This window comes from Roseovarius sp. MMSF_3281, assembly GCF_030733685.1.
Lineage (GTDB): Bacteria > Pseudomonadota > Alphaproteobacteria > Rhodobacterales > Rhodobacteraceae > Roseovarius.
In genome coordinates, this window is the sequence record NZ_JASHIM010000014.1 from 1 (window position 1) to 56,011 (window position 56,011).

General features: G+C 62.7%; 55 protein-coding genes and 1 pseudogene (1 of these 56 cut by a window edge). 25 read left to right on the forward strand and 31 right to left on the reverse strand.

Annotation, left to right across the window (positions count from 1 at the left end):
• Together RBB32_RS13360 and RBB32_RS13365 are read left to right on the forward strand one after the other, a co-directional pair.
• Positions 1-712, forward strand: a pseudogene (locus RBB32_RS13360) (hypothetical protein); the annotation flags it as partial.
• 244 nt (positions 713-956) lie between these two features.
• Positions 957-2,870 carry a monovalent cation:proton antiporter-2 (CPA2) family protein gene (locus RBB32_RS13365; protein ID WP_306153257.1) on the forward strand — a complete coding sequence of 638 codons (1,914 nt, stop codon included), beginning with the start codon at positions 957-959 and terminating at the stop codon, positions 2,868-2,870.
• 87 nt (positions 2,871-2,957) lie between these two features.
• Here RBB32_RS13365 and cobT read toward each other — a convergent pair whose 3' ends face one another.
• Positions 2,958-3,974 (reverse strand): nicotinate-nucleotide--dimethylbenzimidazole phosphoribosyltransferase, encoded by a 1,017-nt coding sequence (gene cobT / locus RBB32_RS13370; protein WP_306153452.1) that lies wholly within the window; start codon positions 3,972-3,974, stop codon positions 2,958-2,960.
• An 81-nt stretch (positions 3,975-4,055) separates the two neighbouring features.
• Here cobT and cobS point away from each other — a divergent pair, with 81 nt between their 5' ends.
• Complete coding sequence (cobS, locus tag RBB32_RS13375) at positions 4,056-4,811, forward strand: adenosylcobinamide-GDP ribazoletransferase (protein WP_306153259.1); 756 nt, start codon at positions 4,056-4,058, stop codon at positions 4,809-4,811.
• A gap of 51 nt (positions 4,812-4,862) precedes the next feature.
• Here cobS and RBB32_RS13380 read toward each other — a convergent pair whose 3' ends face one another.
• The 5 genes from RBB32_RS13380 to RBB32_RS13400 all read right to left on the reverse strand — a co-directional run bounded on the left by RBB32_RS13380 (position 4,863) and on the right by RBB32_RS13400 (position 9,869).
• Positions 4,863-5,372: a CarD family transcriptional regulator gene (locus RBB32_RS13380; protein WP_306153261.1), complete on the reverse strand. Its 510-nt coding sequence runs from the start codon at positions 5,370-5,372 to the stop codon at positions 4,863-4,865.
• Between the two features lie 292 nt (positions 5,373-5,664).
• Positions 5,665-6,003, reverse strand: a complete 339-nt coding sequence (gene fdxA, locus RBB32_RS13385; protein WP_306153263.1) for a ferredoxin FdxA — start codon at positions 6,001-6,003, stop codon at positions 5,665-5,667.
• A 51-nt stretch (positions 6,004-6,054) separates the two neighbouring features.
• Entirely contained in the window at positions 6,055-6,438 is a 384-nt protein-coding gene (locus RBB32_RS13390) for an RNA-binding S4 domain-containing protein (RefSeq protein WP_306153264.1), read from the reverse strand.
• 9 nt (positions 6,439-6,447) lie between these two features.
• A complete protein-coding gene (locus tag RBB32_RS13395) occupies positions 6,448-9,279 on the reverse strand; it encodes a helicase-related protein (protein WP_306153453.1) in 2,832 nt (943 codons plus the stop codon).
• 26 nt (positions 9,280-9,305) lie between these two features.
• Entirely contained in the window at positions 9,306-9,869 is a 564-nt protein-coding gene (locus tag RBB32_RS13400; RefSeq protein ID WP_306153266.1) for a tetratricopeptide repeat protein, read from the reverse strand.
• 72 nt (positions 9,870-9,941) lie between these two features.
• Here RBB32_RS13400 and RBB32_RS13405 point away from each other — a divergent pair, with 72 nt between their 5' ends.
• Complete coding sequence (locus RBB32_RS13405) at positions 9,942-10,229, forward strand: SCP2 sterol-binding domain-containing protein (protein WP_306153269.1); 288 nt, start codon at positions 9,942-9,944, stop codon at positions 10,227-10,229.
• A complete protein-coding gene (locus RBB32_RS13410) occupies positions 10,229-11,218 on the forward strand; it encodes an alpha/beta fold hydrolase (protein WP_306153271.1) in 990 nt (329 codons plus the stop codon). Before RBB32_RS13405 ends, RBB32_RS13410 begins: the two co-directional genes overlap by 1 nt.
• Here the strand turns inward: RBB32_RS13410 and RBB32_RS13415 are convergent.
• Both RBB32_RS13415 and RBB32_RS13420 read right to left on the reverse strand, forming a co-directional pair.
• On the reverse strand, positions 11,172-12,002 hold the full coding sequence (locus tag RBB32_RS13415) for a fumarylacetoacetate hydrolase family protein (protein WP_306153273.1): 831 nt from the start codon (positions 12,000-12,002) through the stop codon (positions 11,172-11,174). The two genes, RBB32_RS13410 and RBB32_RS13415, sit on opposite strands and share 47 nt — an antisense overlap.
• 25 nt (positions 12,003-12,027) lie before the next feature.
• Positions 12,028-12,249, reverse strand: coding sequence for a hypothetical protein (locus tag RBB32_RS13420; RefSeq protein WP_306153466.1), 222 nt, complete (start codon positions 12,247-12,249; stop codon positions 12,028-12,030).
• Here RBB32_RS13420 and RBB32_RS13425 point away from each other — a divergent pair.
• Both RBB32_RS13425 and RBB32_RS13430 read left to right on the forward strand, forming a co-directional pair.
• Positions 12,157-13,104: a ligase-associated DNA damage response exonuclease gene (locus tag RBB32_RS13425; RefSeq protein WP_306153455.1), complete on the forward strand. Its 948-nt coding sequence runs from the start codon at positions 12,157-12,159 to the stop codon at positions 13,102-13,104. The genes RBB32_RS13420 and RBB32_RS13425 overlap by 93 nt on opposite strands.
• On the forward strand, positions 13,101-14,693 hold the full coding sequence (locus tag RBB32_RS13430; RefSeq protein ID WP_306153275.1) for an ATP-dependent DNA ligase: 1,593 nt from the start codon (positions 13,101-13,103) through the stop codon (positions 14,691-14,693). The genes RBB32_RS13425 and RBB32_RS13430 overlap by 4 nt, the downstream gene beginning before the upstream one ends.
• On the opposite strand, the gene RBB32_RS13435 is transcribed toward RBB32_RS13430, so the two are convergent.
• Positions 14,690-15,946, reverse strand: a complete 1,257-nt coding sequence (locus RBB32_RS13435) for a Xaa-Pro peptidase family protein (protein WP_306153277.1) — start codon at positions 15,944-15,946, stop codon at positions 14,690-14,692. The genes RBB32_RS13430 and RBB32_RS13435 overlap by 4 nt on opposite strands.
• Positions 15,947-16,039: 93 nt before the next feature.
• Between RBB32_RS13435 and RBB32_RS13440 the strand changes: the two genes are divergently transcribed.
• Positions 16,040-16,921, forward strand: a complete 882-nt coding sequence (locus RBB32_RS13440) for a LysR family transcriptional regulator (RefSeq protein WP_306153279.1) — start codon at positions 16,040-16,042, stop codon at positions 16,919-16,921.
• A gap of 241 nt (positions 16,922-17,162) precedes the next feature.
• Positions 17,163-18,983 (forward strand): M3 family oligoendopeptidase, encoded by a 1,821-nt coding sequence (locus RBB32_RS13445; RefSeq protein WP_306153281.1) that lies wholly within the window; start codon positions 17,163-17,165, stop codon positions 18,981-18,983.
• Positions 18,984-19,122: 139 nt separating this feature from the next.
• Here RBB32_RS13445 and RBB32_RS13450 read toward each other — a convergent pair whose 3' ends face one another.
• The gene (locus RBB32_RS13450) at positions 19,123-19,689 is read right to left on the reverse strand and encodes a 5-formyltetrahydrofolate cyclo-ligase (RefSeq protein ID WP_306153283.1); all 567 of its coding nucleotides are present in this window, start codon (positions 19,687-19,689) and stop codon (positions 19,123-19,125) included.
• Positions 19,686-21,080, reverse strand: coding sequence for a magnesium transporter (gene mgtE / locus RBB32_RS13455; RefSeq protein ID WP_306153285.1), 1,395 nt, complete (start codon positions 21,078-21,080; stop codon positions 19,686-19,688). The genes RBB32_RS13450 and mgtE overlap by 4 nt, the downstream gene beginning before the upstream one ends.
• A 202-nt stretch (positions 21,081-21,282) precedes the next feature.
• Here mgtE and RBB32_RS13460 point away from each other — a divergent pair, with 202 nt between their 5' ends.
• Positions 21,283-21,531, forward strand: a complete 249-nt coding sequence (locus RBB32_RS13460; RefSeq protein ID WP_306153286.1) for a hypothetical protein — start codon at positions 21,283-21,285, stop codon at positions 21,529-21,531.
• Here the strand turns inward: RBB32_RS13460 and RBB32_RS13465 are convergent.
• The 3 genes from RBB32_RS13465 to RBB32_RS13475 are packed head-to-tail and all read right to left on the reverse strand — an operon-like array spanning position 21,528 to position 23,239.
• The gene (locus tag RBB32_RS13465) at positions 21,528-21,971 is read right to left on the reverse strand and encodes a CAP domain-containing protein (protein ID WP_306153288.1); all 444 of its coding nucleotides are present in this window, start codon (positions 21,969-21,971) and stop codon (positions 21,528-21,530) included. The genes RBB32_RS13460 and RBB32_RS13465 overlap by 4 nt on opposite strands.
• Before the next feature lie 45 nt (positions 21,972-22,016).
• Positions 22,017-22,805 (reverse strand): inositol monophosphatase family protein, encoded by a 789-nt coding sequence (locus RBB32_RS13470; RefSeq protein WP_306153290.1) that lies wholly within the window; start codon positions 22,803-22,805, stop codon positions 22,017-22,019.
• A gap of 59 nt (positions 22,806-22,864) precedes the next feature.
• Complete coding sequence (locus tag RBB32_RS13475; protein WP_306153292.1) at positions 22,865-23,239, reverse strand: helix-turn-helix domain-containing protein; 375 nt, start codon at positions 23,237-23,239, stop codon at positions 22,865-22,867.
• A 307-nt stretch (positions 23,240-23,546) separates the two neighbouring features.
• Here RBB32_RS13475 and RBB32_RS13480 point away from each other — a divergent pair, with 307 nt between their 5' ends.
• The gene (locus tag RBB32_RS13480) at positions 23,547-24,512 is read left to right on the forward strand and encodes an NADPH:quinone oxidoreductase family protein (protein WP_306153294.1); all 966 of its coding nucleotides are present in this window, start codon (positions 23,547-23,549) and stop codon (positions 24,510-24,512) included.
• On the opposite strand, the gene RBB32_RS13485 is transcribed toward RBB32_RS13480, so the two are convergent.
• Entirely contained in the window at positions 24,496-25,377 is an 882-nt protein-coding gene (locus RBB32_RS13485; RefSeq protein WP_306153296.1) for a LysR family transcriptional regulator, read from the reverse strand. The genes RBB32_RS13480 and RBB32_RS13485 overlap by 17 nt on opposite strands.
• Positions 25,378-25,500: 123 nt before the next feature.
• Between RBB32_RS13485 and RBB32_RS13490 the strand changes: the two genes are divergently transcribed.
• From RBB32_RS13490 to RBB32_RS13505, 4 genes are all read left to right on the forward strand, one after another.
• Positions 25,501-25,713, forward strand: a complete 213-nt coding sequence (locus tag RBB32_RS13490; protein ID WP_306153298.1) for a DUF1127 domain-containing protein — start codon at positions 25,501-25,503, stop codon at positions 25,711-25,713.
• Positions 25,714-25,817: 104 nt separating this feature from the next.
• The gene (locus tag RBB32_RS13495; protein ID WP_306153300.1) at positions 25,818-26,594 is read left to right on the forward strand and encodes a Bax inhibitor-1/YccA family protein; all 777 of its coding nucleotides are present in this window, start codon (positions 25,818-25,820) and stop codon (positions 26,592-26,594) included.
• A gap of 240 nt (positions 26,595-26,834) precedes the next feature.
• On the forward strand, positions 26,835-27,281 hold the full coding sequence (locus RBB32_RS13500) for an N-acetyltransferase (protein ID WP_306153301.1): 447 nt from the start codon (positions 26,835-26,837) through the stop codon (positions 27,279-27,281).
• A 31-nt stretch (positions 27,282-27,312) separates the two neighbouring features.
• Positions 27,313-28,734, forward strand: a complete 1,422-nt coding sequence (locus tag RBB32_RS13505) for a YdiU family protein (protein ID WP_306153304.1) — start codon at positions 27,313-27,315, stop codon at positions 28,732-28,734.
• Here the strand turns inward: RBB32_RS13505 and RBB32_RS13510 are convergent, their stop codons facing one another.
• Positions 28,735-29,370: a hypothetical protein gene (locus RBB32_RS13510; RefSeq protein WP_306153306.1), complete on the reverse strand. Its 636-nt coding sequence runs from the start codon at positions 29,368-29,370 to the stop codon at positions 28,735-28,737.
• Positions 29,371-29,408: 38 nt separating this feature from the next.
• On the opposite strand from RBB32_RS13510, the gene RBB32_RS13515 reads away from it, so the two are divergent.
• The 3 genes from RBB32_RS13515 to RBB32_RS13525 all read left to right on the forward strand — a co-directional run bounded on the left by RBB32_RS13515 (position 29,409) and on the right by RBB32_RS13525 (position 31,990).
• Positions 29,409-30,110, forward strand: coding sequence for an endonuclease/exonuclease/phosphatase family protein (locus tag RBB32_RS13515; protein WP_306153308.1), 702 nt, complete (start codon positions 29,409-29,411; stop codon positions 30,108-30,110).
• Between the two features lie 6 nt (positions 30,111-30,116).
• Positions 30,117-30,956 (forward strand): PhzF family phenazine biosynthesis protein, encoded by an 840-nt coding sequence (locus tag RBB32_RS13520; RefSeq protein ID WP_306153310.1) that lies wholly within the window; start codon positions 30,117-30,119, stop codon positions 30,954-30,956.
• Positions 30,957-31,030: 74 nt separating this feature from the next.
• Positions 31,031-31,990: a CorA family divalent cation transporter gene (locus RBB32_RS13525; protein ID WP_306153312.1), complete on the forward strand. Its 960-nt coding sequence runs from the start codon at positions 31,031-31,033 to the stop codon at positions 31,988-31,990.
• On the opposite strand, the gene RBB32_RS13530 is transcribed toward RBB32_RS13525, so the two are convergent.
• Positions 31,987-33,273, reverse strand: coding sequence for a DEAD/DEAH box helicase (locus RBB32_RS13530; RefSeq protein WP_306153314.1), 1,287 nt, complete (start codon positions 33,271-33,273; stop codon positions 31,987-31,989). The two genes, RBB32_RS13525 and RBB32_RS13530, sit on opposite strands and share 4 nt — an antisense overlap.
• A 318-nt stretch (positions 33,274-33,591) precedes the next feature.
• Between RBB32_RS13530 and RBB32_RS13535 the strand changes: the two genes are divergently transcribed.
• The 4 genes from RBB32_RS13535 (at position 33,592) to eno (ending at position 37,256) form a co-directional block, all read left to right on the forward strand.
• Positions 33,592-34,020: a Fur family transcriptional regulator gene (locus RBB32_RS13535; RefSeq protein WP_306153316.1), complete on the forward strand. Its 429-nt coding sequence runs from the start codon at positions 33,592-33,594 to the stop codon at positions 34,018-34,020.
• Entirely contained in the window at positions 34,017-34,928 is a 912-nt protein-coding gene (locus tag RBB32_RS13540; protein ID WP_306153318.1) for a cation diffusion facilitator family transporter, read from the forward strand. The genes RBB32_RS13535 and RBB32_RS13540 overlap by 4 nt, the downstream gene beginning before the upstream one ends.
• Positions 34,929-34,996: 68 nt before the next feature.
• On the forward strand, positions 34,997-35,890 hold the full coding sequence (locus RBB32_RS13545) for a DMT family transporter (protein WP_306153321.1): 894 nt from the start codon (positions 34,997-34,999) through the stop codon (positions 35,888-35,890).
• An 88-nt stretch (positions 35,891-35,978) separates the two neighbouring features.
• The gene (eno, locus tag RBB32_RS13550; RefSeq protein ID WP_306153323.1) at positions 35,979-37,256 is read left to right on the forward strand and encodes a phosphopyruvate hydratase; all 1,278 of its coding nucleotides are present in this window, start codon (positions 35,979-35,981) and stop codon (positions 37,254-37,256) included.
• Positions 37,257-37,416: 160 nt separating this feature from the next.
• Here eno and RBB32_RS13555 read toward each other — a convergent pair whose 3' ends face one another.
• Positions 37,417-37,695: a glycine zipper 2TM domain-containing protein gene (locus tag RBB32_RS13555; RefSeq protein ID WP_306153325.1), complete on the reverse strand. Its 279-nt coding sequence runs from the start codon at positions 37,693-37,695 to the stop codon at positions 37,417-37,419.
• A 264-nt stretch (positions 37,696-37,959) separates the two neighbouring features.
• Here RBB32_RS13555 and RBB32_RS13560 point away from each other — a divergent pair, with 264 nt between their 5' ends.
• Positions 37,960-38,511 carry a fasciclin domain-containing protein gene (locus tag RBB32_RS13560; protein WP_371931061.1) on the forward strand — a complete coding sequence of 184 codons (552 nt, stop codon included), beginning with the start codon at positions 37,960-37,962 and terminating at the stop codon, positions 38,509-38,511.
• Between the two features lie 278 nt (positions 38,512-38,789).
• On the opposite strand, the gene pgi is transcribed toward RBB32_RS13560, so the two are convergent.
• The 3 genes from pgi to zwf are packed head-to-tail and all read right to left on the reverse strand — an operon-like array spanning position 38,790 to position 42,524.
• Positions 38,790-40,391: a glucose-6-phosphate isomerase gene (gene pgi, locus RBB32_RS13565; RefSeq protein WP_306153329.1), complete on the reverse strand. Its 1,602-nt coding sequence runs from the start codon at positions 40,389-40,391 to the stop codon at positions 38,790-38,792.
• Between the two features lie 10 nt (positions 40,392-40,401).
• Entirely contained in the window at positions 40,402-41,073 is a 672-nt protein-coding gene (gene pgl / locus RBB32_RS13570) for a 6-phosphogluconolactonase (RefSeq protein ID WP_306153332.1), read from the reverse strand.
• Complete coding sequence (zwf, locus tag RBB32_RS13575) at positions 41,070-42,524, reverse strand: glucose-6-phosphate dehydrogenase (protein ID WP_306153334.1); 1,455 nt, start codon at positions 42,522-42,524, stop codon at positions 41,070-41,072. The genes pgl and zwf overlap by 4 nt, the downstream gene beginning before the upstream one ends.
• Before the next feature lie 165 nt (positions 42,525-42,689).
• On the opposite strand from zwf, the gene RBB32_RS13580 reads away from it, so the two are divergent.
• Both RBB32_RS13580 and RBB32_RS13585 read left to right on the forward strand, forming a co-directional pair.
• Positions 42,690-43,634: a radical SAM protein gene (locus RBB32_RS13580; protein WP_306153337.1), complete on the forward strand. Its 945-nt coding sequence runs from the start codon at positions 42,690-42,692 to the stop codon at positions 43,632-43,634.
• Between the two features lie 42 nt (positions 43,635-43,676).
• Positions 43,677-44,858, forward strand: coding sequence for an NAD(P)/FAD-dependent oxidoreductase (locus tag RBB32_RS13585; RefSeq protein ID WP_306153339.1), 1,182 nt, complete (start codon positions 43,677-43,679; stop codon positions 44,856-44,858).
• Positions 44,859-44,927: 69 nt separating this feature from the next.
• Here the strand turns inward: RBB32_RS13585 and murD are convergent, their stop codons facing one another.
• The 10 genes from murD to RBB32_RS13635 form a co-directional block, all read right to left on the reverse strand.
• On the reverse strand, positions 44,928-46,334 hold the full coding sequence (gene murD, locus RBB32_RS13590) for a UDP-N-acetylmuramoyl-L-alanine--D-glutamate ligase (protein WP_306153341.1): 1,407 nt from the start codon (positions 46,332-46,334) through the stop codon (positions 44,928-44,930).
• A gap of 186 nt (positions 46,335-46,520) precedes the next feature.
• Positions 46,521-47,642 carry a phospho-N-acetylmuramoyl-pentapeptide-transferase gene (gene mraY, locus RBB32_RS13595; RefSeq protein WP_306153343.1) on the reverse strand — a complete coding sequence of 374 codons (1,122 nt, stop codon included), beginning with the start codon at positions 47,640-47,642 and terminating at the stop codon, positions 46,521-46,523.
• Entirely contained in the window at positions 47,642-49,090 is a 1,449-nt protein-coding gene (gene murF / locus RBB32_RS13600; RefSeq protein WP_306153346.1) for a UDP-N-acetylmuramoyl-tripeptide--D-alanyl-D-alanine ligase, read from the reverse strand. The genes mraY and murF overlap by 1 nt, the downstream gene beginning before the upstream one ends.
• The gene (locus RBB32_RS13605; protein ID WP_306153348.1) at positions 49,087-50,589 is read right to left on the reverse strand and encodes a UDP-N-acetylmuramoyl-L-alanyl-D-glutamate--2,6-diaminopimelate ligase; all 1,503 of its coding nucleotides are present in this window, start codon (positions 50,587-50,589) and stop codon (positions 49,087-49,089) included. Before RBB32_RS13605 ends, murF begins: the two co-directional genes overlap by 4 nt.
• Before the next feature lie 20 nt (positions 50,590-50,609).
• The gene (locus RBB32_RS13610; RefSeq protein ID WP_306153350.1) at positions 50,610-52,394 is read right to left on the reverse strand and encodes a penicillin-binding protein 2; all 1,785 of its coding nucleotides are present in this window, start codon (positions 52,392-52,394) and stop codon (positions 50,610-50,612) included.
• A complete protein-coding gene (locus tag RBB32_RS13615) occupies positions 52,391-52,741 on the reverse strand; it encodes a cell division protein FtsL (RefSeq protein ID WP_306153353.1) in 351 nt (116 codons plus the stop codon). The genes RBB32_RS13610 and RBB32_RS13615 overlap by 4 nt, the downstream gene beginning before the upstream one ends.
• Positions 52,741-53,733: a 16S rRNA (cytosine(1402)-N(4))-methyltransferase RsmH gene (gene rsmH / locus RBB32_RS13620; protein WP_306153355.1), complete on the reverse strand. Its 993-nt coding sequence runs from the start codon at positions 53,731-53,733 to the stop codon at positions 52,741-52,743. The genes RBB32_RS13615 and rsmH overlap by 1 nt, the downstream gene beginning before the upstream one ends.
• Positions 53,734-53,736: 3 nt before the next feature.
• Positions 53,737-54,240, reverse strand: a complete 504-nt coding sequence (mraZ, locus tag RBB32_RS13625; protein WP_306153357.1) for a division/cell wall cluster transcriptional repressor MraZ — start codon at positions 54,238-54,240, stop codon at positions 53,737-53,739.
• Positions 54,241-55,028: 788 nt separating this feature from the next.
• Positions 55,029-55,547: a GNAT family N-acetyltransferase gene (locus RBB32_RS13630; protein ID WP_306153359.1), complete on the reverse strand. Its 519-nt coding sequence runs from the start codon at positions 55,545-55,547 to the stop codon at positions 55,029-55,031.
• A gap of 89 nt (positions 55,548-55,636) precedes the next feature.
• A protein-coding gene (locus tag RBB32_RS13635; RefSeq protein WP_306153361.1) for a universal stress protein crosses the window boundary here: on the reverse strand, positions 55,637-56,011 show its 3' portion. It continues 42 nt past the right edge of the window; only the last 375 of its 417 coding nucleotides appear in the window; the start codon falls outside the window, past its right edge; its stop codon occupies positions 55,637-55,639.

Sequence of the window (56,011 nt, forward strand, 5' to 3'; positions counted from 1 at the left end):
CGATGTTTTCCCCGACCGCCCCGGGGCCATCGCCATGGCCCAACCGCCCGAGGAACTGCAACGCCTGATGGGCGTCCGGCCCAAGCAGCGCCCCGACGACCTTGTCGAACAGAATGAACGCGGCCAACTCGGCCTTGGCGGGCGCACGCGGACAGAACTGGCCGCCCTGCGTCCGAAACTGCGCCCCGAAAGCGCACAACAGGCCGCCCTGCGCGCCCGGGCCGAGGCCGAAGCCGCCGCCGAAGCCCAGGCCGCCGCACAGGCCGAAGCCGTCGCAGACGCCCTCGAAGAAGCGCAACAGGTCGACGCCTCCGCCCCCTTCGCCGGGGCCACGTCACAGGCCGTTGCCGCCTCGCTCAAGCCCAATGCACGGCCCCGCAACTTCGACCGCATCGTCAAACGCAGCGAACAGGCCGCCGCCGCGCAACCGGTCAGCGCATCGCAACGCATCAAGCCAAGTGCGCCCACCGGCACCACCGTCGCCCGCGCCGCCACCGAAAGGAACCAGGTCAACCTGCGCAAGGTCAACCTGATCGGCGTCTACGGCACCCCGTCGAATCGCCGCGCCCTCGTGCGGCTGTCCAATGGCCGCTACAAGAAGGTCAAAGTCGGGGACCGCCTTGACCGGGGCCGCGTCACGGCCATCGGCAGCAGCGAGTTGCGCTACAAGAAAGGCAGCCGCAACGTGGTCTTGCGCCTGCCCCGCGGCTAAACCCAAGCCAAGGCGCGCCGCGCGCAAACCGTGCATCCGCACAACAGGCATTGCACAACAGGGCCCAAGGCCCTTGCCGCCACGCGCCCCATCCCCCATACCGATAGCTAAAGCGTTTCGCGCAAAACCTGAATCGCAGCTTTTCGCGAAATGCAGGCCAAAACCCAATCGTTGCACGCGTTCCGCCTTTCGCTGATGGCCCAGGGCAAAGGCGGAACGCTTCAAACAGCACCCGGAGCACCCCATGGAAGGCTTCCTTTTCCAGGCCTCGATCTATCTGGCCGCCGCGGTCATCGCGGTGCCCTTGGCCGCGCGCCTCGGGCTTGGCTCGGTGCTGGGCTACCTAGCAGCGGGAATCGTGATCGGCCCCATCCTCGGGCTGGTCGGCGGACATGAAACCGAAGAATTGCAGCATTTCGCCGAATTCGGCGTTGTCATGATGCTCTTTCTCATCGGGCTGGAACTTGAACCCCGCGCGCTTTGGGATATGCGCCACAGGCTTCTGGGGCTTGGCGGGTTACAGATCACCCTGACCACGCTGGCGGTGATGGTCGGGGCGATAATTCTGGGGCAGCCGTGGTCGATTGCCTTGGCCATCGGCCTTGTCTTCGCACTCTCCTCAACCGCCATCGTGTTGCAAACCCTGTCGGAAAAGGGGCTGATGCAAACCGGCGGCGGGCGCTCGACCTTCTCGGTTCTGCTGACGCAGGATATCGCGGTCATCCCCATGCTGGCCCTCCTACCCCTGCTGGCCTTGCCGAAACCGCCGGACATGGTGCTGTCGGACGCGCTTGACCGGATGGCCGGTGCCGAAGGGCACGGCGGCGAACACGGCGCGCATAACGCGGCCGCCTACTTTATCGAAAGCTTGCCGGGCTGGGGGGTGACGCTGGTCACACTGGGCGCGGTGGCGGCGATCATATTGACGGGGATCTACCTGACGCGGCCCGTCTTCCGCTTCATCCACGCCGCCCGCCTGCGCGAGATGTATACCGCATTGGCCCTGCTGATCGTGGTGGGTATCGCCTATGTCATGAACCTTGTGGGCCTTTCACCCGCCCTTGGCGCGTTTCTGGCCGGCGTGGTTCTGGCCAGCTCGGAATTCCGGCACGAGTTGGAAAGCGATATCGAACCCTTCAAGGGCCTGCTGCTGGGCCTGTTCTTCATCACCGTGGGCGCGGGTATCAACTTCGGCGTTCTGGCACGGGATTTCTTTGCCGTCATGGGTCTTGCCCTCGCGGTGATCCTGATCAAAGGGGTGATCCTCTATGTACTGGGCCGCGTCTTCGGCCTGCGGGGGCGCGACCTGTGGCTTTTTACCCTGTCCTTGGCGCAGGCGGGTGAATTCGGCTTCGTACTGATCAATTTCTCGGGGCAGCAAAACGTCATCCCCGCCGAGATGAACGAGATCCTGCTCTTGGTCGTGGCGCTGACCATGCTGATCACGCCGCTGTTGTTCATCATCTACGATTGGCTCTCCGGCCAGATGGAAGAGACCACCGAACAGCATGAGCCCGACCGGATCGACGATCAGGCCCCGGTGATCATCGCCGGGATCGGGCGCTTTGGGCAGATCGTCAACCGGCTGGTGCGTTCCTCGGGCTTCAATACCGTTGTGCTGGATCATGACCTCTCGGCGATCCAAAGGATGCGCCGCTTTGGCGTCAAGGGGTTCTTTGGCGATCCCACCCGCCCCGAACTGTTGCACGCTGCGGGTTTGGGCGAGGCCAAGGTTCTGGTCGCCGCCCTCGACAATCACGAACAGATAACCAAGCTGGTCGCCTTCGCCCGCCGCGAACGCCCCGATCTTCACATCATCGCCCGCGCCCGCGACCGGACCCATGTGTTCCGCCTTTACAAGGCCGGGGCCAACGACATCGTCCGCGAGGTGTTCGACAGTTCCCTGCGCGCCGGGCGCTACGTGCTTGAGAACATGGGGCTGACTGAATTCGAAGCCGCCGAACTTGAACAGACCTTCTATAAGCACGACCGGAAATCGGTGCGCGAACTGGCCGCGCTTTGGGATCCCAACATCCCGACGGTGGAAAACCCCGCCTATATCGCCCGCGCGAAAGAGTTGGAGCGCGATCTGCAAACCATGCTCTTGTCGCAACTGGAAGAGACCACCGACCCTGCCCCGAATGAGGTTGGGGAATAGGTTTTCGTACGACTCGTACGCTTTGCCCGGCAGGTCCGGCGACTTTCGTACGAAAACCGGGCCTTCACCGTACGACTCGTACGAAACTCAGCCGTCCGAAACCCCGGCCTCGGCAAAGGTTGACATGCCCGAATGACAGGCCAAGGCGCCCTTCAATATATTGATCGCCAGCGTCGCGCCCGAGCCTTCGCCAAGCCTCATATTCAATGCCAGCAAAGGATCTTTGTTGAGCGATTTCAACAGCTTGCCATGCGCGCCTTCGGCGCTCAGATGCCCGGCCACCGCGTGATCCAATGCGCCCTTTTGTGCCATCTCGATGCAGGCTGCCGCAGCGGTGCAGATAAAACCGTCTAGAATCAAAGGGATACGCAATTGCCGCGCCCGCACCATGGCCCCGGCCATGGCGGCCAACTCACGTCCACCAAGGCAGCGCAGAACCTCCAAGCCATTGGTTTTGCTTGCTGAATTTGCCTCAACCGCGCGCGCCACGACATCGGCTTTATAGGTCAGCGCATCACCCTCAACCCCGGTGCCATGCCCTGTCCAATCGCTCGCCTGCCCCCCGAACAAGGCCAAGGCAATCGCAGAACCGGCGGTGGTGTTGCCAATTCCCATCTCGCCGACAACCATTAAATCTGCTTTTGAATCAACAGCTTGCCAGCCTTCTTTCAAGGCGGAAACCATCTCGGCCTCGCTCATGGCGGGGCCTTCGGTCATATCCACCGTGGGTCGATCCAACTCCAGGGCGCGCACATCAATCCGCGCCCCGGCCACCTTGGCCAACTGGTTCACCGCCGCGCCGCCCGCTTCGAAATTGGCCACCATCTGTGCCGTCACCTCGGGCGGGAAAGCCGACACGCCCTGCGCCGTAACCCCATGATTTCCCGCGAAAATTATGACCTGCGGCGCCTCGATCATGGCCCGCGCATCACCGCGCCAGCCACAATACCACGCCGCCAGATCCTCTAGCCGTCCCAAAGACCCCGGCGGCTTGCTCAACTGCCCATCGCGTGCCTTCGCGGCCTCGACCGACTCGGCGTCTTGCGAGGGAAGTGCTTGAAGTATCTGAGAAAATTCCGCGAGCGAGGTAAAGTCTTGGCGCATCGGTCCATCCATTGCATCCTGTCTTGGCATTATGTATCGCAGCCCAAGCCAGAGGCGCAGCCGGAAAAAGGTCTGACAGCGATGAAAAACGACCAAGCCCTTGTAAAAGCAGAGGATTTTCCCTTGGCCTTGGCCCTTCTGACGCGCTTGCCGGTACATGTGACCAGCTTCGAACGCGGCGCAAGGGCCGCTTGGGCCTATCCGCTTGTTGGTCTTGTAACGGGTGGCCTGGCCGGGGTCGCAGGGCTTTGCGCGCTTTGGTTTGGATTGGCAGCACCGCTTAGCGCCTTGATTTCCCTTGGTATTCTCGCCGTCACAACCGGCGCAATGCATGAAGACGGGCTTGCCGATACGGCCGATGGTCTTTGGGGCGGCTGGGACGCGGCCCGCCGCCTTGAGATCATGAAAGACAGCCATATCGGCACCTATGGCGTGATCGCTCTTTTGTTTTCCTTTTCAGGGCGTTGGGCCGCACTGTGGATGTTGTTCGAGGCAGGCGCCGCCTCTGCGCTCACCGCCCTTCTGCTCGCCCCCATGCTGTCGCGCGCGGCCATGCCCGCGCTCATGACCACCTTGCCCCATGCCCGCGACCACGGGCTTTCGCACAGCACCGGACGCCCCAGTACCAGCACCGCTGCCCTTGGCGCCGTCATTGCCTTCACGCTGGGCGTTTTCCTGCTTGGCTGGGGTATTTTGGGCGCGCTCATCTGCGTGGCGATCATCACTTTTGGCGTCGGGGCTATCGCCCGTGCGAAGATCGGCGGGCAAACCGGTGACATCCTTGGCGCTACACAGCAAGCCGTTGAAATCGCGTTACTTTTCCACCTGGCGACGTAAAAAGGCCGCGCCCGTCGGGCACGGCCATGATCCGGAATTTCCCGGGATGTCTTACGCGGCGCGGCTCACCAGAACCTCGTCCACCTGCTTGGCGGCACTCACCTCGTCACCCCCCGAAACGGCGGCCACTTCGCGGGTCAAACGCTCAAGTGCGGCTTCGTAAAGCTGACGCTCGGAATAGCTTTGCTCGCGCTGGTCGTCCGAACGGTGCAGGTCGCGCACCACTTCGGCAATTGCGATCAGGTCTCCGGAATTGATCTTTTGTTCGTATTCCTGCGCCCGGCGCGACCACATGGCGCGTTTCACCTTCGCCTTGCCTTTCAGCGTGGTCATCGCCTGCGACACCACATCAGGGCTCGACAAGCTGCGCATCCCGATTTCGGTTGCCTTGTTGGTCGGCACCCGCAGGGTCATCTTGTCCTTTTCGAACGAGATCACAAACAGTTCCAGCTTTATGCCGGCAATCTCTTGCTCTTCGATCGAGATAATCTGACCCACACCATGGGCAGGGTAGACGACGTAATCATCGGCGCGAAACTCGGATTTCTTGGCTTTGCTCATTCAGGTCTTCCTCACAGGGTAAGCCCGTTCAATACGACATCGGCTGTATCCGGCATGTCCGAAAAACAGACGTCAGGCGCAAAGAAAACCATCCCCAGGCGGCAGCATGGGCAAATGGATATCAGGCGGTCATCTACATATATGACACATATATAACACAAAATGCCCCCTTTCGGAAGTGGAGGCATTCAGATTAAGTTTTTACGCCTTTTCTTTCAAAGGCTTACAAGGCGAACTTCAAGCAGAACTGGTCGCCAATCCTGCCCAAAAAACCGAATCGGCCAAACGCGGCTTAACCGCCCTCACCCGGCTTCTCCGAGAAATACTTATCGACTTTTTCCGTCTCGCCATCACGCTCTTCGGCTTGAGGAAGCTGATCCTTCTTGGTGATGATCACAGGCCACATTTCCGAGTACTTGCGGTTGAACTCGACCCATTTTTCCATGTCCGGTTCAGTATCCGGGCGGATGGCGTCGGCGGGGCATTCCGGTTCGCACACGCCGCAATCAATGCACTCGTCGGGATGGATCACCAGCATGTTCTCACCCTCGTAGAAACAATCCACGGGGCACACCTCGACACAGTCGGTGTATTTGCACTCGATGCAGTTATCGATCACCACATAGGTCATTTCGGTCTCTCATTCTGGCGCGTTGTGCCTGACGTAATCCAGAGGCGCGGATCAATCAAGCGTATCCGGGCGATTGAGATCGAGTTTGCGGCGATCCCGTTTGGTGGGCCGCCCTTTTCCCTCGTATCTGGGCGCCGGCGCAACGCTGTTCTTCGGTTCGGGCGGCGGGCTAAGGTCTTCGTAGAGCGCCTGTGCCTCTGGGGCCGGGCCGCGCCGTTCCCCCAGGTCCACGATCCGCACGACCCGCACCTGCCGCGCCTGTGCGAAGGTCAGTACATCCCCCGGCCCCACGCCATGCGAGGGCTTGGCCACCTTTTCGGAATTGACCCGCACATGACCGGCCGAAACCTGCTTGGCCGACAGGCCGCGCGTTTTGAAAAACCGCGCGTACCACAGCCATTTATCCAAGCGGATCTTGCCCGATGCTTCGGCCAAACCGCGCGTTCACCCCTTGTCCTTAAGGCCCATGAGGGCCGCGGCAAAGGGATTGTCGGGGTCGATCTTGTCCTTCTTCTGCGGCTTGGAAGAAAAGCTTTTCGGTCCTTGCTCGCGCTTGGGTTTGCCTTTGCCCGGCTTGCCGCGCGGCTTGCCTGCGGGTTTCTCACCACGCGGCTTGCCACGGCCCTCGTTGCGCGCGCGACCACCACGCCCGGCCCAAGTAAAGGTATAGAACACCTCGACCTCAGGCTCGGCAGGTTCTGCCGCCGGGGCTTCACCGGGCAGCGCCTCGGTTTCACTGGCTTCGGGGACATCGGCGGGCACTTCGGCCGCCTCCGGGGCCCCGGCGGCCACAGGCGCCTCGCCCTCATCGGGGATCGCCTCAACCTGCGCTTCGGCAGTAGCCTGCGCCTCGCCCTCGGCTTGCGCCGGGGCCTCGGTCATGGCCTGATCCACGGGTTTCACCTTCTCGCGTTCGCCGCGTTCGGCCTTGTATCCAAGGCCCTGCATCAGGTCGGCGAATTGCTCCAGCGTCATGCCGGTGATCGACAGCATATCGGCCTTGGCCTCAAAGCCCCCCCGGCTATCCTCGGCCCGCAGCATATCGGCAAGCCGTTCCAGCATGTCGATCCGAATGGCCCGCTCACCCGCCGCACGATAGCCCGACATCGCGTGATAGCCGCGCGGATGCGCGGACCCCGCTGGCACGGTCACCAAACCGGGGGGCGGTGCTTCGGGGAACTCTTCCAGCCCCTGGGCCAGAGACCACAGCACAAGGCGCAACCGAGTCGGCGCAGGCTTCAGGAGCAAAGGCATGAAAATCGTGAACTGACCAAAGCGGACCCCGTGCTTGCGCAGTGCACCCCGCGCGTCCTGATCCAGCGCCTTGACCTCCTCGGCCACATCACCACGCGGAATGATCCCGAGGTTTTCCACCATGCGGAAGCCAAAACCACGAGCCAGCCCGCTCAAGGCCTCGTCGCGCTGAATGTTCAGCAGCGGCTCGAACAGCGTGGCCACTTTACGATCAATGAAATGCTGCAAGCGGCGTTGCACCTTTTGCGCCACGTCTTCGCCCGCTGCCTCGTCGACAAAGGCCTGTGCCTGCGGCTTCATCGGGTCGGCCCCGGACACCAGTTTGCCCACGGCCTGCTCGCCCCACATCAACCCACCTTGCTCGGTAAAGTCGATTTCGGTGTCGGGCGCGTTGTAAAACCGGTCCGCCTTCAAATGAAACTGCGGCGCAAGCGCCTGCAAACTGGCCTGCGAGATGGCCTTCGCCTCCTGTCCCGCAGCCGCTTTATCCTGAATAAAGCGGAACCCTTCCAGACGGCCGACGAATTCGCCCTCGACCGTCACTTCACCTTTGTCGTTCACTTCGGCCACCATGGCCTCCTTCTGCTTGAGCCGGCGCAAAAGCACGGATGTGCGCCGGTCCACAAATCTTTGCGTCAAACGCTCGTGCAGCGCGTCCGACAGGCGGTCTTCTACCGCGCGTGTCGCGCCGCGCCAATGCATTTCGTCATCGACCCAGCCCTTTCGTTGCGCAACATAGGTCCATGTACGGATATAGGACAGGCGTTTCGATAATGTGTCGATATCCCCATCGGTGCGATCGATGCGCTTCACCTGCCGCGCCAGCCAGTCGTCCGGCACCCGGCCACGTTCGTGCAGATCGCTGTAAATCGTCTCCAAAAGCCCTGCGTGTTCCGCATGGCTGATGCCGCGAAAATCGGGGATTCGGCAGACATCCCACAGCAAGCGCACCGAGGGTCCGTCACTGGCCCGCGCCCGCACCTCCGCCTGGGCCGCCAAAGTGCGCAGCGCGCGCAGGTCGTCGGCCTCCCGCGCCCGGACAAGCCACTCGCCCTCCGGCTTGGCCTCAAGCGAGGCGATCAGCGCATCCACCTGCCCGAACGACAGCCGGGGATTACGCCACTCCAGCTTGCGGATGGGGGTAAAGCGGTGGTCCATGATGGCTTGGGCCACCTCATCGGGCAACTCAGGTGCCTCGCCCGTCACCCCGAATGTACCGTGGCTCATGCCGCGGCCCGCGCGTCCGGCGATCTGGGCAAGCTCATTGGGGGCCAAGGCCCGCATCCGCCGCCCGTCGAATTTCGACAGCGACGAAAACGCCACGTGGTCGATATCCAGATTCAGGCCCATGCCGATAGCATCCGTCGCCACAAGGAAATCCACATCCCCGTTTTGATACAGATCCACCTGCGCATTACGTGTACGCGGGCTTAGCGCCCCCATGACAACCGCCGCACCGCCCTTCTGACGGCGCAAAAGCTCGGCAATGGAATATACATTATCAACCGAAAAGCCGACAATCGCACTGCGTGGCGGCATCTTGCTTATCTTTTTCGAACCTGCATAGGAAAGCTGCGACATCCGCTCGCGGCTCACGAATTCCACCCCCGGCACCAAGGCGGCAATCGCCCCGCGCATGGTGTGGCTGCCCAGGAACTGCGTCTCGCGCAGGCCCCGCGCGCGCAGCAGCCGGTCGGTGAAGACATGCCCGCGCTCCGGGTCGGCACAGAGCTGAATTTCGTCGATAGCCACGAAATCCGCGCCCAGCCCTTCGGGCATCGCCTCCACGGTGCAGACCCAATATTGCGCCCGCTCGGGCACGATCCGTTCCTCGCCGGTGACAAGCGCCACCACCGAAGGCCCCCGCACGGCGACGATCCGGTCATAGACCTCGCGCGCCAAAAGGCGCAGCGGCAGACCAATCACCCCGGTTCGATAGCCCAGCATCCGCTCGATCGCGAAATGCGTCTTGCCGGTATTGGTGGGACCCAGAACCGCCAAGGTTCTGGACTGCGCGGCCATGGACATGCGCCCAACTCCCTCAGTTGTCAGAGATCCGCGCCGCCAATCTCGCGCGCCACACGATCCAAGGCCTTGGTTACGTCCTCGGACTGCGGATGTATAGCCGCCGAGCGTTCAAATGCCTCAAGCGCCAGATCATCGTGGCCCACCTGCTCCAGAACCGAGCCCAAACTGTACATCGCGTTGAAGTTATGCGGATTAAGTGTCAGGGCGCGGCCCAGATCATCGAGGGCCGGACCGTATAAAGCGACATTGGCAAAGGCAATCGCCCGCAGGTGCCAGCCTTCGGCAAATTCCGGCGCATGATCGGTCAATGCGGTCAGATGTTCGATGGCCTGTCGCGAATCACCTGCCTCAAGCGCCTCTCGCCCGCGCTTGAGCAGCAGGTCCATTGCCGCCGATCCGGTTTTCGACCACTCGTGCTCAATCTCGCGGGCCAGACGGCGGGCCTCTTTCGGCTCGGCCTCTGGCAATTCCTCAAGCATCTCCATCGCGCGGTCGCTGTTTTCCGCCGCCAAGGGTAGGGAAAACGCGACTACAAGGTAAACTGCCGTCACGATAAGGTTGAGAATGCGGTGTCCTATGCCCATAGATTAAGAATGTAGCGAACCGGCCGCCGAGTCAAAGACCAAGGCCATCAATTTTTCCGGAGGAGAACCGCAATGAGTGACACGATCAACACCGCCGTCGCCGCCCTGAATGACAAGATGTCGGGCGGCTTCGATGGCACCGCCAAGTTCGTGATCGACGGCGAAGGCGCCATCATGATCGACGAAAACGGCGCCCGCGCCGCCGATGATGACGCCGATGTGACGCTTACCGCCGACGCCGATACCTTCCAGTCCATCCTCGAAGGCGATCTTGACCCGACGGCCGCCTTCATGTCGGGCAAATTGGCCGTGGATGGCGATATGGGCATGGCCATGAAACTGGGCAGCGTTCTGGGCTGATGGACACCGCACCCCTCCATTCCGATCTGGCCGATGGGCCAAGCGGGGGCCGCGCCTTTTGGCTGCGGGCCTCGGACGGGGTGCGCATTCGCATCGGGATCTGGACGCCAGAAGCGGCCACGAAGGGCACGGTCCTGCTGTTCCCCGGTCGCACCGAATATATCGAGAAATATGGCCGCGCGGCGCAGGATTTCGCGAAGCGCGGCTATGCCACCCTCGCCGTGGATTGGCGCGGTCAGGGGCTGGCCGACCGCCTGCTAGACGATGCCATGTCAGGCCATGTTCAATTCTTCGACGACTACCAAAAGGATGTCGAGGCCGTTGTCACGGCGCTTGATACATTGGACGTGCCGCGCCCCCTGCACCTTCTGGGGCACTCCATGGGGGGCTGCATCGGCCTGCGCGCAGCGATGAACGGCTTGCCCGTCGCCTCCTGCGGCTTTTCCGGCCCGATGTGGGGGATACGCATTTCCTCGCCACTGCGCCCGGTGGCATGGTCGCTGTCATGGGGCAGCCGCCGCGTGGGCCTGTGCCATCTCTACGCCCCCGGCACCAAATCGGACACCTATGTTCTGGCCGAACCCTTCGAGACCAACAAGCTGACCTGCGATGCGGACATGTATCAACACATGATCGCACAGGCCCGCGCACATCCCGAACTCACCCTCGGCGGGCCAAGCCTGCGCTGGCTGCACGAGGCTCTGCGCGAAACCTTGGCGCTTTCGCGCCTGCCCTCGCCCGACCTGCCTTGCCTGACGCTGCTGGGCACCGAGGAGGATATCGTTGACGTATCGCGTATTCGTGCCCGTATGGCCGCGTGGCCCGGTGGCCGGCTTGAAGAACTCGATGGCGGGCGGCACGAGGTGCTGATGGATACCCCCGCCATGCGCGCCCGCGCCTTCGACATGCTGGCCGCGCATTACGACGCCGACAGCGATGGCATTACTGATCCCGCGTCACCGGCAACCGCTGTCGCCCAAGGCGGCTGATCTCCAATTCCATCACATCGCCATCCTTCAGATAGCGGGGCGGTGTCCGTCCCATGCCCACGCCCGGCGGCGTGCCTGTGGCGATCACGTCACCCGGCTGCAGGCTCATCACCTCGCTCAGATGCGCGATGATCCGCGCCACGGTGAAATTCATCGTCGCGGTATTGCCGGTCTGCATCCGCTCACCGTTGACCTCCAGCGACAGGTCAAGGTTCTGCGGATCGCCAACCTCGTCGGGCGTAACCAACCAAGGCCCCACCGGCCCGAAGGTGTCACAGCTTTTGCCCTTGGTCCATTGCCCCGACATCTTGGCCTGAAAATGCCGCTCGGACACATCATTGACGATGCAATAGCCCGCCACATGGGACAGCGCCTCGGCCTCGGTGACATATTTCACCGGCTTGCCGATCACCACGCCAAGCTCCACCTCCCAATCGGTTTCTTCCGACCCGCGCGGCATGCGCACCGTGTCATAGGCCCCGATGATCGACGATGTCGCCTTCATGAACACCACCGGATGGGTCGGCAGTTCCATGTTCATCTCGGCGGCATGGTCGGTATAGTTCAGACCAATCGCCACCAGCTTGCCGATATTGCCTACAGGCGGGCCAAGTCTCGGCTCGCCTTCCACCAAGGGCAAGCCCTCGGGGTCAACACTGGGCAGCTTGCCCAGAATCGGCGCTGACAAATCGGGCACCACACCCGAAAGGTCGCGCACGCGCCCCTCGCTGTCGATCATCCCGGGCTTTTCCTGCCCCGGCTCTCCGTAGCGTACGAATTTCATAGTGGTCCCCTGTCCGGCATTTGAATTAGCCGCAGGATAACCGCAGGTCCGGCCAGTGCAAGGGGCTGGCATGGCGCGCGCATAGCTCTATCCTTGGATCATGGTTCTGGAATTCAAGCCCCAAGGCATTTACTGCCCCGCCGGTGATTTTTTCATCGACCCATGGAGGCCCGTTGACCGGGCCCTCATAACCCATGGTCACGCCGATCATGCGCGCCCCGGCCACGCGCGATATCTGGCCACCCATGCCGCAGGGCCGGTGATGCGCCACCGGCTGGGCGAGATTACCTTGGAGGGTGTGGACTACGGCGAGGCCCGCCGCATCGGCGATGCGACGGTTTCATTTCACCCGGCAGGCCACGTCCCCGGCTCGGCGCAAATTCGGGTCGAAGTGGCGGGTGAGGTCTGGGTTGTCTCGGGCGATTACAAAACCGCGCCTGACCGTTTGTGCGAAGCCTTCGAGCCGGTGAAATGCCACGGCTTCATCACCGAATGCACCTTCGGCCTGCCGGTCTTTACGTGGCCCTCCGAAGATCAAATCGCGCAAGAGATCAACGACTGGTGGGCCAGCAACGCCGCGCAGGGGCGCTTCTCTCTCCTCGGGGCCTACTCGCTGGGCAAGGCCCAGCGCGTGCTGTCGCTGCTCGATCCGTCCATCGGCCCGATCCTTACCCATGGCGCGGTGGAAAACACCAACGCCGTGCTGCGCGCCCAAGGCCTCCCCCTGCCCGAGACCCTCCACGTCACCCCCGATCTCAAAGCCAAGGACCACCCCGGCGCGTTGATCGTAGCGCCTCCCGGCGCGCTTGGCTCCACCTGGGCGCGGCGCTTTCGCCCTGCCTCAACAGGCTTTGCCAGCGGTTGGATGCGCCTGCGCGGTGTGCGTCGCCGCCGCGCTGCCGACCGGGGCTTTGTCATTTCCGACCACGCTGACTGGCCCGCCCTCAACGAGGCGATCAAAGCCACCGGCGCGGACAACATCTATGTCACCCACGGCTACACCGATATCTTCGCCCGCTGGCTGACCTCCCAAGGCTATAACGCTCAAGTGGTCCCCACCGAGTTTACCGGCGACACTCTGGAAGAAGGGGCCGGGGCATGAAGCAATTCACCGCACTTTACACCACCATCGACCAGACCACGAAAACCCGTGCCAAGGTGGCCGCACTGGCCGCGTATTTCGACACCGCGCCGGAAGACGACAAGCTTTGGACCATCGCGCTTTTCTCGGGCCGCCGCCCGCGCCGGGCAATCACCACCACGCGACTGCGCGAGTGGGCCGCCGAACAGGCGGGCATCCCGCTTTGGCTGTTCGAGGAAAGCTATCCAATCGTCGGCGATCTGGCCGAAACCATCGCCCTTGTCCTGCCCCCGCCCGAGTCGGGCCATGACGACAGTCTTGCCACTTGGATCACCCGCCTGCGCGCCCTTAATAACGCCGAGGAAGAGGCGCGTAAAACCGCCGTTCTCGACGCCTGGAACCGGATGGAGGCAACCGAACGTATGGTCTTCAACAAGCTACTGACCGGTGGCTTCCGCGTCGGCGTCAGCCGCAAACTGATGACCCGCGCCTTGGCCCAATCCACGGGGCAGGATGAGGCGGAATTGGCCCATCGCCTGATGGGCGACTGGACGCCGGAAACGACCACATGGGCTGCGCTCATTGAAGCCCCCGACAACGGCGCACAGGCCTCGCGCCCCTACCCCTTCTGCCTTGCCTACGGGCTGGAAGACGCGCCCGACACCTTGGGCGACCCCGCCGATTGGCTGGCCGAATGGAAATGGGACGGCATCCGGGGGCAGGCGATTGTCCGCGACGGGCAACGGTTCATCTGGTCGCGCGGCGAAGAATTGATGACCGACCGCTTTCCAGACCTCGCCCCGCTCACCGATTTCCTGCCACAAGGCACCGTTCTGGATGGCGAGCTGGTGGCATGGGACGGCACCGCGCCCCTACCCTTCAACGCCCTGCAAAAACGCATCGGGCGCAAGACCGTCCCGAAAAAACTGTTGGCCGAGGCCCCGGTCATCCTATTGGCCTATGACCTCCTGGAAGACGCGGGCCAAGACCTGCGGCAAATGCCCTTCGCCACCCGTCGCACACGACTTGATGCGCTGTTGTCTGACATCCCCGACGACATACCGCTTCGCCCTTCGACATCCATCGCCTTCGACACATGGGATAACCTCGCCCAAACCCGCGCCAAGGCCCGCGATCAGCGCGCCGAGGGCCTCATGCTCAAACGCTTGGACAGCCCCTACCACACGGGCCGCAAAAAGGGCGATTGGTGGAAATGGAAGCTTGATCCGCTGACCATCGACGCGGTGATGATCTACGCCCAACAAGGCCACGGGCGCCGCGCCAACCTTTTCACCGACTTCACCTTCGCGGTGCGCCACGGCAACGATCTGGTCCCCTTCACCAAGGCCTATTCCGGCCTAACAGATGCCGAGTTCCGCAAGATCACCGCATGGGTGCGCAAGAACACCCAGCAACGCTTCGGCCCGGTGCGCCAAGTCACCCCCGAACATGTGTTCGAGATCGCCTTCGAGGGCATCCACGAAAGCCCGCGCCACAAATCCGGCGTGGCACTTCGCTTTCCGCGCATGAAACGCTGGCGGCACGACAAGCCGGTGGACGAGGCCAACACGCTGGACGACCTGCACCAGATGCTGGCGCAATACGGTTAACGCAGCAAATCGTCCTCGAAGGGAAAGCGCGACAAAACTTCCATCCCGGTCTCGGTCATCAGAACCTGCTGTTCCAGCTTGACGCCTTCGGCGGCCCCTTCCGCACCGATATAGCTTTCCACGCAAAGCGTCATGCCCGGCTCGATCACGCCGTCATATCCCGCATCCGGAAAATCGCCGTGGTGATAAAGGTACGGATACTCCCCGGTCATCCCACAGCCATGCGCCGACAGGTAATAGCGGTTGGCATAGTATTTGTCGGGAATATCCCATGCGGCATCGGCATAGTCGCGAAACGTCATGCCGGGGCGCAGGATGCCCATATTGTGATGCACTTGTTCATAGGCCACCTTGTAAAGCTCGCGCTGCGTGGTGGTTGGTTTCCCCGGGCCCGAATGGAAGGTGCGGGAAAAATCCGAGTAATAGCCATGACAGCCGACCACATCGGTATCCAAGGCAATCAACTCATTCTCGCCGATGACGTTGTCGGTGGTTTCCTGAAACCAAGGGTTCGTGCGCTCCCCCGCGTTCAAAAGGCGCGTTTCCACGTAATCGCCGTTCTGCGCGATCACCGATTGATGCAGCACCGACCACAATTCGGCTTCGGTCAATCCGGGCCGGATTGCGGCGCGCAGCTTGGCCACGCCGATTTCCGTGGCCCGAAGCGAGGCGTTGACGCATTTCATCTCTTCCGCCGATTTGATGGCGCGCGCCATTTCGACCGGCTCTTGCGCATCCACGATTCGCAGGCCCTGATCCCGCAGGGCAATGGCCGTACCTGCATTCAGGCGCTCAAGGCCCAAGGTCGCCCCCTTGCCCACAAGGCTGTGGATCAAATCGGCCATCTCCGCGGCCCATGCCGCCTCCCGCGCGGCGATATCCGGCCCGGCGGCCACGTAGCTGGCCGTGCGTGCGACGCGCACCTCGTCGATGGTCTCCAACCCGTCGGCCAGATGCGCGCACCCGGTAAACTCGAACAGGATCGACCGATCCGCCGTCAAAAGCAGGTAGCGCGACGGCGCGTTGCGCTGGCTGAACACCTGCATGTTGCGCGCACCGGTGGCATAGCGGATGTTCACCGGGTCGGTCAGAATGACCGCCGCGATGTCCCGCGTTGCCATCTCTGCCCGCACCCTGCCAAGGCGATGGCCACGCACCGCCACAAGGTCGATGCCCGCGTCCTCGGGCGAGCGATCAAGCTGCGCCAAGGCCGCAAGGTCGGTGCGTTCCGCGTGCCAATCCAGTTCCGCCATGCTTACCTCCTGCTGAAAACCCCTGATCACTTAATCAATGCCCCGCCATGACAAAACACTGGAAATTTTCAGGCATTTCGATAACCAAAAGGAATGAGTCAAGATCGCCGCAACCTGCCCCCGCTCGAAGCTCTCGTGTTCTTCGATGCCGTGATGAAGCACGGCGGTTTTTCTGCCGCCGCCCCTGACCTCATGGTCTCGCAGGCCGCGGTCAGCAAACGTATCCGACAGCTTGAAGACTGGCTCGGAGCGCCGCTTTTCGACCGTGGCGCGCGCCATGCCACGCCCACCGAAACCGCCCGGCGCCTTCAAGAGCCGGTCAGGCTCGCACTGGATTATCTCATGTCTTCGCTCGATAACGCCCGCGCCCCGGACGGGGGCACATTGCGCATTGCCGCCAACGGGGCGGTGTCGATGTTCTGGCTCTACCCCCGGCTTCAGGCCTTCGCCACCAGTGCGGATGCCTGCAATGTCTCGGTCCTCACCGCCGATGAACCGGACGCCCTGAACGCCGAAACCCTTGATCTGGCGGTGTATTACGGCGAAAGCCCGCCGCGCGGCTGGTCGGGCACACCGCTGTTTGACGAAACCCTTGTTCCCGCCGTCGCTCCGCATATCTCCGACACGCTGCCAGATACGCCCGACCTGCCGTTGCTGGACTATCCGCGCCTTGCCCCGAATTGGATCAGCTGGGATCTCTGGCTCACCCGCAATCCGGGGGCCGCGCTCAAGGACAGGCCAAAGGACACCTGCCGCAGTTACGGCCACGCCATCGGGCGTGCCCTGGCCGGGGAAGGTATCGCATTGGCCAGTCTGCCAATGCTCGACGCCTTGGTCGAGGCGGGCAAGCTGGCCCCGGTCGGCCCCGATGCCCTGACCACCGCGCGGCAATATTGGCTGATCCAGCCGCGCAACGCGCCCCAGTCCCAACAAGGCGCGCGGCTACAAGACGCGTTGCACGGCACGGCCCGCTGACCCGGCAACGTACAGTCTGTACAGAATGTACATCCGAAACGTACACAACGCATCGCGCGCTCTTCGTCGGCGAGATGTCCGTCAAGAATGCCGATGTAAAACCGGCACGACGCAGACAGCGGTTTGGGAGGTTGGCCAAAGGCTTATCCCGGATTCGCCGTAAATGCCGCATCCCCCGCTTGAGCCTGCCGCCCACGCCGCCTATGTCTGAGCGGACGCAAGACAAACAGGAGAGCACCGCATGATCCCTCGTCCCCAGCCCACATTCGATGCCAACGCCAGCGCCGGAGGCGACAATCTGGGCAAGCTGCCGGAATGGGACCTCAGCGATCTCTACCCCGCCCCCGATGCCCCCGAGTTGCAAAAAGACCTTGATTGGCTGGACAAGGCCTGCGCCGATTTCGCCAAGGATTACGAAGGGAAGCTGGCCGATCTTGATGCCGGTGGCCTGCTGGAATGCATCGAACGCGACGAGGCGATTTCCAATGTCGCCGGTCGCATCATGTCCTACGCGGGCCTGCGCTATCACCAGAACACAACCGATGGTGAGCGCGCCAAGTTCCTGTCCGACTGCCAGGAAAAGATCACCACCATGACCACCCCGCTGGTCTTTTTCACCCTCGAACTCAACCGCCTTGAAGAAGACAGCCTCAAGGCCATGTACGAGGCCAACGAGGATCTCGCGCGCTACGCCCCCGTGTTGCGCCGCATCCGGGCGATGAAACCCTACCAACTTTCTGACGAGCTTGAGAAATTCCTGCATGACATGGGCGTCGTGGGCGATGCGTGGGAACGCCTGTTCGACGAAACCATCGCCGGCCTGACCTTCACCGTGAACGGCGAGGAGATGGGCATCGAAGGCACGCTCAACCTGCTGACCGAACAGGACCGGGATCAGCGCGAGGCCGCCGCCCGCGAACTGGCCCGTGTCTTTGGCCAGAACATCCGCACCTTCGCCCGCGTCCACAACACCGCCGCCAAGGAGAAAGAGGTGGTCGACCGCTGGCGCGGCATGCCCACGCCGCAAACCGGACGGCACCTGTCGAACGACGTGGAACCCGAGGTGGTCGAGGCCCTGCGCAACGCTGTGGTCGAGGCCTACCCCAAGCTTTCGCACCGGTATTACGAGCTGAAACGCAAATGGCTGGGCCTCGACACCATGCAGGTCTGGGACCGCAACGCGCCCCTGCCCATCGAGGACAAGAAGGTGGTGGATTGGGACAGCGCCCGCGACATCGTGATGGAGGCCTATTCGGCCTTCGACCCGCGCATGGGCGAGTTGGCCGAGCCTTTCTTTTCAAAGGGTTGGATCGACGCGGGCGTCAAACCCGGCAAGGCCCCCGGTGCCTTTGCCCACCCCACGGTGACCAATGTCCACCCCTACGTGATGCTGAACTACCTTGGCAAACCGCGCGACGTGATGACGCTTGCCCATGAGCTGGGCCACGGGGTGCACCAAGTGCTGGCCGCCGATCAGGGCGAATTGCTCTCGTCCACCCCGCTGACGCTTGCCGAAACCGCCAGCGTTTTCGGGGAAATGCTGACCTTCCGCAAGATGCTCGACAAGGCCGCCAATGATGCCGAGCGCAAGGTGCTTCTGGCCGGCAAGGTCGAGGATATGATCAACACCGTCGTCCGCCAGATCGCCTTCTACGATTTCGAATGCAAGCTGCACGAGGCGCGCCGGGGTGGCGAACTGACGCCTGACGACATCAACGCGCTGTGGATGTCGGTGCAGGCCGAAAGCCTTGGACCGGCCTTTGATTTCATGGACGGCTACGAGACCTTCTGGGCCTATATCCCGCATTTCGTGCATTCGCCCTTCTATGTCTACGCCTATGCCTTCGGCGATGGCCTCGTGAACGCGCTTTACGCCGTCTACGAGGAAAACCCCGAGGGCTTCCAGGACAAGTATTTCGAGATGCTCAAGGCGGGCGGCTCCATGCACCATTCCGAGCTTCTTGCGCCCTTCGGCCTTGATGCCAGCGACCCGGCCTTCTGGGATAAGGGTCTGAGCATGATTTCCGGGCTGATTGACGAGCTGGAGGCGATGGAGGGGTAAACCCCTTCCGTCGTTCTCGTGTTCCAGGGTGGATTGGGGGCGCTGCCCCCTACGTTGAAAATCAAAAGATTTTCAACGCTCCCCCGGGATATTTTCAGCCAGAAGAAACGGTGCGTTTAAGAGTTTTTAACCGCTTGGTTTAAAGATCGGAAAAACTGATCACGCCGGATTCGGTGACGATCATGTCCAGCGGTTGGTCGGTCGGCTCCAGCGGCAGGGCGTCCGCCTCCTGCGCGGCATAGGCGAAACCGATGGCCAGGGTCGGGCGTTTGGAGCGCAAAAGCTCCAACGTGCGGTCGTAGAACCCGCCGCCATAGCCCAAGCGCCCGCCGTTACGGTCGAAGGCGACCAAGGGCACGATCAGGATTTCCGGCTCCAGGAAATCATCCTGTTCGGGGATCATCGCGCCAAAGGGGCCTTGCTTGAGGGTGCAGCCCGGCTCCCACCGGGAAAATTTCAGGGGCAGGCCCTTGCCTTGGATCACCGGCACGCCCACCGGGCCATGGGCTGCCGCCTCTTCCATGGCGGGCATTGGGTCAATCTCGGTGCGGATCGCCATATAGCCTGATAGGGGCACGCCACGGTGCCCGGCCAACACTTGCGAAAGATATCCCGCGGCCCCCGGCGCTGCGGTCTCATGTGCCTGTTTGCGCCGGGCAAAGGCTGCCTTGCGCGCCTCTACCTTGATTGCCGTCAGATCGGTCATAATAGCACCATCGCCGCCAGTCCCAGAAAGGCGAAGAACCCGACCACATCCGTCACCGTCGTCACGAAGGCGCCGGAGGCAAGCGCGGGGTCTACGCCGATACGGTCCAATATGATCGGAATGACCGTCCCCGCCAGCCCGGCCACGACAAGATTGATCACCATTGCGGCAGCGATCACATAGCCCAGTTCCGGCCCGCCGAACCAAAACACGCCCACCACGCCCATCACCACAGCAAAGATCAAGCCGTTAACGAGCCCCACCAGAACCTCGCGCCGGATCACCCGCCAGACGTTGGAGCCGGTCAAATCCTTGGTGGCAATGGCGCGCACCGCGACGGTCAGGCTTTGGGTGCCCGCATTGCCCCCCATGGAGGCCACGATCGGCATCAGCACCGCCAAGGCCACGATCTGGGCGATTGCCGCCTCGAACTGGGCGATGACCAGCGAGGCGAGGATCGCGGTCACAAGGTTTACCGCCAACCACGGGAACCGCCGCTTGGTGGTGTCGATCACCCTGTCCGAAAGGCTGCTTTCATCGCCCACCCCGGCAAGGCGCATGATGTCTTCCTCGTGCTCTTCATCCAGCACGACCATGGCGTCGTCGATGGTGATCACCCCCACCAGACGCTCGTTTTCATCCACCACCGGGGCGGAAATCAGGTGATACTGGTTAAAGGCATAGGCCACGTCGCCCTCGTCCTGGGTGACGGGAATGGTGTGGAATGTCTCTTCCACCAGATCCTTGAGCATCACCTCGCGCCGTGCCGCCATCAGCTTGCCAAGGGTCACGTTGCCCACGGGCCGCAGGCGCGGGTCAACGAGAATGATGTGATAGAACTGATCCGGCAAATCTTCTTGGTTGCGCAGGTAATCAATCGCCTCGCCCACGTTCCAGTGTTCGGGCGCCATGACGACCTCACGCTGCATCAGGCGGCCGGCGGAATATTCCGGGTAGGTCAGCGATTGCTGCACCGCGACCCTGTCACCGTCTTCAAGCGCGCTCAGGATCGCCTGTTGCTGCTGATCCTCAAGGTCTTCGACAAGATCAACAACATCGTCCGATTCCAGGTCGCGCACCGCGTCGGCCAGAACCTCGGGGTTCAGAAGGCCGATCACCTCTTCGCGGATGGAATCGTCCAGTTCCGACAGGATGTCGCCATCGAATTCGACGCCGTAAAGCTCGATCAACCGGCGACGGTCAAAGGCGTTGATCTGTTCCAGAAGGTCGGCGATATCCGCCGGGTGCAGCGGCTCCAACTCCTTGAGCAGCAGATCACGGTCGTCGATATCGACGGCATAGATGATCCGCGCAACCGCCTGACGATCCAGAAGATAGGCGTCGTCCTCGCGTTCGGGGTCGGGCTCTGCCTGATAGCTGTCTTCGGCCATATCCGCCCCCTTGTTCAATCGCCCTTACACCATGCAGGAGTAATAAAGCGGCCCATGGAAGGCAATGCCCTTGCGGGCTTGCCATTGCAAACCATGCGCTAGGTTTTGTCGAAACCTGAAGCGTTCCGCCTGTAGCCTGGGACATCGGCGAAAGGCGGAACGCGTGCAAGGATTGAGCGAAACGCCTTAGGGAAGATGCGCCATGTCGAAACCAGAGCCACAGACCGCAGTTCACCTTGCCCAAGCGGTCGAGGCGATAGATGCCCAGTTTGGCGAGGGGTTCGCCCGCCAAAACCCGGAACTGGTGGCCAGCCTTGTGCAAAGCGCCACGATCGAGGCGGCGGTCGCCACCGGCTATACCGCGCACCGCCAGGCCCTTGGATTGGCCGAGAAACTTGGCGGCGACCTTTGCGAAACCCTGCGTGGGCTCAAGCCGAAGTTCTTCGGTTAGCAGCCGGGTTTGCCCAGGACCATGACCCACAGGTTGCCGGGGCCGCGCACAAGGCCGAACTCGACCGCCTGTTCGGCGCGTATGTTGCGCCGATGCCCGGGCGAGGCCATCCAGCCGCTCAACACCTGTTCCAGCGCCCCCTGACCCTTGGCGATATTCTCTGCCACGAAACAAAAGCCATAGCCTTGGCGGCGCACCCTGTCGCCCACGCTGCTGCCGTTCGACCCCGTGTGGCTAAAGGCGCCGGTTTCGGCCAGGTCGCGGGCATGGGCGGCGGCGGCCCGGGTCAACTTGCGGTTCACGCTCAACGCATCCCGCCCGGCCTCGGCCCGGGTGGCGTTGATCCTATCCCGCGCGCTTGGGCCAAGGTCTTGTACGCTTTGGGCCATGGCCGTCATGGGGAGCAAAATCGCGATTGTAAGGGCTGTCAGGAACCGCATGTCCGTTTTCTCCGCTGGTGCGATAAGGCTACCGCATGCCGCCCGTCAGGTCACCTTTGAAAGCACCTCAAGCGCTGCCGCATGTTGCGCTTGTCCGGCGGCGGCCACCACGCGGCCGCCGCGATGCGCAGGTTCCCCACGCCAGTCGGTGACGATCCCGCCCGCCGCCTCGATCACGGCAATCGGGGCCTGAATGTCATAGGCGTTCAGCCCGGCCTCGATCACCAGATCAATTTGACCGGCGGCCAGCAAGGCATAGGCATAGCAATCCATCCCGTAGCGGGTCAGGCGCACCTGATCCGAGACCGCGCGAAACCCCGCGCCTTCCTCAAGGCTGCCCACTTCGGGAAAGGTGGTGAAAAGGATCGAGTCCGCGATCGGCCTGTCACCAAGAACGCGCAAGGCCCTTGCGCCTTGCGGCCCCTGCATCCGGGCTTCGCCAAGCCCGCCCTCGAAGCGCTCGCCGATATAGGGTTGGTCAATCAGGCCGAAAACCGGGCCATCCTCGTTCGACGCGGCAATCAAAACGCCCCAGGTGGGCGCGCCGGACAGGAAGGCCCGCGTGCCGTCGATGGGATCCAAAACCCAGGTCAGGCCACTGGAGCCTTCGGTATGCCCGAATTCTTCGCCCAGTATGGCATCTTGCGGGCGCCTCTCGGCCAATACGCTGCGCATCGCGCGTTCGGCGGCGCGGTCACCCTCTGTGACCGGGTCGAACCCCTGCCCCGCCTTGTTGTCAGCGGTCAGCCCATCCGCCCGAAAAAACGGAAGCACGGCCGCCCGGGCGGCATCCGCCATGGCATGGGCCGTGCTTTTGATGTTCTCGCTATCCATGTGTGCCACCCGATCCTCGGCGATCCTTGATCAGCCTCTAGACTGAATGGCGCTTGGGCTCAAGCAACGTCGCTGAGAACGCGGGCCAGATCGAACAGGCGGCGGCGTTGGTTTTCGGGGATCGCATAATAGGATCTTACCAAGTCAAGCGCTTCCTTGTCGCCCAGAAGATCGGTGGGCACCCCTTCGGCGGCATCGTCACGCTGGCCGGTCTCGTTTTCGAGACCTTCGAAGAAAAAGCTGACCTCGACATCAAGCGCATCGCCGATATCCCACAGGCGGGACGCGCTGACGCGGTTTGCGCCGGTCTCGTACTTCTGGATCTGCTGGAACTTGATTCCAACACGCTCGGCCAATTGTTGCTGGGTCATGCCCACCAGCCAGCGGCGGTGACGAATTCGTTTTCCAACATGCACATCAACAGGGTGCGGCATAAACTTTTCCTTTTCAACTTGTCTGCCCCAAGGGCGACCGGGGGCATTGTCACCGTTCCGGAGGGCGTGTCCCAAGTGACGTCGCGGCTCCTTCAGCGAGGGTTAAAGGTAGCAGTCGGGCATGAAAAGACAAGGAATATCGCTCTCGAAAAGAGATACCTACCCAAAGGCAGTACAATCTAGGCGGGCGACACAATCCTTTTGGATAGTAGCGCTGCAACCCCCGCCTGAAAATTGACAGCCCGGCAGTGTTTCGCCAAACACCAAGCAAGATCAATGGATCACATATTTGCACCCGAGAGACAACATGCGCGCGTATCACATCGAATCATCCGGGGCGGTCCCCAAGGTCGCGACCCTGCCCCGCCCAACCCCTGCACCTGGGGAAATTGCCTTGGAAATCGGGGCTTGCGGGCTTAACTTCGCCGACCTTCTGATGGTCAAGGGCGAGTATCAAGACACGCCCGAGGCGCCCTTCACACTCGGCATGGAGGTGGCAGGTACTGTCACCGCTCTTGGCCCGGACACCCAAGGCCCCGCCCCCGGCACGCGCGTCGCCGTCTTCGGTGGCCAGGGCGGGCTGGCCGAACATGGGTGTTTTTCCGCCGATCGCGCCGTGGCCATACCCGATGAGATGTCATTCACCGATGCCGCCGCCTTCCAAATCGCCTATGGGACCAGTCACGTGGCGCTCGATCACCGCGCGCGCCTTCAACCGGGCGAAACCCTTCTGGTGCTGGGCGCGGCCGGGGGCGTTGGCCTGACAGCGGTGGAAATCGGCAAACTGATGGGGGCCACCGTGATCGCCTGCGCCCGTGGGCCCGAGAAACTGGAAGCCGCCAAACAGGCCGGGGCCGATCATCTGATCGACGCCAAGACCGAAGATATCCGCACGGCCTGCAAGGATCTGGGCGGGCTGGACGTGGTCTATGACCCGGTGGGCGGTGACCAATTCAAGGCCGCCTTCCGCGCGTGCAACCCCGAGGCGCGGCTTTTGCCCATCGGCTTTGCGAGTGGCGACGTGCCGCAAATCCCGGCCAATCACCTTTTGGTCAAGAACCTTAGCGTGATGGGCCTTTACTGGGGCGGTTACCTGAAATTCCGTCCTGATGTGATCACCGAAAGCATGGAAACCCTGCTGCATTGGTACGGCCAAGGCCGCATCAAGCCGCATGTCAGCCACGTGTTGCCACTTGACCGTGCGGAGGAAGGCCTTGAATTGCTTCGCAGCCGTCGTTCGACCGGCAAGGTCGTGATCACGATGGAAGGCTGACCACGTTCGACGCCCCCACCCCGCCGCCATATTCGTGGCGCAGCATCCGGGCCAAGGCCTCGGTCGGCGCATCGCGCCGCCCGGCCCCGTACATGTTGACCAGTTGCATCCCAAGATCGGGCAAGGCCCCGCCCGTGGCAATCGCCTCCTGGTGCGGCGGGATACTGTCTTCCAGCAGGGCGCCCACCGCCAAGTCGGCGCTGATCAAGGCCTCGACCGAACGGTCGTCTTCCGATTCCACCGCCATTTCCCAATCGATCCCCGCCTCGTCCAGGCGTCGCAACACGATGGGCCGGAAAATGCAAACCGTGCAAAAGGCCAGCCGCAAAGGCCGCCGCTTCCACGCCAGACCATCACGCGCCCCTGTCCATCGCAGGGCCATTTCGGTCAGTGTCTCACCGCCGGGTTTCACATCCTGCTCGGTGGTCAGGATCAAATCCGTCTCGCCTTTGCGCAATGCCTCGTGCAACCGCATGGTGCTTGAGGATTTCAGGTTCACCTTCATCCGTGGAAAGGCGGCATTGAAGGCCTTCAAGACCCGCGGGATCACCGGATAGAAAATATCATGCGGAACGCCCAAAACGATCTCGCCCTCGTATACCGTATCTGTCAGCCGGCCCATCGCCTCGTCATTCAACTCGATGATCCGCCGGGCGTAGCCCAAAAGCTGCTCCCCCGCGGCGGTCAGGCTGACGCGCCGGGCGCTACGGTCCAGCACTTCGATATCCAGCATCTCCTCCAGCCGCTTGATCTGCATCGACACCGCCGATTGCGTCAGATGAAGCGCGGCGGCGGCGCGCGTCACGCCGCCATGCTCGGCCACGGCCAAGAAAGAGCGCAGGGTCGTCATATCGAGATTTCGCATTGATCACCCTTTGTGATGTCACTCTAAACAAACATTCATTTCACTAATGAACCCCATTCTGGCAAACACATCAAGAAGAAAGATCAAAAACCGCGAACCATCACGTATCGAGAAGGATTGAACATGGCCTACATTCCCCATACCCAAGCCAACTGCGCCCCTCGGTTCCGTCGCCAACCCTTGGGGCTGCGCGCCTATGTCAACCTTTGGAAACAACGCCGCGCGCTGGCCCGCATGGAAGACTGGCAAAAGCGCGATCTGGGCCTATCCGAAACCCAGATCGAGGCCGAACGCCGCCGCGCCCCGTGGGATGCCCCCGCCAATTGGCGCGATTAAGGCGAAATCGCCTTCGGAAAGCCTTGAAAAGCGTCAAAGCCTCACCGATATTGTCAGACAAAGCCCCTTGATGGGCTTGCCAGTTCAACATTTCGGAGGCTTTGATGGCTGAATTTGATACAATCCGGACGGGCGCAGGCGTCCGCACCGCCCAGATTGACGCGGGTCTGCGCGCCCATATGAACAAGGTCTACGGCACCATGTCCGTGGGTATGCTCATCACCGCCTTGGCGGCATGGGCAATCGCCGGCCTTGCAACGACGACTGACCCGTCTTCGGCCGTGGCGCAACTGCCCAATGGCACCATGCTCAACAGCCTTGGTAGCGCGATCTACATGTCGCCGCTGCGTTGGGTCATCATGTTGGCCCCGCTGGCCTTCATCTTCCTTGGTTGGGGCGCGTTGATGCGCAAGGGGTCGGCAGCCACCGTGCAGCTTGGCTTTTTCGCCTTCGCCGCGCTGATCGGTCTGTCGCTCAGCTCGATCTTCCTGGTGTTCACCGCCTATTCGATCACCCAGACCTTCCTCGTGACGGCGATTGCCTTCGCGGGCCTGTCGCTCTGGGGCTACACCACCAAGAAAGACATTTCCGCCTGGGGCAGTTTCCTGATCATGGGCGTGATCGGCCTGATCGTGGCGATGATCGTCAACTGGTTCCTGCAATCACCGGCGATGATGTTTGCCATTTCGGCCATCGGCCTGCTGATCTTCGCGGGCCTCACGGCCTTCTACACGCAGGACATCAAGAACACCTACGTGGCCCATGCCGCGCATGGTGATCAGGAATGGCTGGACAAGGCCGCCTATGACGGCGCGCTGAGCCTCTACATCTCTTTCCTGAACATGTTCCAGTTCCTGCTGATGTTCATGGGACAAGAATAGATCGGGGGTTTCCCCAAGACCCCAAGGGTCGGCTCAATCGAGCCGACCCTTTTCTTTTGCGCAGGGCGCCACGGCCAAACCGATTTCTTGAAAAGAAATCGGGCCGTAATCTTTTCAAGATTTCGTGCCCGCCCCTGCGCGATTTGATGCCGTGCCCCCGGCCTTTCAGTGGACATTCCAACCTGCCGCCTGCATGGTCGCGCCCAAGATGACACCCCCGAAGGAAAGGCCCTTCTGCCTGTGACTCAACTCACCCTCGCCAAACCGGACGATCTTGACCGGCTCACCCGGCTTGTAACCGATTTTCATGCCGAACAAGGCATCACCCAAGACGAGGCCACCCGCAGCGCGGCCCTTGCCCCGTTGCTCGATGGCTGCCCGCATGGCGCGGCCTATCTCATCGGCCCGGGGCGTGCGCCCATCGGCTATATCATTGTCTGCTTCGGCTGGTCGGTCGAATTCGGCGGCATGGATGGTTTCGTGGACGAGCTTTACATCCGCCCCGCCGTACGCGGGCGCGGCATCGGCTCCGAAGTGTTGATGAGCCTGCCCAAGGCCCTTGCCGGCGCAGGCCTCAAGGCCCTGCACCTCGAAGTCAAAACCGATGACGAGCGCGCGCAACGCTTCTACCGCAAGCTGCGCTTCCAACCGCGCGAGGGCTACAGCCTGATGACCCGGGTCGTATAGAAATCCGTGACAAAATGCTTACCTTTGTTCCATGACCCTGCACATCCCCTTTGATAACAGCTATGCCCGCCTGCCCGCAGGTTTTTACACCCGCCTGACCCCGGTGCCGGTGAAATCGCCGCGATTGGTGGCTTTCAACGACGGGCTGGCCGAAAGCCTTGGCCTCACCCCCGGCGCGCCTGAGGATATGGCCAAGGCCTTCTCCGGCAACCTGCCCCCCGATGGGGCCGAGCCCTTGTCACAGGTATATGCCGGGCACCAGTTCGGCGGGTTTTCCCCGCAACTGGGCGATGGCCGCGCCAACCTTCTGGGCGAGGTGGTCACCCCCGAAGGTCAACGGTTCGACGTGCAGCTTAAAGGCTCCGGCCCCACGCCCTATTCGCGCATGGGCGACGGGCGCGCATGGCTTGGCCCGGTGTTGCGCGAATACGTGGTCTCGGAAGCGATGCACGCCCTGGGCATCCCCACCAGCCGCGCGCTCGCCGCCGTCACCACCGGCGAACCCGTCTACCGCGACACCGGCGCCCTGCCGGGCGCGATCCTGACACGCGTGGCTTCGTCCCATATCCGGGTCGGCACCTTTCAATATTTCGCCGCCCGCCGCGATCTGAAATCCCTGCAAAACCTTTTTGACTACACCGTCGCCCGCCACGCGCCCGAGGCCAAAACGCCCACCGATTTGCTGTCGCATGTCATCGACCGGCAAGCCCGGCTTATCGCTGGGTGGATGGGTGTGGGCTTTATCCATGGGGTGATGAACACCGATAACACCACGCTGTCGGGCGAAACCATCGACTATGGGCCATGCGCCTTCATGGATACCTTTCACCCCGATACGGTCTATTCCTCGATCGACCGGCAGGGGCGCTATGCCTATTCCAACCAGCCCAACGTGATCGTCTGGAACATGGCGCAACTGGCCACGTCGCTTGTCCCGCTCATGCCCGATCAGGACGCTGCGATCGAAGAGTTCACCACTCTCGTCCACGCCATGCCACAGGCCATCCACGCCCATTGGCTTAACGTTCTGGGCCGCAAGATCGGGCTTGAGGCCGCGACGGCGGAAGACGAAGCGCTTATTACCGGGCTTCTGGCGCGCATGGCCGAGGGTCAGGCCGATTTCACCAATACCTTCCGCGCATTGGCAACAGGGGGCGCGCGGGATCAATTCACCGATCCCACGGCCTTCGACACATGGGAGGAAGAGTGGAAAAAACGCCTTGAGGCCGAGGACGACCCAACCACCCTCATGCGCCGCGCCAACCCTGCGGTGATCCCCCGCAACCACCGGGTGGAACAAATGATCGAAGCCGCCGTCGCCGGGGATTACGCGCCGTTCGACCGCCTGCTACAGGTGCTCGCCACGCCCTACGACGACCACGACGAGGCGGATGATCTGAAACGTCCGCCCGAACCGTCCGAGGTGGTTCAGGCCACCTTCTGCGGCACGTGATCATTTCTTCCAGCGTTTGAAAAACCTTGGGTTGCGGCGCACGAATTCATCAATGACCGAGGCCAAACCGCCCTTCGCTTGCCACTTCAGATACGCATAGCCCGCCGCGGCACCGATCACCGCGCCCACCATGTCGACGATCAAATCGCCCATGGTGTCCACCAATCCCGATTTCTGCATGTTCAACCCGAACAGCTGATCCATGGAGAATTCGAAAATCTCCCAGATGGTGCCGATGAACACGGCAAAGCAAAACCCGAAAAAGGCCACCGCCACATGCGGCGCGGCAAAGCGATCGCCTTGGAACATCATGAACACCAAGACGAACCCGATAAGCCCGAACCCGATGGCCGACCCGCCATGCATCGCCACGTCCCACCACCAGAAGCGCTCGTAAAAATCAAAGACTTCGCCCAGAAAAAGCGTGCCCCCCACGAACATCACAAGGGCTGCGATGAAACTGGGCGGCACGGTGATCTCTGCCCATTTCGCCACGAACACCGGGGCCAAAGACAGCGCCAATGTCACCACCGCGACAAAGGCCAGTTCCAATCGCCAACTCACCAAGGCCCAGGCGACCACCGTCGCCAAGGCGGCCCAGATGATCCGCGCAACCCACGTCTGATCCGAAAACATCGGGTGACACCCCTTCCATTTGGGTCTTTTATAGCCCCATGTTGACCGTAACACCGCTCAGGATTGCAACCTATAACCTGCAAAAATGCGTCGGGCTTGACCTGCGCCGCAGGCCCGGCCGCAGTTTGGCGGTGATCAATGCCCTAAAAGCACAGGTCGTCGTTCTGCAAGAGGTGGACAAGCGCCTGCCGCCCCGGCCCGCTGCCCTGCCCCACGACATGGTCGAGGACGACGGCTGGCATATCCTGCCCTTCGGCGCGCCCGGCGGCTCGCTTGGATGGCACGGAAACGCGATGCTCGTCCGCGATGCCGTGCAGGTCATCGAAACCGCCCATATCAACCTTCCCGGGCTGGAACCGCGCGGCGCGATCCGCGCCGAGCTTGCCACCCCCCTTGGCCCGCTGCGCGTCATCGGCATGCACCTCGGCCTGGTGCAACGTTACCGGCTGTTGCAACTCGGGGCGATCAACCGGGCGCTTGCCGTCCTGCCACTGCGACCCACCGTTTTTGCCGGGGATTTCAACGACTGGGGAAACGGCATGGCCCTCGATGCTGCCGTGAAACAGGTGCGGTTCATCCCGGCCCGCGCCTCCTTTCCCGCGCCGCGCCCCGTGGCCCCGCTTGATCGAATCGCGCTCAGCCCCGATTTGCAGGCCGTGGAAAGCGGCGTGCATGATACCCGACCGGCGCGCATCGCGTCCGACCACCTGCCCGTTTGGGCCGACCTGACCGTGAAGTGAGACCCCATGCACCATTATTTTGTCTATGACGTTTTCACCGAAACCCGCTTTGGCGGCAATCAACTGGCGATCTTCCCCAAGGCCGAAAGCATTCCCGAAGGCGAGCTGCAGGGCATCGCGGCAGAATTCAACTTCTCCGAAGTCACCTTCGTCTACCCACCCGAAACCCCGGGCCACACAGCCCGGGTGCGTATCTTCACACCCACCATGGAAATCCCCTTCGCGGGTCATCCCACCATCGGCACCGCCAAGGCGCTGGCCGATCTGGGCCACGGCCCCGACATGGTGCTGGAACTGGGCATCGGCGCGCTGCCCTGCACCGCTGGCCCGCAAGGCGCGCGTTTCACCACAAGCGCCCCGCTTGAGCGTCTGGCCACGCCCGACCCGGCATTGGTCGCGCGTGCGCTTGGCCTGTCCCCGGACCAGATTGACCAAAGCAACCATGCCCCGACCCTCGCCTCCGTCGGGCTGCCCTTCACCCTGACCGCGCTGAAAACCCGCGCCGACCTGGTCGCCTGTCAGCCGGATCTCGCCGCGTTCCGCGACGGGGCCAAGGCCCACCCACAAGGCCTCGACTTCGCGCAATTCGCCTATGTCCGCGAGGGCGATACCTGCCATGCCCGCATGTTTGCCCCGCTCGACAATATCCCCGAAGACCCCGCCACCGGAAGCGCCTGCGCCGCCCTTGCCGCGTTCCTGTGCGATCTCGAAGGCGCGCCGCTGTCCCTGACCGTCCATCAAGGCGAGGACATGGGCCGGCCCAGCCTTATTCGCCTCACAACCGACGGAACCTCCGTCACCGTGGCAGGGCAAGCCCTGCGGATCATGGAAGGCTCGGTCCTGTAAATCATCACCCCCTGACCAACCGCCAAAAGCCAAAGGATATGGGGTCGCCCCGCGATCCGCGTTAAAAGGGTTCCATGCAGACCATAACCATTCTCGATATTGCCCCGGATGGCTCCGTTCAGCCCGCCGCGCTTGAAAGCCCGCTGCCCACCTCGGGCTACAGGTGGATTGACAGCGGTCCGGACAATCCCGACGTCACCGCCTGGTGCGGCCAGAACCTCGACCCGGTTGCAACCGAGGCACTGCTCGCGCCCGAAACACGGCCCCGCGCCATGGCCATCGGACAAGGCACATTGATCCTCATGCGCGGCGTCAACCTCAACCCCGAAGAACATGTCGACGACATGATCTCGGTCCGGTGCTGGATGGCCAGGGGCCTGATCATAAGCCTGCGTCACAGGACATCCTATACCCTGCGGGACATCCACGCGAAGGTCGATAACGGCAAGGCCCCCGAGGGGCCGCTCGCCTTCACTTGCCAATTAGCCGAGGGTCTGATCGACCGGATCGAAAGCGTCAGCATCGCGCTTGAGGACAGCGTGGATGATCTGGAGGCCGCAATCTTCGAGGAACACACGACAACCCGAAGCGAACACACCCGGCTGGCCGGGCTCAGGCGCCGCGCCATCCGGCTTCGTCGCTACATGGGGCCGATGGCCACCGCCCTGCACGATCTGGGGCGCCTGCTTCCCGATACGGGCGAGGACAAGGAGGCCGCCAAGGCCCGGCTTCACGAGACAGCAAACCGCGCCACCCGCTCGGTCGAAGAACAGGACGCCGCCCGGGACCGGCTAACGGCGCTTGCCGATCACATCGACATGCAACAAGCCGCGCGCCAACAGAACAATGGCTACATCCTGTCGCTGGTGGCCGCGATCTTCCTGCCCTTGGGATTCATCACCGGGCTGTTCGGCGTGAACGTGGCGGGCATGCCCGGAACCCAGAACGACCATGCGTTCTGGATTCTGACCTGCGGGTCATTGGCAATATCGCTTGCGCTGGTGATTTTCCTCTACTGGAAACGCTGGTTCTAGGCCGCCTTCTTGGGCCCACGTTTGCGTGACCGGCGACGGCGGTTGCTCGAAGCCGGTTTGCCGCCGGGCCCACCCGGCCCACCGGGTTTGCCGCCCGGACGCCCGCCCCGGCCACGGCCCTTGGGCTTGGCGTTGGGATCGGGCAATTCTTCCCAAGGACGGCCCGAGGCCACCGGGATTTCCAGTTTCATGACCTTCTGAATATCCTTCAGCTCGCCCATTTCATCGGGGGCGCAAAAGGCAATCGCCGCGCCATCTTTGCCAGCCCGCGCGGTGCGGCCAATCCGGTGCACATAGTTTTCCGGCACATTGGGCAGATCGAAGTTGTAAACATGTTTCACGTCGGGAATATCAAGGCCCCGCGCGGCCACATCCGTGGCCACCAGAACCCGCACCTCGCCCGCGCGAAAGGCATTCAGCGCGCGCTGTCGCTGACCTTGGCTTTTGTTGCCGTGAATGGCCGCCACGGCATAGCCCGCCTGCTCCAGCTTACGCGCCAGCTTGTCCGAGCCATGCTTGGTCCGCGCGAAAACCAGTGCCAGCTCATCGCGGTGCGCATCCAGCAACTCGATCAACAGGTTGGCCTTTTCCGCCTTGGCGATGAAATGCACCGCCTGCGTGACCTTGTCGGCGGCCTTGCCCGGCGGGTTCACCTGCACGCGCTTGGGCTTGTCGAGGTAGCTTGCCGCGATCTCTTCCATCTGCTTGGCCATGGTGGCCGAGAACAGCATTGTCTGACGTTCTTGGGGCAACAAACCGGCAATCTTGCGCAGCGCATGGATAAAGCCGAGGTCCAGCATCTGGTCGGCCTCGTCCAGCACAAGGAACCGCGTTTCGGCAAGCGTCAGCGCACGACGATCCAACAGGTCCAGCAGACGCCCCGGCGTCGCCACAAGAATATCGGTGCCCTTCTCAAGCCGCTTGACCTGCGCCCCGATCGACGCACCGCCGACAACCAACCCAACCTTCATCGGCGTGTCTTTCACGAACCCGATCAGCGTGTCGCGAATCTGGCCCGCCAATTCGCGTGTGGGGGCCAGGATCAGGCTGCGCACGGTCTTGGGCGCGGGCCTGCCGCGCGCCTCGTCCATCAACTGCGCCACCAAGGGCAGGCCAAAGGCCGCCGTCTTGCCGGTGCCGGTCTGCGCCAGCCCCATCACGTCAAACCCGTTCAGGGCATGCGGAATGGCCCGCGCCTGAATCGGCGTGGGTTCGGTAATGCCTGTCTTTTCCAGTGCCTTCACCAGCGGGGCAGGCAGCCCCATTTCCTTGAATAGTGACAAATCATGTCCTTCCCGGCAGGGCCACGCCCATACCGTTATGGCCCCCGAATGCCGGGTGGCCTTATCGTGGTGTCGCCTGACGCACCTGCCCGGCCTCGTGCCAGACAGCCGTCAAACGGTTCGGACCCACGCGTGATTTTGGGAACTGTCCTCGATACCTCATGTGGCGGTCTTTCCGCACGGCTCACGCGGCCGGAGGTATCGGTTGCAAGGCAGATGCGCCTTTCGCGGCACAAAGTCAAGCATTGGCGGCAAAACGGGTGGATTCATTTTTCCGATAAAGCTATCCAACGGCCCACGAGAGCCAAGGGGGCGCGCATGTCCGACACCATCACCGACCGTTGCGAGGCCAAGGGCCTGCGCATGACAGGCCAACGCCGCACCATCGCCTCGGTATTGCAGGATTCCGACGACCACCCCGATGTCGAGGAACTCTATGCCCGCGCCGCAGCGCGCGACCCCAAGATTTCCATCGCGACGGTCTATCGCACGGTGAAACTGTTCGAAGAGGCGGGAATCCTGGAAAAGCTTGAATTCGGCGACGGGCGCGCGCGCTATGAAGATGCCGAACGCGACCACCACGACCACCTCATCGACATGCACTCGGGCGAGGTGATCGAATTTGTCGACCCCGAGATCGAAGCGCTACAGGAAAAGATCGCCGCGAAACTTGGGTATAAACTCATCGGTCACCGGCTGGAGCTTTACGGCGTGCCGCTGACCCCCGCGAAAAGATCGGACGGATGAGCACCTCCCCCGCGCCCCGCCTCATGCGGCTTGCCATAGGCAGTGTTGCGGTTGGTCTTGGGGTTCTCGCACTCAAGGCGGTGGCTTGGCAACTGACCGGCTCGATCGCGCTGATGTCGGATGCGCTCGAAAGTCTCGTGAACGTGGCGACCGCTCTGGCCGTGATCGTCGCCCTCCACGTGGCGCATCGCCCGGCAGATGAAAACCACCCCTACGGACACCACAAGGCGGAATTCTTTTCTGCGGTCCTCGAAGGGGTCCTGATCGTCATCGCCGCCCTGCTGATCCTTCGCGAAGCCTATGCCGGGCTCATGACACCACGCGCCCTTGATGCACCGGTGACAGGTCTGGCACTCAATGCCGGTGCCAGCCTCATCAACGGGGCATGGGCGATCATCCTGATCCGCCATGGACGCCGCCACCGTTCGCCCGCCCTGGTGGCCGATGGCAAACACCTGATGACCGACGTGGTCTCGTCGGCCGGGGTTCTTGTGGGCTTTGTCCTTGCCTTTGCTTCTGGCTGGTGGTGGCTTGATCCGGTCATGGCCGCACTGGTCGCGCTCAATATCCTGTGGTCCGGCTGGACCGTCATCAAAGGCTCCCTGAGCGGGCTGATGGACGAGGCCGTTTCAGACGAGGAAATGGCGACCATCCGCCGGGTGATTTCCCTTGCCGCAAGCGACGATGAAGCCCTTGAAGCGCACGATCTGCGCACCCGCCACGCAGGGCAGGTCACGTTCATCGACTTCCATCTCGTGATGCCCGGAGAAACCACGGTCGAAGCCGCCCATACCCTCTGCGACCGGATTGAGGCCGCGCTCATGGAAACCCTGCCCGACGCCCGGGTCACCATTCATGTTGAACCTGAACACAAGGCAAAGCATAGCGGCATTGTGGTACTGTCATAGCCCTGTTGCTTCCTTGGGCAACTGACCTGCGCTAACACGAACCGACACGCTGACAAGAAAGCCCTGATATGGAAAACCTTCGCGGAAGCGCCCTGATGGTGCTGGCCATGGCCGGCTTTGCGCTTGAGGATATGTTCATCAAACGCCTGTCCGGGGATATCTCGGTGGGGCAGATCCTGATCATGCTGGGCACCGGCGGCGCGGTGATCTTCGCGCTTGGCGCATTGTCGCGCGGGCATCGGCTTTGGTCGCGCGACCTGATCACGCGGCCCGTGCTGCTGCGCAACCTCGGGGAATTGATCGGGACCTTGGGATTCGTCACCGCCATTGCCCTCACACCGCTGTCCTCCGCCTCGGCGATCCTGCAAGCCACGCCTTTGGCGGTCACCCTCGGCGCGGCGGTTTTCCTTGGCGAAGACGTCGGCTGGCGCCGTTGGAGCGCGATTCTCGTGGGGTTCTGCGGCGTCTTGATGGTGATCCGGCCGGGACTGGAGGGATTCGAACCCGCCTCGCTTTTCGCCGTGCAGGCCGTCATCGGCCTTGCCCTGCGCGATCTGGCCACCCGCGCCGTGCCGCGCACGGTCACTTCCCTGCAACTGTCGTCTTACGGCTTTGCCACGATCGTTCCCGCCGGGGCGCTCATCCTCTGGATCACCGGTGATCCGGTTGCCCCCTCCCCGGCCAACTGGCGCGACATCGCCTTTGCCCTGCTTATCGGGGTGGCCGCCTATTATGCCATCGTCGCCGCCATGCGCGTGGGCGAAGTCAGTTTTGTCACCCCTTTTCGCTATACCCGCCTGATTTTTGCCCTGATCATCGCCGTGCTGGTCTTTGACGAACAACCCGATGCTTTCACCCTTATCGGTGCGGGTGTCATCATCGCTTCGGGCCTCTACACCCTGATCCGCGAACGCAACCTGCGCCGCCGCGCCCGAATTGTTAGCGCTAGATCGTCGAATTAAGCCGGTTTAGCGCAACCAGTCACGTTCCCATTCCCAAATAGACTTGCTATGGCACCCCCAACCATTTCCAAGTCCGAGGACGACACCCATGAGCATCATTATCGACATCCACGCCCGCGAAATCCTTGACAGCCGGGGCAACCCCACGGTCGAGGTGGACGTGATCCTCGAAGACGGCACCATGGGCCGCGCCGCCGTGCCCTCGGGGGCCTCCACCGGCGCGCATGAGGCCGTGGAACGCCGCGACGGCGACAAGGCCCGTTACCTTGGCAAAGGCGTGCTTGAGGCCGTCGCCGCCGTCAACGGCGAGATCGCCGAAGAACTGGTGGGCATGGACGCCACCGAACAGGTCAGCGTCGACCAGGCGATGATCGAACTTGACGGCACCCCCAACAAGGGCCGCCTTGGGGCCAACGCCATCCTCGGCGTCAGCCTTGCCGTGGCCAAGGCCGCCGCCGATTTCACCACCCAACCGCTGTTCCGCTATGTCGGCGGCACTTCGGCCCGTGTCCTGCCGGTGCCGATGATGAACATCATCAACGGCGGCGAACACGCCGATAACCCCATCGACATCCAGGAATTCATGATCATGCCGGTCAGCGCGGCCAATATCCGCGAGGCCGTCCGCATGGGCGCCGAGGTCTTCCATACGCTGAAGAAAGAACTTTCCACCGCGGGCCTTTCCACCGGCATCGGCGACGAAGGCGGCTTTGCACCGAACCTGTCCTCGACCCGCGAGGCGCTCGATTTCATCCTGAAATCCATCGAGAAAGCCGGTTACAAACCGGGCGAAGACATCTATCTCGCCCTCGATTGCGCCGCGACCGAATACTACAAGGGCGGCAAGTACGAGCTGTCGGGCGAAGGCAAATCGCTGACCTCGGAAGAAAACGTCGATTACCTCAAGGCGCTGGTCAACGACTACCCGATCATCTCGATCGAAGACGGCATGTCCGAAGACGACTGGGAGGGCTGGAAGCTTCTGACCGACGCCATCGGCGACAAGGTGCAGCTTGTGGGCGATGACCTGTTCGTCACCAACCCGGCCCGGCTGGCCGATGGCATCGCCAAGGGCGCGGGCAACTCCATGCTGGTCAAGGTCAACCAGATCGGCAGCCTCACCGAAACGCTGAAAGCCGTGGATATGGCTCACCGCGCGCGGATGACCAATGTCATGTCGCACCGCTCGGGCGAAACCGAGGATGCCACCATCGCCGATCTCGCGGTGGCCACCAACTGCGGACAGATCAAAACCGGGTCGCTGGCACGCTCGGACCGGCTGGCGAAATACAACCAGTTGATCCGCATCGAGGAAGTGCTGGGCGAAACCGCCCAATACGCGGGCCGCTCGATCCTGCGCAGCTAGAGCGTTTCCAGTTTACCTTGAATCAAAGGGCATCACCAATATCCCGAGAAGGCCGTAGGCCTGGCAGGGTATTGGTGATGCAACAATAACGGGAAACGCTTTAACCCATAAAAAAACGGGGCGCATTCGACATGCGCCCCGTTCCTTGTTCAAAGGTGCCTTAGCTTGGGCAAGGCGCACGATAATAGGTGCCATCGCCACGGGCATAGGCACAGGTGTTATTGTTCTGGTTCTGCGCCACGACAGTGCCCGCCGCAGCCCCGCCAAGCGCGGAAATCAGGCGCCAATCGTCATCGGCCCCCAAGGCATCGGCGGTAATCAGACCGGCAGCAGCGCCACCTGCGGCCCCGGCCACGGTGCGTGCCTCTGACGACATGTTCTCACAGGCCCCCAATGTCAGGGCAGAAAAGCCAGCGGCGAAAAGCATCCAAAGTTTCATCGTCTCTCCTTTCCGCGACGCGACGCGTGCCATGCACCCGCCGGGCGCGCATTGAATTGGATCACACCGCATAAACGTCAGGCCACGGGCCTTTGTTCCATAAAGATTTCCTCTTTTCCCAGATCGGCAATTTCCCGCCCAGACCCCGGGCGCCTGCCCTTCGGGAAAATATTCCACGCGCGGGTGAAACTTTTTCCCACCGGGTCACGTGGCTTCGCTGTAAGCCCCGCAAATTCGGGGGGCATTCACACAGGAGATATGATGATGAAACTGAAACTTTCCCTCGCCTTCCTCGCGGCAACCGCCATTGGGTCCACCGCCGCACTGGCCGAAAACCCCATGGTCGGCGGCGCCCCGATGTTCGAAAACAAGACCATCGTGGAAAACGCCGTGAATTCCGAAGACCACACCACGCTGGTCGCCGCCGTCAAGGCCGCCGGTCTTGTCGATACGCTGAATTCCGAAGGGCCGTTTACCGTCTTTGCCCCGGTCAACGCCGCCTTCGGCGCGCTTCCCGACGGCACTGTCGACAACCTGCTGAAGCCGGAAAACAAATCCACGCTGCAAAAGGTTCTGACCGCCCATGTGGTCGCCGGGGATTGGTCGGCGGCGGCGATTGCCGCACAGGCCAACAACAGCCCCGATGGCTTTTACCACTTCAACGCCGTGTCGGGCGATGCCCTTTCGGCCCAGGTCAAAGGCGGCAATGTCTATATCTTTGACGAATCCGGCAATGCCGCGCGGGTGACGATCGCCGATGTCGATCAATCCAACGGCGTGATCCACGTGGTGAACAAGGTGCTGTTGCCCAAGTAACCCCCGGCAAAAGGTTACCTGAGCGGAAGTGTTGCCCCCGTTCTACCCAGTGGGTCCGCTCAGGTGCGCCCGGCCCCATATCGCATGCCTCGATCCCCGATGCATGCCCCTGTCGATGGGGCCGGGCCGTTTTCCGGCAAGGTCATGGCTTGCGGTTTGAGGGGCTTTGCCCCTCGGCCTGCGGCCTCACCCCAGGGTATTTCGACCAGGAAAAAACCCGGCGCCCCGCCGGGCCGACGGCACCAAGGCCTCACTGAAAAGGATTTTCAGTCAATGCGTTAGCCGCGATTGGCGCGGATGAATCCCACCAGTTGCGCGGTTGATCCATCCTTGCCCGTGGTGTCGCCGCTTTCCAGGACGGGTTCGATTTCCTTGGCCAGAACCTTGCCCAGTTCCACGCCCCATTGATCAAAGGAATTGATGCCCAGCATCACCCCCTCGACGAAGACCCGATGCTCATAAAGCGCCACGATCTGCCCCAAGCGGTGCGGTGTCAGCTTGTCGTAGACAAGGGTGGTCGAGGGCCGGTTCCCCGGAAAGACCCGGTGCGCCGCCTGCCGCTCCAATTCCTTGCCGGTAAACCCCTGTTCCGCCATCAGCGCACGCGCGTCCTCGATGCTGCGGCCACGCATCAAGGCTTCGGATTGCGCCAGGCAATTGGCCACCAGCAAGACGTGATGATGCGCCTGGTCCGGCTCGTGGCCCCGGGCTGCCACCATGAATTCGCACGGCACGACCTGGGTGCCTTGGTGGATCAGTTGATAAAACGCGTGCTGACCGTTGGTGCCGGGTTCGCCCCAGACCACCGGCCCCGACGGCACGGTCAGCGGCTCGCCCGCCATGTTCACCCGCTTGCCGTTGCTTTCCATCTCCAATTGCTGGAAATAGGCGGGCAAGCGGCCAAGCCTTTGATCATAGGGCAAAACGGCGCGTGTCGGATATCCGCATCCCTGATGGTGCCAAAGCCCGACAAGCGCCAGAAGAACCGGCATGTTTTCGGCCAAGGGCGCCTTGCGGAAATGGCTGTCCATCGCCTGCGCGCCCTTCAGCATCTCACGAAACCGTTCCGGCCCGATCGCGATCATGATCGACAGGCCAATCGGCCCCCACATCGAATAGCGCCCGCCGACCCAATCGGCGAACCCGAACACCCGCTCGGGCGCGATCCCGAAATCGGCCACCTTGTCGTCCGCCGTGGACAGCGCCACGAACTGCGCGCCGGGGGCCTTGACCGCCCCCGCCATCCAGTTCCGCGCGGTTTCGGCGTTGGTCATGGTCTCAATGGTAGCAAAGCTTTTCGAGGCCACGATCACCAGGGTCGTTTCAGGGTCAAGCCCCGCAAGGCAGTCGGCGATATCCGCCCCGTCCACGTTCGAAACAAAGTGGCATCGCGGCCCGTCGTGATAGGGCGAAAGCGCCCGTGTCGCCATTTCCGGCCCAAGATGAGACCCGCCAATGCCGATATTGACCACATCGGTGATCGCCCCGCCCTGCCCCTGGAACGCTCCGCGCCTTACATCCGCGGCAAACCGTTCCATCCGCGCCAGTACGCCCATGATCTCGGGCATCACATCCCGGCCCTCGACCAGCACCGGCGCGCCGTCGAGATTGCGCAGCGCGGTATGCAACACCGCGCGCCCTTCGGTTTCGTTGATGGCCTGCCCGGCGAACATGGCGTCCCGCCGTGACGCCACCCCGCAGGCCTCCGCCCAATCCAAAAGCGCGCGGCGCCCCTCGGGCGGGATCGGCGTTTTGGAGTAGTCGAAAAGCATCCCGTCGCAGGATACCGAGAACCCCTCGGCCCGTGCCGGATCATCTTCAAACAGCGTCTTGATATCGCCCTTCGCGGCCTGCGCCAGCTTTCTTACACACTCGATCATAACCAAACCGTCACTTGCACCAATACACGTTCATATCCTCCAGAATCGCGCGCACCGGGGCCTGTGACGCGGGCAGGGTCTGTGCGCGGTCCAGGGCCGCCCGCTTGGCCGACCCGGTGATGACCAAATGCTTCGACATCGCATCGTTCAACACCCGCGCCGACAGCGTGACCCGTGGTTCGGGCGCACCGGGCGCGCGCATCGGCACCAAGACCGGCGCGTCCTTGCTCAAGGCCATATCGAGGTTGTCCGCCCCCGGAAAGAGCGACGCGGTGTGCATATCCTCGCCCATGCCCAGCAACAAAACGGCAATCGGCAACCGCGGCAGGATATAGGATTCGACCTCGGCCAAAACCGCCTCGGGGGTTTCGGCGCGGGCATAAAGCGGCAGGTAATTCGCCTTGGCCGCCCGCCCCACCAAAAGCCGCTCACGGATCATCCGGGTGTTCGACCGGACATGAACCTCGGGCACCCACCGCTCATCGCTCAGCATGACGTCGACCCGGCTCCAATCCAGATCGGCGTCGCAAAGGTCGTCGAAAACCGGCCCCGGGCTCGACCCGCCCGGCACCACGAACAGCGCCCGGTCCTCGTGTTTCAGGGTCGCCCGCAACTCACCCGCCAGGCGGTTGGCAAGGTCGATGGCTAGCATTTCGTCGTCGGCATACTCGATCAAATTCATGGCTTAATCTCCCGCCAATGGCGTCCGTCGCGATGAATCAGGGCAAGCGCCTCGTCCGGCCCCGAACTGCCCGATGCGTAAGGCAAGGGGGACGTGCCCCGCGTCTCCCATCCGGCAATGATCGGATCGGCCCAGGCCCAGGCCTCCTCGACTTCGTCATCGCGCATGAACAGGGTTTGATTGCCCCGGATCACATCCATGATCAACCTCTCATAAGCATCCGGAAAATCCGCGTCATCCGGACCCAAGGCCTCGGCAAAGGTCATGTCCAAAGGCACGTCGATCAAACGCATCCCGCCCGGCCCGGGTTCCTTGATCGTCACGCCCAGTTCAATTCCCTCGTTGGGTTGCAAGCGAATGGTCAGGATATTGGCGTGCCGGCCGGCCTCGGCCCCGAAAATCGAATGCGGCGCATCCTTGAAGATCACGGCAATCTCACTGGCCCGCGCCTTCAGGCGCTTGCCCGTGCGCAGGTAAAACGGCGTCCCCGCCCAGCGCCAGTTGCTGATATGCGCCTTCAATGCCACGAAGCTTTCCGTCGTGCTGTCAGGGTTTTCCACCTGCTCGCGATAGCCCGGCGCCTCGGCGCTTGCCTCGTACTGGCCGCGCACGACGTCCTCCGGCTCCACCGGGTCAAGCGCCCGGATCACCTTCAGCTTCTCGTCGCGCACCGGGTCGGGCTCGAACTTGGCGGGCGGTTCCATCGCGATCAGGCAGAAAAGCTGCATCAGGTGGTTTTGCATCATGTCCCGCATGGCCCCGGCGCGATCATAATAATCGCCGCGCCCGCCCACACCCACGCTCTCGGCCACGGTGATCTGGATATGATCCACGTATTGGCCGTTCCACAGCGGTTCGAACAGGGTATTGCCAAAACGGATCGCCATCAGGTTCTGAACCGTTTCCTTCCCAAGATAATGGTCGATCCGGTAAATCTGATGTTCATGGAAATGCTTGGCCAGCGTTGCGTTCAGGGCCTTCGCGGTCTCCAGGTCGCGGCCAAAGGGCTTTTCCACGACGATCCGGCTATCATGGTCGGCCATGCCGTGCTTGTGCAGCCGCTCGGCCAGTTCCCCGAACAACCGCGGCCCGACCGAGAAATAAAACGCCCTTACCCGGTCCGAACTCACCTCATCGGCCAAATCCGCCCAGCCCGAGGTGCCCAGGGCATCGACGACAACGTATCCCAAACGCCCAAGGAACGCGTCCAAAGCCTCGTGATCACGGGCCGAAACCGGGTCGAACTCCTCGATCGCCTCGCGCACCAGGGCGCGGTATCCTTCAACGTCCAGGTCGCTGCGCGCCGCCCCGATCACGCGTGATTCCTCGCCCATCTGGCCCGCGCGAAAGCGCCGGAACAGGCCCGGCAAGATCTTGCGCCGCGCCAGGTCGCCAGTTCCGCCGAATATGACAAGGTCGAACGGGTCAACCGGAATGACGCGCGATACCATGGTGAAACTCCTGCCTATGCGCCTTACCCCAACCCGGGCCACGCCTCGGGCGCAAGTCTAGCATGCCACGACACGTTCACAATGGTGTCAGCCTCACGGCACAACGCTTTCTTTCCCGCGCCCCCAAGGCTAGGTGACGGTAACAGGCCAAGCACAGAGGAGCCTATGAAGGATAGCGTCGCCAATATCGGTAAGTTCCAGGACCCACGGCACACCGCCGATGGCAGTGACCGCGCCAGCGTCGCCTTGTCCAAACCCGAAACGCTTTGGTTCAACACCGGCACCCTGTGCAATATCACCTGTGCCAATTGCTATATCGAAAGCTCGCCCACCAACGACGCGCTGGTCTACCTGACCGAAGCCGAGGTTACCGACTACCTCGATCAAGTCGCCGAACGCGGCTGGCCGATCCACGAAATCGGCTTCACCGGCGGCGAGCCGTTCATGAACCCCCAAATGATCGGCATGGCGCGTGCCGCCCTCGCGCGCGGCTACGAGGTGCTGATCCTCACCAATGCCATGCGCCCGATGATGCGCGGCCGCGTGCAAAAGGGGTTGCAAGACCTGGTCGCCGATTATGGCAAGAAGCTTACCCTGCGTATCTCGGTCGATCATTGGTCCGAGGGAAACCACGACACCGAGCGCGGCAAAGGCACCTTCGCGCGCACCATCGAGGGCATGCAATGGCTGCGCGATGCAGGTATCCGCATGGCCGTCGCAGGCCGCACCGTCTGGGGCGAGGATGACGCCACGGGCCGCCAGGGCTATGCCGATCTCTTCGCCACGCATGGCTTTGACATTGACGCCTTCAACCCCGCCGAAACCGTGCTTTTCCCCGAAATGGACGAAAGCATCGAAGTCCCCGAGATCACGACGCAATGTTGGGATATCTTGGGCAAATCCCCCGACAGCGTGATGTGCGCCTCCTCGCGCATGGTGGTCAAGCGCAAGGGCGCCGAAAAGCCCGCCGTTCTGGCCTGCACCCTTCTGCCCTACGCGCCCGAGTTCGAACTGGGCGAAACCCTCGCCGAGGCCGAGCGCGATGTCCCCCTCAACCACCCGCATTGCGCCAAGTTCTGCGTCCTCGGCGGGGCCAGTTGTTCGGGCTAAGCCCGCTTGACGCGCCCGCCCTCTTGGGGCATCGCCTGCGCCATGCAGATCACAACCCTCATCCTTGGCGCGGGCGCCGCCGGCATGATGTGCGCAGCCCACGCAGGCCCCGGCACAGTGGTCATCGACCACGCCAAACGCCCGGGTGAGAAAATCCGCATCTCCGGCGGCGGGCGGTGCAATTTCACCAATATGTACACCGAACCGGCCAATTTCCTGGGGCAAAACAGGCATTTCCACAAATCCGCCCTCGCGCGCTACACGCAGTGGGATTTTATCGACCTCGTGGCGCGCAACGGCATCGCCTATCACGAGAAAACGCTGGGACAGCTTTTTTGCGATGGCAAATCTACCCAGATCATCGAGATGCTGCGCGCAGAGATGGCGCAGGCCGGGGCCGACCTCTGGCTTGACTGCACCCTGGCCGACCTTGGCCACGACGGCACGCATTTCACCGCCACGCTGGATCACGCCGGCACCCGCAAGACTGTCACCGCGGAAAACCTCGTGCTGGCCACGGGCGGCAAATCCATCCCCAAGATGGGCGCCACCGGGCTGGCCTATGACATCGCCCGCCGGTTCGGCCATGACATCACCGAAACCCGCCCCGCCTTGGTGCCGCTCACCTTCTCCGACCAACGCTTTGCGCCGCTTTCGGGCACCGCCGCCCCGGCGCGCGTGTCGAACGCCCGAACCGGCTTTGACGAGGCGGTGCTTTTCACCCACCGGGGCCTTTCGGGCCCGGCGATCCTGCAAATCTCCTCCTACTGGCGCGAGGGCGAAGAGATCGAGATCGACCTTGCCCCCGATGGCCGCCTCTTTGATGCGCTCAAGGCACAACGCCAGGCCCAGGGCCGCCGCAACCTGACCACCGAACTGGCGCAACACCTGCCCGCCCGCCTGGTCGAGCATGTCGCGCAAGAGATTGACCTGACAGGCAACCTTGCCGATCAATCCGACGCGCGCCTGGCCGAGATCACCGAAGGTTTGCGCCACTGGCGGCTCAAACCCACGGGCTGCGAAGGCTACCGCACCGCCGAGGTCACCTTGGGCGGCATCGACACAGATGGGCTATCGTCCAAAACCATGATGTCCAAAACCCTACCCGGCCTCTATGCCATCGGCGAGGCGGTGGATGTCACCGGCTGGCTCGGGGGCTACAACTTCCAATGGGCCTGGTCGTCGGGTTGGGCGGCGGGCACGGCGATCCGCGAATCCTCCTAAGCCCTTCTTCTTTTTGCAAATATCCCGGGGTGAGTTGAAAATCCCATTTTCAACGAGGGGCAGCGCCCCTCATGTCGGCCCGATATGCCGTGTCACCTGCTCGATGAAATCCTCGCCGCGTTTCTCGAAACTGTCGTACTGGTCGAAACTCGCCGCCGCCGGGGCCAAAAGCACGGTCTCGCCCGGTTGCGCCTCCTCCACGGCGCGGGCCACGGCAGCCTCCATCGTGGTGCAGACCTCGGCCTCGATCCCCTCCAGCCCAAGGGAAAACTGCGCCGCCTCGCGCCCGATGACATAGGCCTTCACAACATGCTCCAGCCCCGGGGCCAGCCCGGCAAGGCCGCCATCCTTTGCCAGCCCGCCACAGATCCAGCGGACATTCTCGAAGGCCAAAAGCGCCTTGAGCGCGGAATCCACATTGGTGGCCTTGCTGTCGTTGACAAAACTCACCCCGTCCTTTTCCCCGATCCGCTGGCTGCGATGCGGCAAGCCCGCGAATGAATGGAACGCACGTTCGATAACCTTGGGCGCAAGGCCAAGCGTGCGGCAGGCCGCATAGGCGGCACAGGCGTTCTGGTGGTTATGCGCGCCGGGCAAGCCCTTGACCTCCCGCAGGTCGATCGAGCCCGCCTGCTTGCCCTTGCGGTATTCCGACAAAAAGCCCTTGCGCGCAAAAACCATCCACCCCGGCCCCGTCAGTTTGCCCTTGGCCGAGACCCGGATCACCCGGTCATCGCCGCGCCCTTCGGCCAGTTGCCCGGCCAGGAAAAGGCCCTCGTCCTCGTCCACGCCGATCACGGCACGGTCCGGCCCGCCCTCGGCAAAAAGCCTGCGCTTGGCGGCGAAATAGCCGCCCAAACCGCCGTGCCGATCCAGGTGGTCGGGCGTCAGGTTGGTGAAAACCGCCACGTCAGGGGTCAGCGCGCGGGCCAGTTCGGTCTGGTAACTGCTGAGTTCCAGAACCACGACGCCGCCGTCCCCCGGCGGATCGATATCCAGAACCCCGCGACCGATGTTGCCGGCCAGTTGCACGTCCCGGCCGACCTCTTCCAGAATATGGTGGATAAGGGCGGACGTGGTGGATTTTCCATTGCTTCCCGTGACGCCGATCACCTTGGGCGGTTGGTCGAAATTGGCCCATTCCGCGCCCGCGAAGGACCGAAAGAACAACCCGATGTCATTGTCCACCGGCACCCCGGCACGCAAGGCCGCCGCGACCACCTTGTTCGGCGCGGGGTAAAGATGCGGAATACCGGGCGACACGATCAGGCTTGCCACCTCGTCAAAGGCCCCGTCTCGCGACAGGTCCTTGATCTCGAATCCCTCTTCGCTGGCCATTTCTTGGGCAGCGGGGTTATCATCCCAGGCCAGAACACGCGCCCCCCCGGCCCGCAGGGCGCGCGCCGCCGAAAGGCCCGAACGCCCCAAGCCCAACACCGCGACAACCGCGCCTTCGAATCCCCGAACTGGAATCATGCCCTGCCCCCGTCTTTCATCATGGCGCACCCTGCCCCGTGCGGGCGGGCCTTGCAAGACGGGGCCGCGCGCGAAACCCGGGCGGGGTTTTCCATGACCATGGCCCGGCGCAACGCCCCGGCCGCGCAAACGGGCCCGAAATCTTCAAAAGATTTCGGACCGATGTCTTTTCAAGACATCGGCACCCTAGCGTACCTTCAGTGTCGCCAGCCCGATAAGCGCGAGGATCAGCGCGATGATCCAGAAGCGGATCACGATCTGCGGCTCGGCCCAGCCCTTCTTTTCGTAATGGTGGTGGATCGGCGCCATCAGGAAAACGCGCTTGCCGGTGCGTTTGAAGTAAAAGACCTGGATGATGACCGAAAGCGCCTCGGCCACGAACAGCCCGCCGATGATCCCCAGAACGATCTCGTGCTTGGTGGCCACGGCAATCGCGCCCAAAGCCCCGCCCAGTGCAAGCGACCCTGTATCGCCCATGAAAACGGCGGCGGGCGGCGCGTTGTACCACAAAAAGCCAAGCCCGCCCCCGGCCAGTCCCGCAACGAAGATCAGGATCTCGCCGGTGCCGGGCACGTAATGCACGTCAAGGTAATCGGTAAAATCGACCCGCCCCACCGTATAGGCAATGACCCCGAGCGCGCCAGCGGCGATCATAACCGGCATGATGGCCAAACCGTCCAACCCATCGGTCAAGTTCACGGCATTGGCCGCGCCGACCACCACGAACATCGCAAAGGGAATGAAAAACCACCCAAGGTTCACCAGCGTATCCTTGAACACCGGGAAAGCCACCCGACCCGACAGTGGGTCGTAATCCTCGACCCGCGCGGCAAGGGCAACGTCGTTCACGCCATGCAGGTACATCGCCCAATAGGCCGCGACCGCGGCAATGGCAAAGCCAAGACCAAGGCGCACCTTGCCCGACACTCCCGCCACATTGCCCTTGGAGACCTTGGCATAGTCATCGGCGAACCCGATCAAACCAAAGGCCAGCGTCACGAAAAGCACCATCCAGACAAACCCATTGTCCAGCCGCGCCCAGAAAATCGTCGAGGTCAAAAGCGCCCCGACGATCAACAGCCCCCCCATGGTCGGCGTGCCGGACTTGGCGAAATGGGTTTCCGGGCCGTCATCGCGAATGGGCTGCCCCTTGCCCTGCCGCTTGCGCAACACGTTGATCAGCGGCGGGCCGAAGATGAAGCCGAAAAACAGCGCCGTCATAAAGGCCCCGCCCGCGCGAAAGGTGATGTAGCGGAAAAGGTTGAAGAAATCGCCACCATCCGAGAGGGCGGTCAGCCAATACAGCATTACGTAGTCCTTTTGTCTTCGGCCAGATCGCGGCCCACCCGGCGCAGGGCCTCCACCACAAGGCTGACGCGGCTTCCCTTCGATCCCTTGACCAACACAACGTCGCCTGCGTCGACCAGTTTATGCGCTTTATCGGCCAAGTCCCGCGCGCTGTCTACATGGGCACCGCGCAGCGCCTCGGGAAGGGCCCGGTACAGCGCCTCCATGCGCGGGCCCGCGCAATGCACCACGTCAAGCGCCGCCATATGCGGCAATTGGGCCAACCCGGCATGAATGGCCGCTTCCTCCTCGCCCAGTTCAAGCATATCGCCCAGGATGGCAATCCGCCGCCCCTTCGAGACACGCCCGACCCCGTCGCGCGGGGTCGCGGCGGCCAACACCTCCAAAGAGGCCGCCATCGAGGTGGGGTTGGCGTTGAAGGCATCGTCGATCAGGTCGAATGCCAGATCCTCGTCGTCATGGTCCAGCGCGATCACCTCGCGGGTGCCGCGCCCGGCGGGGGGCTGCCAGCGGGCAAGGTCCATCGCCGCCCGCACCGGATCGGCGCCAAGCGCTCCGACCGCGGCCAGCGTGGCAAGGCCGTTCATGGCGAAATGCCGCCCCGGCGTGGATATCTTGAAAAGCTGCGGCCCCTCCGGAAGCTCGGCCTTGACCACGGTGGTCTGATCGCTCAGGCGCACCTCCAACAGGCGATACTGGCAGTCCGCGCAGGCCCCGAAGCGTGCCACCGGCCCGCCGCTGGCCAATGCCGCGTCTTCAATGGTGCGCACAAGGTTGCTGTCCAGATCGCCGTTGAAAATGCAGGTGCCGCCCTCTTCCAGCCCCTCGAAGATCGCCGATTTCTCGATCGCGATACCGTTGAGATCGTCAAATGCCTCAAGATGGGCGGCGGCGACGGTGGTGATCATCGCCACATGCGGCCGCGCCATGCGCGACAGCGGGGCAATCTCGCCGGGATGGTTCATGCCGATCTCGATCACGGCATATTCCGTATCCACGGGCATCCGCGCCAGCGTCAGGGGCACGCCCCAATGGTTGTTATAGCTGGCCTCGGCGGCGTGGGTCTTGCCCTGCTGGGACAGCACATCGCGCAGCATTTCCTTGGTCGAGGTTTTCCCGACCGAGCCTGTCACGGCCACCACACGCGCCTGCGTGCGGGCGCGGGCAGCGCGGCCCAGATCCCCAAGCGCCCCAAGCACGTCATCGACGATCAAAAGCGGCGCGTCCTCGGCCACAGCTTCGGGGATATGGCTGACCAAGGCGGCGGCTGCGCCTTTTTCCAAGGCTTGGGCCACGAAATCATGGCCGTCGCGGGCGTCCTTCAAGGCCACGAACAGATCCCCGGGCGCAATCGTGCGGGTGTCGATGGACACGCCCGAGGCCTGCCAATCGCGGGTTGCGCGCCCGCCCGTGGCCTTCGCCGCGTCCTGCGAGGTCCAAAGCATCATGCAAGCCCCCCATCCAGCGCCGAGACCGCGACGCTGGCCTGCTCGCTGTCGTCAAACGGGAATACATCGTCGCCCACGATCTGGCCGGTTTCATGCCCCTTGCCGCAAATCAACAGCGCATCCCCCGGCCCCAGCATATCAACGCCGCGCAGGATGGCTTCGGCCCGGTCGCCCACTTCCGTGGCTCTATCGGCACACCCCGCCCCGGCAATGCCCTCCATCACGGCGGCGCGGATTTGGCCCGGGGCTTCGCTGCGCGGGTTGTCGTCGGTGACGATCACAAGATCGGCGTTTTCCGCCGCCGCACGGCCCATCAACGGGCGCTTGGCGGTGTCACGGTCCCCGCCCGCGCCCACGATGGCCACAAGCCGGCCCATCACATGCGGGCGCAACGCCGACAGCGCCGTGGCCACGGCATCGGGGGTATGGGCATAATCCACGAACACCGCCGCCCCGTTCGACCGCGTCGCGGCAAGCTGCATCCGGCCCTTGACGGTGCGCATCCGCGGCAGGGTCTCGAACACCTCCTGCGCATCCGCCCCGGCCCCGATCACCAGACCGGCGGCCAACAGCACGTTTTCCGCCTGGAACCCGCCAATCAGCGGCAGGCGCACCTGTTGCACCCGGCCTTTCCAGTCAAAGCGCAATTCCTGCCCCGTGGCTTCGAACCGCTGTGCCTGTAGCTGCAGATCACAGCCCGGCGCGCGGCCCACGGTGATCAGGTCTTGGCCCCGCGCGCGGGCAATCTCGGACACCCGCGCCACCGCCGGATCATCCATGTTGAGAACGGCCACGCCATCCTCGGGCAGCACCCGGTCAAACAGGCCCGCCTTGGCGTTGAAATAAGCCTCGAAACTTGCGTGATAATCTAGGTGATCCTGCGTGAAATTGGTAAAGCCCGCCGCCTGGATGCGCACCCCGTCAAGGCGCCCCTGATCCAGACCATGGCTCGACGCTTCCATCGCGGCATGGGTCACGCCCTCGGCCTCGGCGGCCGCCAGCACCCGGTGCAGGATGATGGGATCGGGCGTGGTATGGGCCAGCGGCGCCTCGAACGCGCCTTCGACCCCGGTGGTGCCAAGGTTGATGGCGTCAAAGCCCATCTCGGCCCAGATCTGGCGGCAAAAGCTGCTGACCGAGGTCTTGCCGTTGGTGCCGGTCACCGCGACCATCACCTCGGGCTGCGCGCAGAACCAAAGGGCCGCGCAATAGGCCAGCGTCTGGCGCGGGTCTTCGGCCACGATCAGCGCGGCGTCACTGAGGTTCAGGAACTCGGCGGCGATCAGCGCGCCCTTGGCATCGGTCAGGATCGCGCCCGCCCCCATGCGCAAGGCATACTGGATGAACTCGCCGCCATGCACCCGGGTGCCGGGCAGCGCCGCGAAAAGATACCCATCCTTCACCTCGCGGCTGTCCACGGCCAGGCCGGTCACCGGGGCCTGCCGCCCGCCCTTGGCCGTCAGGCCCAGTTCCGCCAGTGATTTCACCTGCCCCACCATCACACCCCGCCCTGCATGGCTCAATTCGACGTAAGCGTTATACCAGCCAGTTCGCCGGGTTCAATCTCGGGCCGCAACCCCAGAAGCGGCGCGATACGACGGATGATCTCGGCGGCGACGGGTACGGCGGTCCACCCGGCGGTCCGGCGCGGTTCATCGCCACTGGTTTCCACCGGCTCGTCCAAAGTGACCACAAGAACATATTTCGGGTCATGCGCGGGGAAGACGCTGGCGAAGGTGGCGATCACCTTGTCGTCGTAATAGCCGCCGCCGCGTTCCTTGGGCTTGTCGGCGGTGCCCGTTTTGCCCCCCACGGCATAGCCCGGAACCTCGCCAAAGCTGGCGGTGCCTTCGCTGACCACCTTGCGCAGCATGGTCAGGGATTTCTGCGCGCTTGCCCGCGACAGGACACGCGGCCCGGTGGCCGGGCCTTCCTGCTTCAGAAGCGTCGGCACCACCCGGTTGCCGCCATTGGCCAGCGTGGCATAACCCGCCGCCAGGTGCAGCGGGCTGCTCGACAGCCCGTGACCATAGGAAATGGTCATCGTCGACAGTTCCGACCAATTGGGCGGAAGCAAAGGCTTGCCGCCTTCGGCCTCGACGATCTCAAGCGGAGTGGGTTCGAAAAACCCAAGGCTTTCAAGGAATTGCTGTTGCCGCGTCGCGCCGATCATCTGGGCGATACGCGCCGTCCCGATGTTCGAGGATTTGACGATCACCTTGGTGGTCGACAGTTCCGACCCGTAGTTGCGGAAATCGCGAATCCGGTACTTGCCCCAACGCAGCGGGCCCTTGGTGTCGATCATGGTCTCGGGGCTCACAAGGCCAAGTTCCATGGCCTGTGCCACGGCAAAGATCTTGAAGGTCGACCCAAGCTCGTAAACCCCCTGCACCGCGCGGTTGAAAAGCGGGCTGTCGCTGGGGTTGCCCGTCGTCGGCGGCCGGGGCCGGTCGTTGGGGTCGAAATCGGGCAGCGAGGCGATGGAAATCACCTCGCCGGTTTTGACATCCATCAGGACCGCCGCCGCGCCCTTGGCATTCATCAGGCTCATGCCGCCGTGCAACACCTGCTCGGTCGCCGCCTGCACCGACAGGTCCAGCGACAGTTCAAGCGGCTTGTGCCCAAGCGCCGGGTTGCGCAGGCGCTCGTCAAAGAATTTCTCGATCCCCGCGACGCCGATCACTTCCGCCGCATGCACCCCTTCGCGGCCAAAGCTGGCCCCGCCCAGAACATGGGCCGCCAGCTTGCCGTTGGGATAAAGCCGCATCTCGCGCGGGCCGAACAAAAGCCCCGGCTCACCGATATCATGCACCGCCTGTTTCTGCTCGGGGCTGAGTTTTTTCTTGACCCACAGGAATTTACGCTTGCCGGTAAAATCCTTGAGCAGGCGCTCTTCCTTGAGGTCAGGGAAGATTTTCGCCAGCTCACGCGCCGCGCGCTCGGGCTCGATCATCTGCGGCGGTTGGGCATAAAGGCTGTGGGTTTCAAAGTTGGTCGCCAGGATTCGGCCCTTGCGATCCACGATATCGGCGCGTTGCGCCAATATCTGTGCCCCGGCCACGGATGTGCGCGGCTCGGCCGGTTCGGAATGGGCCAGAACACCCATCCGCCCGCCGATCACGGCAAAGGCACAGGTGAACATCACGCCCAGCACCAAAAGTCGGCCCTCGGCGCGCTTGCGGGCACGGTCGCGCATCTGCTCATGCCGGATGCGGATATTCTCACGCTCGATGGCATCGGGGTTTTCGCCCTTGGCGCGGGCCTCAAGGATACGCGCCAGCGGGCGCAGCGGTGTGCGGATCATTGCGCGGCCTCCTCATTCATGTTCGAAACATCCACGGGGTTCAAAATCGGCAGCTTGTCATCCTCGGGAAAGGCCACCTGGTCAATCCGGCCGAATTGGTAGGGTTGCAGCGGCAAAAGGCCCAGCTTGTCGAAATTCAGATCCGCCAGATCGCGCAACCGGTCGGGCCGGTTGAGGTACGCCCATTCGGCATTGAGCACCCGAAGGCGTTGCCTTGCATTGGAAATCTGGCGCTGAAGGCGCTCGGCCTCGGCCTGTGCCTCTTGCGTTTCATAGTTTTCGCGATAGGCCCAGAAGGCAAGGCCGATGACCATCATCGCAGAAAGGATGTAAAACAGGCTGCGCATTATCTGTCCCCCTTGAGAAGCGGCATGCCCATGGCTTTGCGGTCGGACGTGCCGGGCGCGGCATCGGTCCGGGTGGCCACGCGCAGCTTGGCACTGCGCGCGCGCGGGTTCTCGGCCAGTTCCTCGGCATCCGGGCCGATGGCCTTTTTCGATTTCAACGTGAACTGCGGATCGGGCTTTTCGATCTGCGGGGCGTGGCGGCTGCCGCCCCCGCCACCGCCCGACCGCGCGGTCAGGAAACGTTTCACCATCCGGTCCTCGATCGAATGGAAGGTGACCACGGCCAGTTTCCCACCGGGCCTCAAAGCCCGCTCGGCGGCCTCCAAACCGGCCAGCAATTCACCGTATTCATCGTTCACCGCGATACGGATCGCCTGAAAACTGCGGGTGGCGGCATGGGCCTGCCCCGGCTTGGAGCGAGGCAGACATTTTTCAATGATATCGGCCAGTTGCAGGGTTGTTTCAATCCGCGCCTCGGCACGGGCACGGCCAATGGCGCGGGCAATCCGGCGGCTCGCGCGCTCCTCGCCATAAAGAAACAGGATATCGGCCAGTTCACCCTCGGGCGTGTCGTTCACCAGATCGGCGGCCGTTGGCCCCTCCTGGCTCATGCGCATGTCCAGCGGGCCGTCCTTCATGAAGGAAAAGCCACGCTCGGCCTGATCCAATTGCATCGAGGACACGCCCAGATCAAGCACCACGCCATCCACGCCCCCGGCATGGTCATCCATGTTGGAAAAGGTATCGCGCACCAGCGTCAGGCGCGCGCCATACTCCGCACCCCAATCCTCGGCGATCTGCAAGGCCAGCGGGTCACGGTCAATCCCGATCACGCGCTCGGCCCCGGCCTCCAGCAATCCACGGGTATAGCCGCCCGCGCCAAGCGTGCCGTCGATCCAAACGCCAGACACGGGCGAAACCGCCTGCAACAGGGGGCGCAGCAAGACGGGGATATGCGGGTCAGCGTCGGGGGCTTTGGCAGCGGCAGCCATCCGTCAGTCCCCTTTCGCCCCATCCAGGAAGACCAGCGGATCGAAATCCTCGGGCAGTTCGTCCAGCCACTCCTCGGTCTTGGCCAGTTCTTCCTCTTCATAGGTCTCGGGCTTCCAGATCTGGAACGTATCGCCCGCGGCGATGAAAAACGCCTCTCCCTCAAGGCCGATCTTCTGACGCAGCTTGGCGGGCAGCACCAGCCGCCCGGTCTCATCGACATTGGTGGGGTAGCTCTGGCCGTGAAACAGCCGTTGCAGCATTTTCCGCTCCATGGAGCCACGCGGCAAAGCGTCGATCTTGTCATCGACTTCCTCGATGGCCGCCATGGTATAGCATTCAAGGTAATTGCGGCGGTGATCGCCGTAAACGATCACAAGCTCGGGCGCGTCGCCCGGGGTCCAGTTGGGATCGGAGGATTCAAGCACACGGCGAAAAGAGGCCGGGATCGACACCCTGCCCTTCGTGTCCACCTTGTGGTGGCTCTCGCCTCTGAACCTGCGAACCACTGTCCCGTCCGCCCTTTTTGTTGGTGCCGATGGAAATCACCGGGCCTTAAACGAAACGACGGATTGAGCTGCTGCCACTGCCCAATCCGCCGCCCTCGTCCCGCCTTGCGGGTAGTCCAGCTGCGCGCGCCACCTGGGGGGATGTCTGCTCGCCCGCGCGCCGGATCTCTTCGTTTCGATGAAAGCGGGTGCCTGTATGAAACCTGACTTTGGGGATTTTGTTTCGGGGTCTTTTTAGCGCCCCTTTGTTCCCGTCCTCATCGTGTTATTAGGGATGCCATGGGATTTCATGGAAATCAATAACTTTTCGGGGGAATTTGGCACAACACCTTGTTCTGGCACCCCCTGAAAAACAAGATGATGTGGTAAATTCGGGCTTTTTAGCGCAGAACTTAGCGAACGCTTGGAAAATTAACACAACATATAGTGTTACCCGCAGAGTCCAAAAAAGTTCCCACGATTTCCCGTATTTTTTGGAAACATGCCCGAATTATCCCAGGAATTCGCAAGTATTGCGCCGGTGAATCACGAAAACACCCCGCGATTCAAGGAATGATTCGTCATCAAACCCGCATGTCGGGCCGGAATCCTGCCACGTCCCATGCTTTCCCACGGGGATGTCCCATGGTTTCCCACGGGATGTCCCGTACCGTCCCAAATCCTGAAAAAGGGTCCTAAAGCGTTCCGCCTTTAACCTGAGGCATCAGCTAAAGGCGGAACGCGTACAACGATTGAGTGGAGCACTGCGTTTCGCGAAAATCTGTGATTCAGGTTTTTCGCGAAACGCTTTAGTCGCCCTGCCCGTCCGACAGCCATTTATACATCACCCGCGCATCCACCAGCCCCTCGTCGGGGTGGTTAAACGCGCCGGGCAACCGGCCCACGGTGTCAAAGCCCATCTTCTCCCACAGGGCAATGGCGCCGGTGTTGGTTTCGACGACAAGGTTGTATTGCATCGCCAGATAGCCAAGCTTCACGGCCTCATCCTGACTATGGGCACACATCGCGCGGGCAATGCCCTGCCCGCGCGCCGAAGGGGCCACCATGTACCCGCAATTGCAGACATGCGCCCCGCCGCCCGCGTGGTTTGTCTTGATGTAATAGGTGCCAAGGATACCGCCCTCGCCCTCGGCCACGTAACAGGCGCGCGGGATATCCATCCACATTTCAAGCGCGCGGTCCCGCGTCATACCCGGATCAATGGCATAGGTATCGCCCGCGCGGATCACTTCGCGCAAGATCGGCCAAAGCGCCTCGGCATCCTCTGGCCGCGCGGCACGTATTTCAAACTTTGCTGTGCTGCTCACCTGCTCCCCCCCGGATCGGCCCGAGGGTACAGGGTAAACCGATGCGCCGCCACGGACAAGCCACAGGGCGCATCGGGAAAGGGTTGACGTTAGGTCCGCACAACCATGACCGAACATTTCGCATGTTCGGCGATCTTGCCACCATTCGACGGCCAGACATAATCCATCAGGTTCGGCATATGGCTTTGCATGACCACCAGGTCGGCCCCGGTGGTGCCAATCGCCTTCATCAAGGCATCGTCCACATCCGCGCTTGGATCATGGCTGAGGACCGCATCCGCCGTGGCCTCGATCCCGTGCTTGCCGGCCTGCTCCTCGGCAAAGGCACGCAGCTTGTCGCCATATTCCTCGGGCGTATGGGCCAAGCTGCTGGGCGAGGGCGAAGTCACCCCTACGTAATGCACCTGGGCGCCGTAATGCTTGGCCAGATCGGCACTCACCTGAAGCGCATGCTCCAGATCGTC

Excerpts from the sequence above, each read along its gene's own strand:
- RBB32_RS13440 (WP_306153279.1), top strand. The coding sequence starts at position 16,040 with ATGAGTCAAGATCGCCGCAACCTGCCCCCGCTCGAAGCTCTCGTGTTC.
- RBB32_RS13435 (WP_306153277.1), bottom strand. The coding sequence starts at position 15,946 with ATGGCGGAACTGGATTGGCACGCGGAACGCACCGACCTTGCGGCCTTG.
- RBB32_RS13605 (WP_306153348.1), bottom strand. The coding sequence starts at position 50,589 with ATGGTGGGGCAGGTGAAATCACTGGCGGAACTGGGCCTGACGGCCAAG.
- RBB32_RS13470 (WP_306153290.1), bottom strand. The coding sequence starts at position 22,805 with ATGGATAGCGAGAACATCAAAAGCACGGCCCATGCCATGGCGGATGCC.
- RBB32_RS13615 (WP_306153353.1), bottom strand. The coding sequence starts at position 52,741 with ATGCGCAGCCTGTTTTACATCCTTTCTGCGATGATGGTCATCGGCCTT.
- RBB32_RS13505 (WP_306153304.1), top strand. The coding sequence starts at position 27,313 with ATGACCCTGCACATCCCCTTTGATAACAGCTATGCCCGCCTGCCCGCA.
- RBB32_RS13395 (WP_306153453.1), bottom strand. The coding sequence starts at position 9,279 with ATGGCCGCGCAGTCCAGAACCTTGGCGGTTCTGGGTCCCACCAATACC.
- RBB32_RS13485 (WP_306153296.1), bottom strand. The coding sequence starts at position 25,377 with ATGCGAAATCTCGATATGACGACCCTGCGCTCTTTCTTGGCCGTGGCC.
- RBB32_RS13475 (WP_306153292.1), bottom strand. The coding sequence starts at position 23,239 with ATGCCGCACCCTGTTGATGTGCATGTTGGAAAACGAATTCGTCACCGC.
- murD (WP_306153341.1), bottom strand. The coding sequence starts at position 46,334 with ATGATTCCAGTTCGGGGATTCGAAGGCGCGGTTGTCGCGGTGTTGGGC.
- RBB32_RS13490 (WP_306153298.1), top strand. The coding sequence starts at position 25,501 with ATGGCCTACATTCCCCATACCCAAGCCAACTGCGCCCCTCGGTTCCGT.
- RBB32_RS13555 (WP_306153325.1), bottom strand. The coding sequence starts at position 37,695 with ATGAAACTTTGGATGCTTTTCGCCGCTGGCTTTTCTGCCCTGACATTG.
- RBB32_RS13535 (WP_306153316.1), top strand. The coding sequence starts at position 33,592 with ATGTCCGACACCATCACCGACCGTTGCGAGGCCAAGGGCCTGCGCATG.
- cobS (WP_306153259.1), top strand. The coding sequence starts at position 4,056 with ATGAAAAACGACCAAGCCCTTGTAAAAGCAGAGGATTTTCCCTTGGCC.
- murF (WP_306153346.1), bottom strand. The coding sequence starts at position 49,090 with ATGATGCTTTGGACCTCGCAGGACGCGGCGAAGGCCACGGGCGGGCGC.
- RBB32_RS13510 (WP_306153306.1), bottom strand. The coding sequence starts at position 29,370 with ATGTTTTCGGATCAGACGTGGGTTGCGCGGATCATCTGGGCCGCCTTG.
- RBB32_RS13450 (WP_306153283.1), bottom strand. The coding sequence starts at position 19,689 with ATGACCGATCTGACGGCAATCAAGGTAGAGGCGCGCAAGGCAGCCTTT.
- RBB32_RS13520 (WP_306153310.1), top strand. The coding sequence starts at position 30,117 with ATGCACCATTATTTTGTCTATGACGTTTTCACCGAAACCCGCTTTGGC.
- pgl (WP_306153332.1), bottom strand. The coding sequence starts at position 41,073 with ATGAATTTGATCGAGTATGCCGACGACGAAATGCTAGCCATCGACCTT.
- fdxA (WP_306153263.1), bottom strand. The coding sequence starts at position 6,003 with ATGACCTATGTGGTGATCGATAACTGCATCGAGTGCAAATACACCGAC.
- RBB32_RS13405 (WP_306153269.1), top strand. The coding sequence starts at position 9,942 with ATGAGTGACACGATCAACACCGCCGTCGCCGCCCTGAATGACAAGATG.
- RBB32_RS13445 (WP_306153281.1), top strand. The coding sequence starts at position 17,163 with ATGATCCCTCGTCCCCAGCCCACATTCGATGCCAACGCCAGCGCCGGA.
- RBB32_RS13380 (WP_306153261.1), bottom strand. The coding sequence starts at position 5,372 with ATGAGCAAAGCCAAGAAATCCGAGTTTCGCGCCGATGATTACGTCGTC.
- RBB32_RS13540 (WP_306153318.1), top strand. The coding sequence starts at position 34,017 with ATGAGCACCTCCCCCGCGCCCCGCCTCATGCGGCTTGCCATAGGCAGT.
- pgi (WP_306153329.1), bottom strand. The coding sequence starts at position 40,391 with ATGATCGAGTGTGTAAGAAAGCTGGCGCAGGCCGCGAAGGGCGATATC.
- RBB32_RS13585 (WP_306153339.1), top strand. The coding sequence starts at position 43,677 with ATGCAGATCACAACCCTCATCCTTGGCGCGGGCGCCGCCGGCATGATG.
- RBB32_RS13400 (WP_306153266.1), bottom strand. The coding sequence starts at position 9,869 with ATGGGCATAGGACACCGCATTCTCAACCTTATCGTGACGGCAGTTTAC.
- RBB32_RS13515 (WP_306153308.1), top strand. The coding sequence starts at position 29,409 with ATGTTGACCGTAACACCGCTCAGGATTGCAACCTATAACCTGCAAAAA.
- zwf (WP_306153334.1), bottom strand. The coding sequence starts at position 42,524 with ATGGTATCGCGCGTCATTCCGGTTGACCCGTTCGACCTTGTCATATTC.
- cobT (WP_306153452.1), bottom strand. The coding sequence starts at position 3,974 with ATGCGCCAAGACTTTACCTCGCTCGCGGAATTTTCTCAGATACTTCAA.
- RBB32_RS13410 (WP_306153271.1), top strand. The coding sequence starts at position 10,229 with ATGGACACCGCACCCCTCCATTCCGATCTGGCCGATGGGCCAAGCGGG.
- RBB32_RS13525 (WP_306153312.1), top strand. The coding sequence starts at position 31,031 with ATGCAGACCATAACCATTCTCGATATTGCCCCGGATGGCTCCGTTCAG.
- mraY (WP_306153343.1), bottom strand. The coding sequence starts at position 47,642 with ATGCTGTATTGGCTGACCGCCCTCTCGGATGGTGGCGATTTCTTCAAC.
- RBB32_RS13365 (WP_306153257.1), top strand. The coding sequence starts at position 957 with ATGGAAGGCTTCCTTTTCCAGGCCTCGATCTATCTGGCCGCCGCGGTC.
- RBB32_RS13480 (WP_306153294.1), top strand. The coding sequence starts at position 23,547 with ATGCGCGCGTATCACATCGAATCATCCGGGGCGGTCCCCAAGGTCGCG.
- mgtE (WP_306153285.1), bottom strand. The coding sequence starts at position 21,080 with ATGGCCGAAGACAGCTATCAGGCAGAGCCCGACCCCGAACGCGAGGAC.
- RBB32_RS13610 (WP_306153350.1), bottom strand. The coding sequence starts at position 52,394 with ATGATCCGCACACCGCTGCGCCCGCTGGCGCGTATCCTTGAGGCCCGC.
- RBB32_RS13430 (WP_306153275.1), top strand. The coding sequence starts at position 13,101 with ATGAAGCAATTCACCGCACTTTACACCACCATCGACCAGACCACGAAA.
- RBB32_RS13580 (WP_306153337.1), top strand. The coding sequence starts at position 42,690 with ATGAAGGATAGCGTCGCCAATATCGGTAAGTTCCAGGACCCACGGCAC.
- RBB32_RS13560 (WP_371931061.1), top strand. The coding sequence starts at position 37,960 with ATGAAACTGAAACTTTCCCTCGCCTTCCTCGCGGCAACCGCCATTGGG.
- RBB32_RS13495 (WP_306153300.1), top strand. The coding sequence starts at position 25,818 with ATGGCTGAATTTGATACAATCCGGACGGGCGCAGGCGTCCGCACCGCC.
- RBB32_RS13415 (WP_306153273.1), bottom strand. The coding sequence starts at position 12,002 with ATGAAATTCGTACGCTACGGAGAGCCGGGGCAGGAAAAGCCCGGGATG.
- eno (WP_306153323.1), top strand. The coding sequence starts at position 35,979 with ATGAGCATCATTATCGACATCCACGCCCGCGAAATCCTTGACAGCCGG.
- RBB32_RS13465 (WP_306153288.1), bottom strand. The coding sequence starts at position 21,971 with ATGCGGTTCCTGACAGCCCTTACAATCGCGATTTTGCTCCCCATGACG.
- RBB32_RS13460 (WP_306153286.1), top strand. The coding sequence starts at position 21,283 with ATGTCGAAACCAGAGCCACAGACCGCAGTTCACCTTGCCCAAGCGGTC.
- rsmH (WP_306153355.1), bottom strand. The coding sequence starts at position 53,733 with ATGGCTGCCGCTGCCAAAGCCCCCGACGCTGACCCGCATATCCCCGTC.
- RBB32_RS13420 (WP_306153466.1), bottom strand. The coding sequence starts at position 12,249 with ATGGGTGGCCAGATATCGCGCGTGGCCGGGGCGCGCATGATCGGCGTG.
- RBB32_RS13545 (WP_306153321.1), top strand. The coding sequence starts at position 34,997 with ATGGAAAACCTTCGCGGAAGCGCCCTGATGGTGCTGGCCATGGCCGGC.